Origin of the sequence: Enterococcus sp. AZ062 (assembly GCF_051715065.1) — a bacterium.
Classification (GTDB): Bacteria; Bacillota; Bacilli; order Lactobacillales; family Enterococcaceae; genus Enterococcus_B; species Enterococcus_B mundtii.
The window spans coordinates 2814923-2872593 of sequence record NZ_JBIOTB010000001.1; the positions used below are offsets into that span (position 1 = coordinate 2814923).

Here is a 57671-nt window from a genome sequence, read left to right on the forward strand (position 1 = left end):
AAGTTCATCTTTGGATTTTCACTATCGTTGACAACCACAGTTGATGATGGCAGGTTCAACTCTTTCATATAATCCAATAAAAACTGGGCTTCCCCTTTTGTATCAGCTTCTTCATTGAACCACGCATAATGATAGACACTTACTTTTAGACCTGCTGCAACGGCTGAAGCAATCTGTTCAGGAGCAAGCGGATTTTTATACGAGTATCCTTCAGTCAATTTCACGACTACACCCTTAATGCCATAGTTTTTCATCGTTTGAAACTCTTCACTCGATATCTTGCCATTATTAGAAGATATGTCAATAAAATCTTTAGCTGGTCTTCCTGATTCGGCAGCGGAGATTCCTGAATCGTCTGTCAGACTTCGAGTGAGTGACTCTGAGAATTGGCTGCTGCTACCTAACTCATGTTGATTTTTTTCAGTAATCATAGGCTTGATTGGAATCGAAGTTGCCTGTGCTGTTCCTCCAACGTAAACTAGTAAAGTAAAACAAATAACACCTACCCATTTGATCATTGTACGCATCTTGGATCGCTTCCTTTTATTGAATTTTCAAAGCATCAACAAGACGTCCTGTTGGCTCCATTTAACCAAAAATCAAGAAATAAAAAAACAGATAACATGACAATTAACTAATTTTTAAACATAACATTGTTATTAAAAAATAAAAATATTGTTAGTTCAATTTTTACAATATTTATCATCTTACTACTATATATAGTAAGTACTCTTTTGACTTTTGCTATTTTGATTCGAGTTTCTCTTTTCGATGATCCCTAGACTCTTCATGATCATTTTTCATTTTGTGAAAAAATTTCTATCTCTAAAATGTATAAATACCTTTTTCTTCTGGTTTTGATCTACAATTATTTCTCTTCTTCTTTCCATCTTTTTGCATACCTTTTTCGTTTGTGATTTTTCGATCGAACATTCATTTATTGGCAAGCAAAGGTTAAAAAAATATTTTTTAACGGAGTTTTCCACAAGCATTTCTGTATTAATACAAGCGAATCTGCACGAGATACTTGTTTTCATTGTTTTTCAAAAACCACAAAACATAGTATTCCACAATTTCCACAACACAAGATGTAGTGTTTGTTGATTGACTTTTTTACTAATAGATTTATACTATTGATTATAGAGAAAACACATGGGCAAGGAGGCAAATAATAATGAACGTAAAAATCTTTTCAAAAAATAATTGTATGCAATGTAAAATGGTGAAACGCTTTTTAGCTGAAAATAAAATCGACTTTGAAGAAGTAAATATCGATGAACAACCTGAAGCAATCTCATGGTTAAAAGACCAAGGATTCCAAAGTGTTCCGGTCATCACTTCTGACGCAGCGACTGTCATTGGTTTTAGACCAGATCAACTACGTCACTTAGCTAGCTAAGAATCATTCAAACAGTTGTCAAATAGATCGAGGATTTACTTGATCCTCTGCCACCATGGATTTGATGGACTTACGGATATTCTCCGTAACCTCCCCAAATCCTTTTTTACAGCAATGAACACCACTATATCTTGTGGTCAAACACGTATCATCAAAATCAAAAAGAAGGTTGGGCGTATGTATGAGTCTTAAAAATCTAAAAGATGTCAGCTACTTTAAGCTGAATAATGAAATCAATCGACCAGTCAACGGGCAAATCCCTTTAAATAAAGATAAAGAAGCTTTAGCTGCTTTTTTTGAAGAAAATGTCAAACCAAATACGATGATGTTTCCAACAGTGATCGACAAAATCCAGTATTTGATCGATAACCAATATTTAGAAGCAGAGTTCATTCAATTATATAGTAGTGAATTTATTGAAAAACTTTATCAATTCCTATTCGAACAAAACTTTACATTTAAATCATTCATGGCAGCCTATAAGTTCTACTCTCAATATGCATTAAAAACAAATGATGGTTCTGCCTACTTGGAATCTTATGAAGATCGTGTCGCATTCAATGCGTTGTACTTTGCGAATGGCGACGAAGAACTAGCCTTAGCTTTAGCTGATGAAATGATCCACCAACGTTATCAACCAGCAACCCCTTCATTTTTGAATGCTGGACGTAAACGTCGCGGTGAACTTGTTTCTTGTTTCTTGACTCAAGTAACGGATGATATGAATTCGATCGGTCGTTCGATCAACTCTGCCTTACAACTTTCACGAATCGGTGGCGGTGTTGGGATCACTCTTTCTAACCTACGTGAAGCCGGAGCGCCGATCAAAGGATACGAAGGTGCAGCTAGCGGTGTTGTTCCAGTAATGAAATTGTTTGAAGATAGCTTTAGTTATTCGAACCAATTAGGACAACGTCAAGGTGCGGGTGTCGTTTATTTAAACGTCTTCCACCCAGACATCATGATGTTCCTTTCAGCAAAAAAAGAAAATGCAGATGAAAAGATTCGCGTGAAGACTTTATCACTTGGTGTGATCGTCCCAGATAAATTCTATGAATTAGCACGTAAAAATCAAGAAATGTATCTATTCAGTCCTTATAGTGTGGAAAAAGAATATGGTGTGCCATTTTCTTACGTAGATATCACTGCGGAATATGACAACTTGGTAGCAAATCCAAATATCCGTAAACAAAAAATCAAAGCCCGTGATTTAGAAAACGAGATCTCTAAATTACAACAAGAGTCTGGTTATCCGTATATCATCAATATTGATACAGCAAATCGTGAAAATCCTGTAGACGGTAAAATCATCATGAGTAACTTATGTTCTGAGATTTTACAAGTACAGACACCTTCTGTCATCAATGGCAAGCAAGAATATGAAGAGTTAGGGACAGACATCTCATGTAACTTAGGTTCTACAAATATCGTCAATTTGATGGATAGCCCTGACTTTGGTCGCTCTGTCCGCACGATGACTCGTGCATTGACGTATATCACAGATGCTTCAGATATTGACGTGGTTCCACCGATCCAAAACGGGAACAAATTGAACCATACGATCGGACTTGGTGCTATGGGACTTCATACTTATTTTGCCAAAGAGCAAATGGAATATGGTTCCGAAGAATCAATTGATTTTACCAATGTTTATTTCATGTTGTTGAATTACTGGACACTTGTTGAAAGTAACAATATCGCACGTGAGAGAAAACAAGTCTTCCATAATTTTGAAAAATCAGCTTATGCAGATGGCACTTATTTTGATAAATATGTCACTGGCGAATTCCAACCAAAATCTGAACGAGTTGCTGCTTTGTTTGATGGTATCTTTATTCCGACTGCCCAAGACTGGGAAAACTTGAAGCAAGCAATCATGAAAGATGGTTTGTACCACCAAAATCGTTTAGCTGTAGCACCTAATGGTTCTATTTCTTATATCAACGATACGAGTGCAAGTATCCATCCGATCACTCGTATGATCGAAGAACGCCAAGAAAAGAAAATTGGGAAAATCTATTACCCAGCGCCTTATTTATCAAATGAAACAATCCCGTATTACACTTCTGCTTATGATATGGATATGCGTAAAGTGATCGATATTTATGCCACAGCACAAAAACATGTGGATCAAGGAATGAGTATGACGTTGTTTATGCGTTCAGAAATCCCAGAAGGTTTGTACGAATGGAAAGAAACGACAAAACAATCCACACGTGATCTAAATATTCTAAGACACTATGCTTTCCACAAAGGAATCAAATCGATTTATTATGTACGTACGTTTACAGACGATGCAGAAGAAATCGGCAGCAACCAATGTGAAAGCTGTGTGATCTAATTTCACTTAGTGATAGAACCGTTACTGGATTTTAATAAAGGAGCATTCTCATGTCAGAAACTTATTATGCAGCGATAAACTGGAATGAAATTGAAGATATCATTGATAAATCGACTTGGGAGAAATTAACTGAGCAATTTTGGTTAGACACACGTATCCCTTTGTCAAATGATTTAGACGACTGGCGTACGCTTTCCCAATTAGAAAAAGATACAGTTGGTCACGTATTTGGTGGATTGACTTTACTTGATACTGTCCAATCAGAAAGCGGGATGGATCAATTACGTAAAGATGTCCGCACGCCCCATGAAGAAGCGGTATTGAACAATATCCAATTCATGGAGTCTGTCCATGCGAAAAGTTACTCTTCGATTTTCAGTACATTGAATACGAAAAAAGAAATCGAAGAAATCTTTGAATGGACGAATACCAATCCTTATTTACAGAAAAAAGCTGAGCGTATCAATGAGATCTACAAAAACGGTACGCCGTTAGAGAAAAAAATTGCGAGTGTCTTTTTAGAAACCTTCTTATTTTACTCAGGATTCTATACACCACTTTATTATTTAGGAAATAATAAATTAGCCAACGTGGCAGAGATCATCAAGTTGATCATCCGTGACGAATCTGTCCACGGCACGTATATTGGCTATAAATTCCAACTAGGTTACAACGAATTACCTGAAGAAGAACAAGAAACTTTGAAAGATTGGATGTATAATTTGTTATATGAATTATACGAAAACGAAGAGCGCTACACAGAAGAATTATATGATCCAATCGGTTGGACGGAAGAAGTCAAAACATTCTTGCGCTACAATGCAAATAAAGCATTGATGAATCTAGGAATGGACCCACTATTCCCTGATACAGCAAACGATGTCAACCCAATCGTGATGAATGGGATCTCTACTGGTACAAGTAACCACGATTTCTTCTCCCAAGTGGGAAACGGCTACCTATTAGGTAACGTGGAAGCGATGAAAGATGAAGATTACTTGATTGGTTTAGACTAAACGAAAAAGAGCTTGGATATTGCATCCTCGCTCTTTTTTTGTTTCTCTTTATCCAACTGACCACCTTAGTTCTACCTATTTTTTATCTAAATAAAGATGTGCTGGATACGTCATATATTCGACAGGTTGCAATTGATCGATCGTGACATAGCCTACGTTGGAATTGATCACCGTCGGTATCCGGTTGATCAACGTAGCGCACGTATGCTTTGGTGTATCTGGCTTGGTCACTTCAAATTGCATACTTGGCGTTCCTTCGATCGACCAAGTACATAAATCGCCTTCACCTGTTTGATAGACTTTCCCAGTACAACCGACTTCTACCACTGGACCTTGTACCGTTTCAATCGTTGCAACGGCAGACATGCCAATCGCTTCACCTGCTTTGATCGTCCGTTCCATTGTTTTCGATGGAATATCTTTATCTAGAACGATTGGAACGTTTTTTTGAGCAATGCGTTTGATCGACCAATTCATTTTGGCACAGATCGCTTCTGCGGTCATCCAAGAATAGGAAGGCAAATCGGTTGCATTGGCAATTTCTTTGTCAAATCTTTCTTGATCATAACCCACACCATGCGCTTCCGCTAACGCTTTTCCATAGTGTTCGACATCATAACTAACTTCCCCACTGATTTTTTGTACATCATTCACGCCAGCAGCCAGCAGCGTTGGAAACAACACCCAGTAAATATCTTGCATCCCTGTTCCTGAAATCGTCACGTTGTTGGCTTTTGCGATTTTATCTAAACGATTGGTTTCTGCAACCGAAGTCGTCCAAGGATACAAAGCTTCTTCACCGATCGTTAAAACATTGACTCCATAGGTCAAGGGTATCTCTAAACTCGGCATGAAATCTTTGATATAACTAGCAATCGTGACTAACGCCACATCGGCATCACAGTTTTGAAATACTTCATGAGGATCGCTGGAGATTTTAATACCTAAGGCTTGTTCATAGCCTAAATATAAGCCTAGATCTTGACCGATTGCCTCTGGACGATTGTCTACAGCTCCAACGATTTCAATATCTTTTGCCAAGGCATATTTGATAATCTCCTGCGACATTTTTCCACAGCCGACTTGGACCATACGAATTTTTTTAGTCATTGTATTTCCCTCACTTTTTAGAAAATTTCTAAACGAGCTCACGAATATCGTCAACAGTTCGCTCAAAGACTTCCCCCACTTCAGGACAGGTCAGTTTTCCTTTATAGGTACTGATTCCTGGTAGGATCTCTGGATACGTTTGGATGACTTCTGTCAGTGATTGGGAGGCTAAGCCCTTAATATATCTCATCGTGACATTCGTTAAAGCTAACGTAGACGTTTGAGGAACTAATCCTGGCATATTCGCAACCGAGTAGTGGATCACTCCATGTTTAACGAAAGTCGGTTCTTCATGGGTGGTTGGCTGGCTCGTTTCAAAACAGCCCCCTTGGTCAATCGCAATATCCACCAAGATCGTTCCTTCTTTCATTTGCTTCACTAATTCTTCTGTGATAAGATGTGGGGCTTTTTTACCTGGTAATAAGACTGAACCAATCACGATATCACTAGTCAATGCCATTTTCTCAATATTCGCTGGGCTTGAGTAGAGCGTTTTTACTTGTCCATTGAACATCTCTGACAATTCACGTAAGCGGTCGACATTGATATCTAAGATCGTCACATCTGCCCCTAATCCGTGCAAGTAATGCGCGGCACTCACTCCGGCGATCCCACCACCTAAAATAGTTGCCTGAACTGGTAAAACACCGGTTACACCTGAAATCAATTTTCCACTTTGCTTCGCTAAAATCTCCGCACCCAATAGACCGCCTAAACGGCCAGCGACTTCACTCATTGGTGCGAGTAATGGAAATGCTCCGTTTTTCGTAACCATTTCATAGGCAATTGCGGTTGTCCCAGACTTGATCAACGCTTCGGTCAATTCAAGATTTGCGGCTAGATGCAAGTACGTAAATAAAATCAAGTCTTTTCTAAAGTATTGATATTCTGATGCTAGTGGTTCTTTGACTTTCACGACGATTTCTGCCGACCAGACTGTCTCTGGATCAGCTTTGATTTGAGCGCCAGCTTCACGGTATTGACTATCTGTAAAGCCTGACCCTTCCCCTGCACGTTCTTCCACATAAACGGTATGACCAGCTGTAACTAACTCTTTGACTCCTGCAGGTGTCACGCCTACACGTTTCTCTGAATTTTTGATTTCTTTTGGTACACCAATGATTGTCATATTATATCCTCCTTTGAATTATTGTTGCTTTTGCCACTCCTCAAAGCCCATATGAATCGCATCGAATAGTTGATCTGCGTTTTCCTTTGAAAAGGTCAACGATGGTGAAATGATAATCGTTTGTAATTCATCACGGAGCAAGACGCCTGCATTGATGGCATAATCAGCAACTGCTTGCACATTTTTTGCTGTTTGTTCCACATCATATTTCCCTGTATTCTCAAAATCGATAGCGATCATCAAGCCTTTTCCACGAACATCACTAATGCAGTCATATTTTCCTTCAATACCTTTTAGACGTTCCAATAAATATGCACCGACTTCACGAGCATTTTCAACTAAGTTTTCTTCTTCCACAATACGTAAAGCTTCTAATGCTGCCACACAGCCGAGCGGGTGTCCACCGTAAGTATGCCCATGGATAATGACATTAGCTCCATTGGTCGCTGATTCGATGCCTTCAACAATGCGTTTGTTAAAAACAGTTGCCCCTAGTGGAACATACCCAGAAGATAATCCTTTTGCTAGAACCATGGCATCTGGTTTGATGCCCCAGCCACGACTACCAAAAAGATATCCTGAACGGCCAAAACCTGTCACAACTTCATCTGCAATCAATAAAATATCATAAGTATCACAAACTTCCCTTAAAGCTGGCCAATAAGAAGTTGGTGGAACGATGATACCGCCAGCACCTTGGATCGGCTCAGCAATAAATGCAGCAATATGATCTGCGCCAATCTGTTCAATCGTTTCAACTAGTTCAGCGATACAGAGTTTTGTCAATTCTTCTGGATCTTGGCAATTCCATTTATTTTTCTTCAAATGTGGAGAAGAAACACGTACACAATCTTGTAAACCTGGACCAATAAATTCCCGATAGATGGGGTTACCACCTATCGACGTTCCACCATAATGCATCCCATGATAGGCTTTTTCCAATGACAGAAATACTTTCTTTGTCGGTTTACCTACTGCTTGCCAGTATTGTCTTGTTATTTTCAAAGCAGTATCTACTGAATCACTTCCTCCAGAAGTAAAGAATACTTTCGCCATCTCTTCTTCTTGCGTCATTTGAATGATTTTTTCTGCCAAGTCATATGCCTTGGGATGGGCAATATTCGTAAACAATTGATAGTAAGATAATTTTTCCATTTGATCAGCAATTGCTCGGTTCATTTCAGGGCGATTATGACCAACGTTCATACACCATAATCCACCGACACCATCGAGTAATTTTCTCCCTGTATCATCATAGATAAAATTCCCATCTCCACGTTCGATAACGATCGTTTCTTCTTCACTTGCTCGGGTATCCGTCATCGGATGCCAAAAATACTTTTTCTTGCGATTGTTCATATTATTCTCTCCTTTATCTGCTTTCCTGTTTACATGTTAAGACTAAAGGGTAGAACTACTCTAAGGTCAATCTTTTTTTATTATTTTAATAAAATCGCTTACATTGAAAAAAGTAAAAAATCACTTATATAGAAGAAAAAATACTTTTGTAATTTTATTTGTAAAGCATATTGACCTTAGAACGATTCTAACCTCTAGGATGTGATTGAGGAGGATTGGTAAACATGCACAGCTGATTCAAATAAACAAATTAAAACATTCACAAGAATTGAGGAGGAAAATTTAAATGTCACTATCAGAAACATTGAGCAATGTCATCAACATGGAAATTATCAGTGCGATCACTTCCACACTGTTTATTATATTATTAGGTTACTTTTTAAGAAAGCACGAGATTTTCTCATCAGATGTCGGAAAGACATTGTCTAAGGTCGTCTTAACTGTCGCAATTCCTGCATTAGCTTTTAATTCGTTTATGCAGGACTTGAATGATGAAGTATTGAATCAAGGAATCAACATTTTGATTCTTGGGATATTGGTCCACGTTTTCTTGATTTTTCTAAGTAAATTCTTCTTTTTTAGATATGCACCAAATAAAGAAGACACATTGCGTGTACTCTCTATTTTCGGGTCAACAACATTTTTCGGTATTCCTGTTGTCGGTGCAGTCTTTGGCGCAGAAGGGATTTTGTACGCATCGATTTTTAACATTGGTTATCGTATCTTTTTATACTCTTATGCTTATTTAAAAATGAGTGGATTGAAAATGGCACGCAAGAATATTAAAGAAATGATCTTGAACCCAATCGTATTGGCAACTTTTATCGGATTATTTATTTGGCTCTTCCAAGATAGCTTACCTCAAATTGCTCAGTCTAGTTCTGAATCTGTTGCTTTTTTAAGAATCGATCAGACGTTGCCATGGCTATTTAAACCTTTGACGTTCCTCTCTAGTTTAGCCTCCCCACTCGCTTGGTTGGCAATCGGGATCACATTAGGCGATCTGCCATTCGGTAAAACCCTCAGCAGTCACACCTCTTGGTACTATTCATTCATCAAAGTCATTGTCTTCCCACTTGTGATTTTACTTTCAATTTTACTGTTGAACGCAATGAATATTTTACCAGTGAACGCAGTTGGTCTAAGTACGATAATCATTATGATGGCTACTCCGGCTGCAACAGTTGCGGTTGCTTATGCCATCAACTTTGAAAAAGAAGCAGTACTTGCCTCTAACGCCTCTTTGCTTTCTACACTCTTCTCGATCGTGTTGATCCCTATCTGGATCATCGTCTTAAACTTGCTTGGAAATTAAAGCGCATTATATAATTAATTAACGAAAGGAAACTATACTATGAAAAATTTAAATGTTGTATGTTATGGTGTTCGTCCTGCTGAAAGATCTCTCTTTCAGCAGTTGAATATCCACGGATTCAATTTGAATCTCGTAGAAGATTTATTGAATGAGACAAACTATACAGAAGCAAAAGGAATGGATGCCGTCATTCTTAGAGGTAACTGTTTAGCAAATCGCATAAATATCGAACGTTTTGCCCAATTCGGGATCAAGTTCCTACTCACACGTACAGTTGGGACAAATCATATTGATTTAATGGCAGCTCACGATCATGGAATGCAAGTCGCGTATGTACCATTTTATTCACCAAATGCAATCGCTGAATTATCTGTTACTTTAGCAATGATGCTTTTACGTAGAACAACTCATACAACGAATAAAACAGCTTCTTATAATTTTACGATTGATCGCTTTATGTTCAGTAAAGAAGTCCGAAACTGTACAGTTGGAATCGTTGGAGTGGGGAACATCGGACTAACAGAAGCAAAACTTTTCAAAGGATTAGGCGCAACGGTGATTGGGAATGATCTATATCCAAGTGAAGAAGCAAAAGCAGCCATCGAATTTAAGTCTCTTGATGACTTACTGGCAGAAAGTGATATCGTCAGTATCCATATTCCTTACATCCCCGGTAAAAATGAACGTTTCATTAATAAAGATTTTATCGAAAAAATGAAGGATGATGCGATTTTGATCAACACTGCTAGAGGAGAGTTACAGGATAATCAAGCAATTCTTGATGCGTTGACGAGAAAAAAACTATCTGGATTTGGTACAGATGTCTTGCCTAATGAAGCGCTGATTTTCAACAAAAATTTTGATGAAGATCCGTTATTGATCGATGCAACAGCTAAGGCGCTGATCGATATGTATCCGCGAGTGATCGTTACACCACATATTGGTTCGAATACCGATGAAGCAGTATCAAATATGATCGAAACAAGTTTTGACAATCTCTATAAAATGTTCAATCAATTGGACTGTGCCAACATGCTTTCTAGTTAAGCTGGAGCATTGACAGCAAAGAACTAGCGATCCGATATTGGGACAGAAGTGTTTCCCCTCAACAAATAAGGCGACAACCATGAAAATTGCTCTTCCAATTTTTGTGGTAGTTGCCTTATTTTAAAAGAGACTACTTGATTCCCGCCGTTGACTCATTTCTATAATCACAGACAAAAGTGAATCTTACGTTTGTTTTAACTACTTTCCTTTCGATCATCACAAAAAATAGTAAGACAGAATCCCCAGAAAATCAAAGAATACTTTCTGGGGGTCCTGCCTTATTTTTCAAAGCTGAAAACTTCTGTCAAACCTCAATTATTTTTTTACTCGTGTATTTTTCCCTTTGCTGTTAATGCAATAGAGTCATACATATGAGTAGTTGGCTCGTTGATCAAAGTTGCTAGGTATTTCCCTACAGTTTGTCGGCTGATTTCACCAATGAGACTTTTTCCGTTTCTATTCTCGATACGAATATCCTCAATGATCTCTTTATCGGTTAACCAATTGGGGCGGATGATGGTAAAGTCTAGATGACTGTTCTCAATCAAATCTGCTGCAATACGCTGATCCCCTAAATAAGTATCAGGATCGCGATAGTCGCCCAACTCTGCAATTGCTTCTTCGTCATTGAAGTCAACTTCACCGTAGATCCCAAGTGTTGCCATCCAATATACGCGTTTGATCTTATTCTGGTTCATCGCCTCGATCACATGTTTAGCTAAAGGCACCATATTGTAAGGACCTAAGCAAGAATAGACGATATCAATGCCTTTCATTGCATGAACCAAATCATCTAGATTCGTCGCATCACCAATGATACTTCGCTCCTTATCAAAGACTTTATCCGGATTTCTTAAAAATAAAGTTACATTCACCGTAGGATCATTTTTTAAAAATTCATAGCTATATCTAGCAATTGGTGCTGATGCACCAAGGATCAATACGTTCTTTTTCAATCTATTTCCACCTCTAATTTTGATTTTTTACTTGTACAACGCTCCTCCTTTGATAAGATGAGTAAAGTATAAGGCTTAGAACGACTCTAACCGCAAGTATTTATTCGCATCTTTTATTACAATTAGTATGATTCTCAAAAAAGCATCTATTCCAGAAAGGGTTTTAGTTATATGAAAAATACGCAAAAAATAAAAAAATTATTAACTGCCTCCATCATTGCAGGAACCGTTTATGGTCTTTTAGCGCTACTTACGGGATTGATGATCAATTACAATGTCCTCTTGCTTGATGGTGTCTATACGATGGTCGGTGCGCTGATGTCTCTGATCGCATTATATATTGCTAAGTTTATCCAGACACAAGATTTTGAACGTTTTCCATTTGGAAAGGAATCACTGATGCCCTTGGTTGTTTTTATCCAATACAGTGTCATCCTATTGATTTCTTCCTATGGCCTGATTGAGTCTTTTTTCAGTTTGCTTTATGCAGATACCTATGTTGATTTGGCGATTGGCTTGCCCTTTTCTTTGTTTGGGACACTCTTTTGTTTTGTCTTTTATCTTTATTTGAAAAAAAATCCGATCAATCATTCCTTTTATAAGGTGGAGCTGGAACAATGGCGCTTCGGTTTTCTATTCAGTTTAGGAGTCGTGGTCTCGATCATCGTCTCTGGTTTACTAGCAAGAACGCCATATCTTGCCATCGCACAACTGATTGACCCAGTGATTTCTATTGGAATTACCATTTTTTATATTTATCTATCGGTGACTGAAATCAAAAATGCCACATTAGAACTTACTTATGCACCCCCCAAATATGAATTACGTGAAAAAATATTGTTAGTAGTTGATAAGCTCTTGCAAAATGTCGCCATCGAAACCTATGTCTTACGAATCGCAAAAGTAGGGGATCAAGTCATTCTTGAACTAGATATCGTGATTTTACCCGATAGTGAACTAGATAGTATCCGCGCGCAAGATCATCTAAGAGATAAACTCAACCGCAAAGTAACTGAAGGTTTCTCTGACTATTCTTTATGGCTGAATATCAACTTTATCGGTGATCTCAAGTGGGCTTAAGAAAGAGCATACTTTATAAAAAAACAGAAGCTCCTCCAATTCGAAAACAATTGGGAAGCTTCTGTTTTTTTCAATTGGTCTGTGTTTGACTACATGCTTTAAGATTCATATATTCTCCTCACCGAATACAGATAAATTAGTTTATGATTCACATTGTTTAAAACCACGTTACTATATTTAGTTAAAAAATTATCTTGTATGTCAGATTTATTTCAGCTAACCTTATTTAGAAGACCCCCTTACCAAATGTCGGCTGATTTCTTTTTTCAATTCGGTAACAACTTCTTCACTCGCCATAGATAAAAATTCTAGCCACTTAGTCACTTCTTCCGACTTTTGTTCACAGATGGATTTTCTAACCATAATAATCCCAAGGTAATCATATCTTTTCGCATTTTCAGCAAAACTATGTGCATAATCTAGTATATTTTTGCATTCAGTATACATAGCGTTCTCTAAAAATATTGTTGAAAAATTAGTTAATATTGACAAACGTAGAATTGATATTTCCTTTAATTTATTATACTTCTCCAAACTTCGTAACATTTTTGGAACAATGCTTTTGATTGTTTCTAAAGGTAAAAAGTAAAAAATAAAATTGATGGTCCTGATATCATCGTATGTCCAAGTATCAATCAAAGAAATCCTATCCCATACAATGGTTGCCAATTTCATACTTATGTCTGAAAAATTTAATTTATTTAGTTCATTTAGTTCTAAAAAAATATGTAAAATATGATTTATCTCGTTAATTTTATAATCATTATTATTTTTTAAATATCGTTCACATCGTTTAATTAACATATCTATCTTAGTTCGTTGCGCATTAGATACCAAGGAATAAAAATCAACTAATATTTCTTGTCTTTCACTATTATTATATTCATTACAAATATATTCAAATTCATTAAACGATACATTGACTTGTTCTAATAGATACTGCATTGTATCGAATGACGGTACTCTATTCTTGCTCTCAAACTTAGAGAGGGTTGAACGTTCTAGATTTCCATTGCATATATTATTTTGTGAGATACCTTTAGATTTTCTTATCATTCTATATACATTTCCATAATTCCAAATCATGATTTTCTTCTCACTTTCTCTGAATTTTCTAACTATGTGACTTTGAGCCACACGATAAATTATACCATTTTTTTTATATATTATATGTTTGTAGAAAAAAGGAAAGGAGAATTGTTGGGAGTAATCGATGTAGGTTGATTATTTTAAAATAGTAAAAGTGAAATGTTTAAATTATTTGGTTTAGATGATTATGTAAGGAAAGACCATAGATAAAATAGTAGGTATAAAGACTACAGATGCTATATATGAATTTATTATAAAGAAGTAGGTGGACATTTGGTACACGATAAAAACTGGACTAAAAATGAAATGTTTTTAGCGCTATTAAAACTATCAATTATTATAAATATTGTCGGAAATTTTGTTACTAATCTGAAAGATAGTGGCGGATTACTTTACCTCAATCTATTATTCGGTGTCTGCTTTCTGCATATTCTTAGATATTACAATCTGAAAGTTATAGAAAAGTATTTTTATATAACTTTGGAAATATTATTATCACTAATAGCAATATTTTACTTTATATCATCTACAGTCAATTCTCTCAAATAAGGAATATGTACTGAAATATTAAAAATATAACTTCACTAATGGACCATGAGTGACTTTCTCGTGTTCCATTAGTGATCTTTTCTTATGCAGACATCGGTGATCTCAAGTGGGCTTGAGGGCATAAATTATTTATAAAAACAGAAGCTCCTCCAATTCGAAAACGATTGGGAAGCTTCTGTTTTTTTCAATTGGTCTGTGTTTAAATATGACCTAGAAAGGTAGATCTATTTGACAACGATCTCTTTGCTTTCGAATTGACCGAAATCAATGGTAAACGTATTGGTTTGACTATCATAGACAATCCCCTCACTCATAGACACCACGTCAGTAAAGTCACTTGGTACACGAAGTGTTACTGGTTCAGTTTGTTGCGTTGGATTGGCAATTGTATAAACTGTTTGTTCTGCCTTCGTTTGTTTTAGTAAAGAAATTGGTTTATTCGTTTTGATCCCTGCCATTTCTCCGCCTTGTTCTTGCCAAAAATTGATACCTAAATAACCAGAGGTTTTCACTTCGACTGCTTGAATTTCTTTGGTATTTTGCAAAATCGCAACTGGCTGTTTTGCTGCATAATCTGCTAATTCCGATTGAGTCTTGCCGGGCAACATCACATAAGCATATTCTGCATCTTTTGGTTGCTGTCCATGATTGATTGAGAAGGTGCGGTAGTCACCTGTATATGGTGTATCACTAGGAAATGCTTCATTGATTTCTCGATAAGTACCTGTACGTGTCTCACTGATCACATCGACTGTTTCCTTTTGTGGGAAATAATAACCGATCGACGCATGTTGATGATCTGATTCTAACAATAACCAAGAGGCTTCCTTCGTTTGTTGTGACTGATCAATCATTCCTGTATCCGAAAGTACTTGATACGTATACGAATCATTTAATAAACGATTATCGACAATTGTTTCGATTGAGGCAGTTGTATCTCCTGTAATACCAGCACCTAAGGCAATGATTTGCCCATCCAATGTAAACCATGACTTCTTCCCTTGTACATTCATCGGTAAAGTCGTTCCATTATTCTTTGTTCCTTCTTTGTTAAGAGCCATCCCTACTACACCTTGATCTCCAGCAGCGGCACCGCCTACCCATGTTTCATTTGAAGTCACTGTAGTAAATGCTGAAACTTCATCTGCTAAAGGAACTGTATCAATGGTCGTACCAGGTAAACGATAAGGATCGACTGTTGGCCAATAACTCGGACCGAATTGGACTTGGTCATCATTGTAAAGATAAATCATCCCGTCAGACGTATGCCAGCCTCGTTGATTTTCCAGATTTCCTGCTTCAAATGAAGAGATTCGCTTCGAATACATGCTTAATCCTAAATGGTAATTCTCTGTTCGTTGGACAAATCGATCCATTGCATGGTACATCTTTGTTCCGATGAACGGTAGTTGCTTACCCATCACCGTGGTATTAGCCAATAGCTCCGTTGTCATCATCAAATCATTGTAATCTCTCGTATTTGTCAAATAATAGTCAGGATTAGACAGCATCCAATATTTCACTGCTTCCTTTAATGCTTTTTGCTGTGTTTCAGATGCAAATTTCGCCACGATCATTAAATTGTACATCGTTGTCGATCCGTAACCCGTTTTTGTCGCAGCGGGCGTTCGAGAAATGGAGCGTCCATTGACTAAAGGCAACATTTCACCTTGATACACTAATGGGATAAATGCCGATTGTACGTTATCAACAAAGGACTTTATTTGATCAGCTGTCAACGTATAGCGAGATTCTTTGACGATCGATAAAATTTGGCCTACGCCTTTGACTAGTACATTCCCATAAGAGCCTGTATAAGGGATCGTTTCATGCTGGATAAATGAACCATCTTGATAAAATCCATCGCCATGGGTCACCAATTTAAAGACATCTGTGATACTCTCAACTGCTTGTGTCACTTTCGCTGGATCATTTTGTAAGAGACCTAGTCCTAAGACAGTTTGCGCTAAATCTGTGCGATTCGCACCAGTGGTTGAAAAATTTGGTATAAAATCAAGCGCGACAAAAGTTCCTTGTGTTTTTGTGTAGAGTTGTTTAAATGGATCGGGTACATATTTACTCAACACTGTCGTATACTCTTGAAGTTTCTCCTCTGGCACACCTTCATCCAGTACCATCAAAATCGCCACAAATTTTTGAGCTACTCCGATTTGCCAATCCCACCAATTGCCATGATACTTTGTTCCATCATAGCCTTTTTTTGTGATCATAAAATCTAACCCACTTTGAATCACTTGACTGATGACTTCATCTTGATAAAAACTTGTCCCATTCGTTCCGTATGCTAACGCTAGTTTTTGCAACTTTGTAAATTGCGTGGTTAAATCTGCCGAAGCGGTATTTCCAGATTCTAATGGCCATAGATAAGTGCGGTCAGGATCTTGATTCATTGTCTCGTAAAGTTTTTCTGCTTCGTTAGAAAGAGCGTTTACATAATTGGCAATCGCTGGATTAGCTAAATCGGTCGTTGTTGACACAAGTTGATCTTTCCAGTTTGCTTTCATTGTTTGAAATTCTTCTGTCGGTTCTTCCACTTGTAGACTATTGACCGCTCCACTACGCATGGAATAAATCGTTAATTTACTCTCATTCCCAAATAACCGAATCCCTGAATAACCTGACCAGTCCCCATTGATCGTTGTCCCATCAGAATAAAGAACTTCTTGATTTTCATACAACAAACGGTCGTTCAAATATGCTTGGAACGATGTTCCTTCATATCTTAGTAACAATTTATAGGTTTGTCCTGGAATCAGTGTAGGGCCTTTGATGGCTGTCAACCATTTCCCCCCAGGCTGCCCCAATTGCCATTCACCATCGCGCATATAGGCAAACGATTGCCAGTTCGATGTCATCTGATCGTTTCCTCGAAAAACTAGTCCAAAATTGGTCTGTCCCTCATATAGAAACGTGTATTCTAGATCACCTGAGCTGCGGACACCTGCATCTAATAATAACGACACAGACTCAAATTGTTGATTGACTTTCTGGTTTGCGATCTGTAACCCATTCTCGTTGGTATATTTATCTGCTTTTCCAACAATGTCTTGCCAAGTACCCAAATGCTGCGAAAAATCTGACTCATAGTTTCCTGATGTCGTATTTTTTTGCATGTCAGTCTGTGTTCCTTCTGCACCTACTTGTTGACTGTACCCTAACCCAATACCAACGAATAAACTACACCCTAATGTCACCACTAATTTTGTTGACCAACGCTTCATTTTGTTCTCCTTTTTGATTATAGATATTTTTTGAACTAAAAAAATCTGCAAGAAAGGCGCATTCTTATTTCGAACGATTCTTTCTTGCAGATCGGATCACGACCTTGCGATCACTTCATTCATTTTTTATGAATCATTTAAGCTAAGATCCCGGCAGCACTTAATGCAATCGAAAGAATCAAAATGATCCAGATCACGCGAGTTGAATTCAATTTCTTCTGACCTAACATCCAGTAAGTCAATAAGACTAATAAAACCGGTACTAATGAAGGTAAGATCGCATCTAATGTATCTTGAACAACTAACTCCACCCCATTTTGTTTGTAAACGAAAGGAACCGTTGCTTTGATAACTGACGGAATCAAGGCACCAATAACTGTGATCCCTAAAACAGTTGCTGCGTTGGTGAATGCTGTTAGTTTATTTTTCAGAGTCGTAACTAATTTAACTCCTTGCTTATAGCCAAGTGGTAATAATGCTGCTCGTCCAAAAAGTAAAGCGATATTGGCAATGATCCAGATCACACAGCCAACGACTGATCCGCTTTGTGCCAATGTACCCGCGATTGAACCAAAAATCGTTCCCCAGATGACATGGAATAATGAATCGCCTACCCCTGCCAATGAACCCATCAACGCTGTTTTCAACGCGACGATCGTATCTTTTGCTTTGTAACCATCTTCTTCTTCAATTGCCACATCGATCCCCATGATCAAGTTCCCAAAAATCGCATTCGTATTGAAAAATTGATTGTGGGTATTCATCATATCTTGTAATTGTGATTTGTCTTCCCCATAGAATTTTTTCAGTACAGGTAAAATACCATAGAGATAACCGGTACTCATCATACGCTCATAGTTCCAATTCAATTGGCTACCAAGGATATAGCGCCAACTGATGACATTCAATTCTTTTTTCGTTAACTTTTGATTACTCATCGCCATCAAAACCTCCTTCAAGTGTTCCAGTGGTTGTCACTGTTTGAGCAGTTGCTTCTTTTTCGTTATCTCGTTTGAATACTAACAATGCAGCAATAACACCAACGATTGAAATCCCAAGCATTGGTACTTGTAGATATGCTGATAAGAAGAAACCTAAAAGTAAGTAAGGAATATACTGTTTTGCTGGTAAATAATGTAAAAGGATGGCCACACCGACAACTGGTAGTACGCCACCTGCTGTACGTAATCCATTCATCAACCATTCAGGTGTATTTTCTGTGATTGTTGAGACTGCCGCATCTCCGACTAGTAACATCAATAAGATCGGGATTGCTCGAGAAAGCCCCCATAGGAATGAACCAGATAATACTAACCGTGGGATACTGTTGATACGCATATCTTCAATCGCACGATCTACACGGTGTAGCAAAAAGACATTACAGAAGCGAGCAACGACATCAAGCTGTAGCATCAGTAATGATACTGGTACAGCTAGACCGATCCCATATTCCGCGCCTTTACCAGAAATGACAGCAAACGCCGTTCCTAATACAGCGCCAGTAAAGAAGTCGGGTACAGATGCGCCCCCAAAAGCCGCAATCCCTAAACGCATCAATTGAAGGGTTCCCCCTACCATCAAGCCAGTTTCTAAATCTCCCATGATCATCCCGGAGATCATTCCCGCAATGGCTGGTTGTGTCAACGTATTTGAAATAAGTGAATCATTGATTGCAATAAAAGCATAAACTGTAATAAGAATAATTTGATACATGGCTAAATGTTGCATGATTATTTCCTCCTAAATCACTTTCTTAGTTTTTCCATAAAATCGATGACTGGATCATTTGGTACCAGTTGAGCGGTCACTTTTATGTCTTTGGCTGCGATTGCTTCAAATACTGCTTCTTCTTCTTTCATGACCTTGATACTTTTCGTGATTTCTCTCGCACCTTCTTTGTGACTCATGTTTCCTACATTGATTGCAGCCAGCTCACCGCCCGCTTCTAAATACCGCAAGACATCTGTTGGATTTTTAAAAAGTAAAAAAATACGTTGCTTGCCATATTTTCCAGATTGAACATTTTTTGCCGCCGCAGCAACAGTTAAAACGGATAGCCGCATAGATGTAGGCGCTGCCATTCTTAATGAAGATTTTTGTAAAGAATCCATTGCCGCCTCATCATTGATCACGATGATCCGTTGTGTATTCAAACTTGTGGACCAAATTCCTGCCACTTGCCCATGAATCAAGCGTTCATCAATCCGTACATTGACAATATTCGCTTTGCCTTTAAATTCCTTATATTGTGCTAGATCTTCCTCTGCCACTTGCGTTTCTTCCGCTTCCGTTGCGATCATCTTGTTTTTGACATCTACGATACCCCCGCGTGCCAAATCGATCAACGCCTCGATCGTTGCTTGTGGATTAAGGGTCGCTTCCATGACTAAGGGTAAAGACATCCCCGCAATAATTGTAACTTCTTCATCTTCTAAGTAATTTTTTAGCGCTGTGTTACATGGTGTCCCACCTAGCAGATCTGCAATAATCAAGGTCGAACCGTTAAGGGCTTTCATTTTCTCAGTTAATTCATGTTCAAATTGCAAATTATCGCCATCTGGTCTTAAAGAAAGTGTATGAACATGTTCTTGCACGCCAACAATCATCTCTAAACTGGCTTTGACTCCATCGGCCATGCTACCATGACTGACCAATAAGATATTTCTCATCTCTCTTCCCCCTTAAATAAACATCTAAGCTACTTAACATGTTAGCTATTGATTACGTACACTATATCACATATCAACTCAAACGTAAACCTAACATCTTAACATATTATATTTTTTTTCTTAAAAAATTTAGTTCCAAAATTAATCCATTGCCACAAACAAGTTAACATGTTATGGTAAGATTAATTGAATACCGCAAAAAAAGGAGGTCTCATGTGGTGATTCCCAAATATGAACAAATTAAGCAAGAATTATTAGCTGAAATCAAAAATCATTTATTTGTTCCTGGAGATAAGTTTTACTCAGAAGCAGATATCAAGAAAAAATATTCTGTAAGCTCGATCACAGCCGTTAAAGCATTGAACGAACTTACAACCGCTGGCTATCTCTATCGCGTCCAAGGAAAAGGGACCTTTGTTTCTAAATCAAAAGTCTCTCAATCAGTCAAATTCTCTGATATCGAATTACATTCATTAGATAAAGAAAAGGTCAAGGTCGTTTCGATAGAAGAAGCGCAAGAACCTGACATTTTAGAAGAACTTGGACTACCGAAAAATGGTTCTTATTATCGCATCAAACGAGTGCGGTATTTTGAGGATATCCCTTTCCTTGTGCATATCACTCATCTGCCAAAACGTTTGGTCAAGGAACCTATTAGTAAAGACTTATCTCAATACTCCAGTATCTACGAGAGAGTGAGAAAAGATTTTGGGATCGACCTCTTCTCTCTTTCATCTGTTGAGACGAATGAAATCGTCTTTCCCGATGATCCAGAATTATTGAACTTGTTAAAGTTAAGCTTTCGCGAACCAGTCGTCAAACAAGTCAAGCATTCTTTCCTAGCTGACCGTAGCGTAGCCGAATATATCATCAGTTACAAACACTGGAAATATTTCAAAACAAAAATCGAAGTAGAAGCAGAATAAGTAGAACGGTAATAGCCGTAATTTCGCATCCATTGAATTAAATAAGCAAAACCAGAAGGAATCCATCAGACCGTTCTTTGAACGTTTTGTGGATTCCTTCTTAACTATATATATCTATCCATGATCAGAGTTACCTACTTAAAAAATAAATAAGGTTATTTATTTTCCGATTTTTCTGTTTTTTTATTTTGCCATTCGCTTTTTCTGATTATTTAGGTTATACTAGTTTAAAGTTAATATGTTAACAAATTAAGAGGAGTGGTATGATGGGATTACAACAAACAAAAGATTCCCTTATTTCCATAAGCAAGTCTGTCGATAGCGCCTGGCTAGCAAAGCAAATTGATTGGTGTTGCCAAAAAATCGAACATAATATGATACGCTACGGTCTAGATTTTCCGTCGGCTTGCGCAACAAATGGGATCTATCGGATCAAACCTAATGATGACTGGACGAATGGCTTTTGGACTGGCATGTTATGGTTGGCTTATGAATGGACTGGCAAAGAGAAATTTCTCGTACGCGCCATGGAAAATATCCATAGTTTCAAAGAGCGTTTAACCACACATCACGTATTAGATCATCATGATATTGGTTTCTTATATAGTTTATCTGCTGGCGCAGGCTATCGTTTGACCGACAGCTTATTATGCAAAGAAGAATTGCTTCAAGCCGCAGATGTCTTACTTGCACGTTTTCAAGAAAAAGGACAATTTATCCAAGCCTGGGGCGCGTATGGCGATCCAAAAGAGTATCGCTTGATCATCGATTCATTGATCAACTTACCTTTATTGTTCCAAGCTTCTGAGATTTCAGGTAATGATCATTATCGAGAAGTAGCAAAGAAACATTACGAAACAGTGTTACGTACCGTTGTTAGAGAAAACGCAACAACTTTCCATACGTATTATTTTGATCCTTCAACCGGCACACCAACTCACGGTGCCACACATCAGGGAAATAGCGATGCGTCGATTTGGGCACGTGGACAAAGTTGGGCTGTTCTTGGGATTCCTTTAAATGAAAGTTATTTAAGATCTTCGTCTTTACCTAAAAATTATGAAGCAATCGTTGATGTCTTTTTGACACATTTACCAGAAGACCTTGTTCCTTATTGGGATTTTGATTTCACAGATGAATATCCTTCTGACAAAGATAGTTCCGCCTTAGCGATCACCGCCTGTGGATTATTAGAAGCCGCAAAAATGGAAGCGTATCCTCAGTCTGAAGAATTAGCGAAAGGAATGCTCTACCAATTAGGCGAACATTACACATCCTTGTCCGAACCTGATAATGAAGGTCTACTACTACATGGCGTATATGCCCATGCAGAAGGTAAAGGAATCGATGAACCTAATCTTTGGGGCGATTATTTCTACCTAGAAGCTCTGATGCGTTTAGCAAAACCCTCGTGGAAAAAATATTGGTAAGGAGAAACCAACATGCAAACTTTTGAAATAAAAGAAGACTTTCTTTTAGATGGGCAACCGATCAAATTGATCAGTGGCGCCATTCACTATTTTCGTCTTCCTCAATCACAATGGGAAGATAGCTTATATAACTTGAAAGCATTGGGCGCAAATACTGTCGAAACCTATATTCCTTGGAATATCCATGAACCCAAAGAAGGCGAATTCAACTTCGAAGGAATGAATGATTTCACTGCTTTTGTTGCACTTGCTCAACAACTCGGACTAATGGTGATCCTACGTCCTTCTGTATACATTTGTGCAGAATGGGAGTTTGGCGGTCTACCCGCTTGGTTATTAAAAGAACCAGGTATTCGTTTGCGTTCGACGGATGAACGATTTATGACAAAAGTCAAAAAATACTATGATGCCTTACTGCCTAAGATCCTACCTTTGCAGATTTCAAACGGTGGCCCTGTTATCATGATCCAAATCGAGAATGAATATGGTTCTTATGGAATGGAAAAAGCGTATCTACGTGAAACGAAGCAACTACTAGAGAATGCCGGAATCACTGTTCCTCTATTTACTTCTGATGGTGCTTGGAATGAAGTATTGGATGCTGGAACGCTGATTGAAGATGATGTATTCGTCACTGGTAATTTTGGTAGTCATTCTAAAGAGAATAGTGCGGTCTTGCAAGCCTTTTTTGAGAAGCATGGGAAAAAATGGCCCTTGATGTGTATGGAATATTGGGATGGTTGGTTCAATCGCTGGGGCGAGCCGATCATCAAACGAGATGCTCAAGACCTAGCGAATGAAGTCAAAGATATGTTAGAAGTTGGTTCTTTGAATCTGTACATGTTCCATGGAGGCACCAATTTTGGTTTTTATAATGGCTGTTCTGCTCGTGGAAATACCGACTTACCGCAATTGACAAGCTATGACTACGATGCGTTGCTCACTGAAGCTGGTGAACCTACAGAAAAATATTATGCTGTCCAACAAGCAATCAAAGAAGTTTGCCCCGACGTATGGCAAGCAGAACCACGTACAAAACAATTAGACTCTCTTGGGAGTTACCCAATTGATACTAGCGTTTCTTTACTAAATACAAAAGAAACACTAGCAAAAGCGGTACCTACCGCATATCCTATGACGATGGAACAAGTCAGCAATGGATATGGCTATGTCTTATATTCCTTAGTGCTGAAAAACTATTACCATGAAAACAAAGTTCGGATCATCGAAGCAAGTGATCGAGTTTCCGTTTATGTGGACGAAACCTATCAATTGACGCAAGACCAAACAACGATCGGTGAAGAGTTCATGATCCAAGGAAAGACAGAAAGCGAAGAAATCCAATTAGATGTATTAGTAGAAAATCATGGAAGAGTCAATTATGGCTCAAAATTGAATAACCCGACCCAAACAAAAGGGATTCGTGGCGGAATCATGCAAGATATCCATTTCCATCAAGGCTATCTACATTATCCTTTGCCACTATCAGCCGAGCAACTTCAGCTGATCGACTATCAAGCTGGCAAAAATCCAGCTCATCCTTCGTTTTATCACGTATCATTTGATGTAACAGAACCTGTAGATACGTATATTGATTGTTCCGCATATGGCAAAGGTGTTGTTTTTGTCAATGGGATCAACTTAGGGCGTTATTGGAATCGTGGCCCCATCTATTCACTTTATTGTCCAAAAGATTTCCTTAAAAAAGGGAAAAATGAAGTGGTGATCTTCGAAACAGAAGGTATCGCGATCCGCTCCTTAGATTTTCTCGCAGAACCGAAACTTGAGCAAAGTGTTTGATAATGATAACTAAACAAAGACGAGGGTCATCATCTGATGACCCTCGTCTCTTTTCGTTGACAGTTATTCATGTTCTAATTCAATTTTCTTGGGTTGTTCTTCTGCTGGAACTTGTTCAAACTTCCGCAATAAATAAATCTTACGAATATTCAATACTAATGTTTTGATCACCGCATACACAGGGATACAGATTAACATTCCCATGATCCCAGCAACACTTCCTGCACCGATCAATACTAAAATGATCGTTAGTGGATGAATGTTCATTGTTTTTCCGAAGAGTAATGGCTTGATCACATTGCCATCCAATTGTTGGATAACAAGAATGGATAACGCCATGTAGAGTGCTTGAAATGGCGAAATAAACAGTCCGACAATAATAGCTGGTACTGCACCAATAAAAGGGCCAACGTACGGTATGATATTCGTCACTCCGCAAACGACTGCCAGCAACAAACTATATGGCTGCTTGAAAATCGTCATTGCAATAAAACTCATCACGCCAATGATCACTGCATCCACAATCGTGCTACTGATATAAGCAGATAGTGTTTCATTCAACTCTCTGACCGTTTGGCGTAATTCTCCTCGAATTGCTTGAGGAAAGAAAGGCGATAACGCATCGATAAATTTATGTCCATCTTTGAACATAAATAATAAGATGAATGGGACAGTAAACAATAAAATAAAGAATTGCATCATAAAAGAAAGAATTCTTGAAACGCTCCCTGTCAGACTAACCAACAAGATATTGAACAAGTTGCTCAACGACAAGTTGGCAGACGCAAACTGTTCTTCTAGATTCAATGAACGAAACTCTTCTCTTTGCATGATCTCAGTCAACCAACGACTTGTTTCGTCTGCATATGCAGGGATACTTCTGGTTAATTGCACTGCTTGATCAACCAATTGAGGCAAGATGTTCATGATGGTCAAAAAGACGATCACTAATAAAACGATCAATGTCAATAGATAGCCCAACACGCGTGGTACTCGATGTTTTTCTAAAAACAAGACAACTGGATTAAACATGTAATAGAAAAATCCAGCAATGATCAACGGCATAATGATTGCAGATGCCATTCTCAAAATCGGGTGAAACACATTTGGCATACGTAAAATAAAGAAAACGCCAATAATCGTTAAGACTAATTCCACTGTCCAAAATAACAATTTTGACTCTTTGAACCTTGAATACATAGATATCCTCCAAATTTCATGCTTACAGATACTCTTATTTTATCATTTATTCATCGGTAAAGCGCTATTTTTTCTTTTATTTCTTGTTATTTAAAAAAAGTGTTTACTCAGGTAGACAAACTAACCAGATGTAAGTTAGTAATATTTTTATACGTGGATAATTCTTCGATCACTTCTGCATACGTCAATCCTTTTGGTAAATCGATCGTATACACGTTTTTATAAATACGGTAATCATCCACAAATTTTACATCAAAATTGACATCCTCGATCGTAATGTTTCTTTTTTCAAAATAATCATTCAAGAAATCCTTGGTTTCTTTTCGATGAATAAATTGAATCACTAATTTTTTTGTTGTTGGTACATGGATGATGCGCTTCACTACAGTCAATGCAAACACAATACCGACGAAACTAGTGAGTGCAATGGCATAAAAACCCATTCCGATTGCAATACCCAATCCTGCGATTGCCCAAAGTGATGCTGCGGTCGTTAACCCAGTCACTGATTGTTTCGTAACAATGATCGTACCTGCTCCTAAAAAGCCGACGCCACTGACAACTTGTGCAATCAAGCGAGCTTCATCTGAACGGAGGGTCCCAACTAATTCAGGATACTCTAATGCATTTCTCAACGCACCACTAGCAATTTCCACTTGGATCAAGGCAATAATACAAGCCCCCATACAAACCAAAATATGTGTACGCATCCCTGCTGGACGGTTTTTATATTGTCGCTCAAAACCAATTGCTCCGCCAAAAAGCAATGCGATACTCAATCGTATAATAATTTCTGGTATGGATAAAACCATATCCTCCATGAATATCCCCCCTCTTATCAAATATAGCACGACTAAAAAAAACAAACAAAATATAACTATTTTTTATGACCTAAAAAAAAGCCACTGTGCCAGATCATCTGATAAAAACCAGATGATCTCCAGTGACTGAAATCTTTTCTATTATAATTTGCTTGCTGCTGCTTCATCAACAATGACTATCACGTCATCATGATTTTGCAAAGCACTGGCTGGCATATCTGTGGTAACAGGTCCGTTGATCATTCCTTTGATTGCTTCTGCTTTACTTTCGCCATAAGCCATCAAGACGATTTTTTTGCCGTTTAGAATTGAGCCGATTCCCATAGAAACTGCTTTCGTTGGGACGTCTTCCACTTTATCAAAGAAACGTTTATTGGCATTGATTGTTGATTCAGTTAAATCGACAACACTTGTTTTTCCATCAAATGGAGCACCAGGCTCATTAAAACCGATGTGACCGTTTTGACCGATCCCTAAAATTTGGATATCGATTGGATGTTCTTCAATGATTTGGTCGTAGGATTGACAAGCTTGATCTAAATCAGCTGCTTTTCCATCAGGTACGAATGTTTCTTTAAATGGTTTCTTGTCGAATAATTCAACATTCATAAAATGGCGGTAGCTTTGATCATCTGAGCCACCTAGTCCAACATACTCATCCAAGTTAACAGAAGTCATGTTACTGAAATCCATGTCGCTTGAAGTCATTTCTTTATATAAAGTGATTGGCGTACTCCCTGTTGCTAAACCTAGAACTTTCGCACCATTTTCCATTCCATTTTTAATTATCTCAAAAGCTTTTTTTCCGCCTTCTTCAGCATTTTTCACACGAATGATTTCCATAACGATTACTCCTTTTGTTTTGGTATAGCCCAATTATAGCACCTTTATTTCAAAATGACAATATCTGTATAGACCAAATATAAAAAAATCATTTATTAAGGTTTAACTATCATTATTCCGTTTACCAAAACGATCACCTACAAATTTGAAAATAAATAATAGGTAAATAAAACATGTCACAAAATTTTGTTCTTATGAAAATGACTCTAGCCTCTCTTGAAATTCTGTTGAAAGGATATGGATTGAGGGTTTCTTTTTAATCTGTACAATGAGCTTTTTAGCGATCAAATATTGATTGATTTGTTTTAATTTAGGATAAGATATATTAAGGTGTTTTCTCAATTCAATGTCCGTAATATATTCATTTACCTCATTATATAAATGACCTTGAATCAATACAAATAATACTTCAACCATATCTTTGTCTTTCAGATCCAATTTTTTAAGATTATTAATTGCATTATCTAGTTTGGCTTTTGCTATCTGTAGCTCTTCAATCACCTTAGTTTGTCCATCAATAATCAATTGATACATATTTTGTACAAACAGAGTCAAATCCGCTTTATTTCTCGGATTTGAAACTTCTTCGAATAACTTTCCATAAGCTTTTTTGTCATGTGTGATTGCATTTGAAATTGTGATCCCAGTTAAAAAATCTAATTTTCTAGAAAGATAATTTGAAATTAAAAATCTCCCCATCCGACCATTTCCATCGTAAAAAGGATGGATATATTCAAAATAGTAATGGGTAATCACGCATTTTAATAAAAAAGGAATATCTTTTCTGTTCATAAATAAAACGAGATTATTTAAATCTCTTATGATTGTTTCCTCGTTAGGATTACCTTGATGAACTCGTTTGTTCTCAGAACCTATATAGACTACTTCCTTTCTGAATAGCTGTCCATCTGGTTGATCCTCTTCTGGAATATCTTTACGAAATAATTCATCATATATATTTCGTATTTTCACAATATCGTGAATCTCCTCAAACTCAGACTCACCCAAGTTCATGTACATATTTACTATTCCTTTAAATCTAACTATTTCATCACTATTTCTTTTCTTTATTGCTGTTCCGATTTCTTTTCTTGTACTTTGTACACCTTCAATATCATTTGTTGATTTTATTTCATCAATGATTTGCGAATTAAAGATGTTTCTCTGGATAAACGGCGGAAGCATACTAATGTATCTTTCAATTTCTGATGAATTTTTTTGAATTCTTTCTTTTAAGTTTTCATGTTCTAATAATGGTATGTAAAATAGTTCATAACTTTCTGTTGTGATACGTTGCTCTCGATCAAAAGGATGAATTTTAAGTCCAGTCTTAAAAGTAGAAAAAAAGTTAAATCTAGAGTTATACTCTTCCTCAAATTCGTTTCTATTTTCATAAAAAGTAATTTTTAATGGTTTATAGCTCATTTTCACCACTTCTCCTTCACTCTATTTTAATAAAAATACCATTTATTAAAATATAATGCAATTTTTTCTTGATAACCAACATCTAAATCCATAATTATGCTATAACAAAATATACCAACTAAAAAGAACCTATCCTCTCCTTTAGTTGGTATACGAAATTTATATAGTTAATTAATTTATTCTATCTTATTTTCTTTTATCAGGATAAATAATTGCTTGAAAGAAAAACGCGCACAATTGGAAAATCAGTCCCGTAACAGTCACACCTACCCAACCATAATGCTGCCACATCACTGAGCCTAATAAAGAGCCTGTTGCTCCACCGATAAAGTACATAAACATAAAAATCGTGTTGTTGCGATTACTTGTTGCTTCGCCAAGCCCTTGTACTCTGCTTTGATTCGCTACTTGCCCGAACTGGTTCCCAACATCTAATAAAATGATTGCAACTAATAGGACGGCAACATAGTCACCCGCAACAAACAAAGCGAGAAAACTAATTGTCTGCATCACTAAGCCCATACCAACGATTCGTCTTTCCGAATAAGTATCCGCCAAGCGACCAACGATCGGTGCAGCTACTGCTCCCGACAAACCAAAGATTGCCAAGATCCCTGCTTCAAAAGTTCCCCATCCATAAGCTGGACTACTGATATAAAAGATCAGCGTTGACCAAAAAAGCGAAAACGTTCCAAACATAAAAAAGCCATTGATTGCAGCTTCACGCAACAATCGTTGCTCTTTGACGAGTTTCGGTAAGCTTTTTAGTGAGGCAAGATAAGAGACTGTTGACTCTTTTTCCAGCGTTCCTTGTGTTCTTGGTAATTTTAAATAGAGTAGCACAGTTAGCGCTCCAACTAGGCAAAGGGCAAATAGGTAAACACTACGCCAAGAAAACCAACTAGCAAGAAGTCCTGAAACAGTTCGAGAGAGCAAGATGCCCATTAGTAAACCACTCAATAAGATCCCCATGGTTTTTCCTCGCGCTGCTGGTCCTGCAAGTACGGCGCCGTAAGGAATAATGATTTGCGGAACGATCGATAGTAGACCAATCAAGAAAGAAGCAACTGCAAATAGAGCAAAGTTTGGTGCGAAAAAGGCTGCTAATAAGGATAGTGCAGATAATCCCGCCATGCGAATGATCAATTTAGGTCGATCGACGACATCCCCTAATGGAACTAAAAATAATAATCCTAATGCATAGCCTAATTGAGTCAGCATCGTCAACAAACCCACAGCACTCGTATTGACTGATAAATTTACCGCTACTTTTGTGCCAATTGGTTGGATATAATACATATTTGCGACGACTACCCCACAGGTGATCGCTAATAATAAAATCAATGATTTCGAAAGCGGTGTTTGCTTATTCATTTCCATCGGATTCCCCCATTTCCTTTCTTAGTTTACAACTTCTTAGAATAATTGAAAACAGGGAGGCTCAAATAAAATAAATAAGGTTATTTAACTAAATGTTTTCTTCGATCACGATAGATAATAACCACCAATACTGTTAAAACTAACACACTAGCGACCAAAACAAGTGCTTTTATATGTTCCCCATGAAACAATGCTTCTCCGCCACACGCATATAAAAGGGAAGATGGCACTACGCCGATAAGGATCGATAATAATAACTCACGAACCGAAAGATTTAAGGAGGTTGCGGCAAAGTTCACGACAGAAGACGGAATCACCGGTACCATATAGCCGATCATGACTCCTATTTTTGGATGCTTCATCCGACGTATTGCTTTGACCCAACGATTCTCTTTTTTACTATGATCCATAAAGGATAAATGTTGCATCAAAACGATCGATAAGATATTTCCAAGTGCATTGCCTGTTACATTGATGACTGTTCCTAGAAATGGACCATAACTTAGGCCGACGACCACACCGATCACAGAAGTAGGAATACCTGGCACCGCACACATCAAACTGATCAACAATGTCAAAATAAACGCAGCAGATACTCCGTGTGAACGAATTTCTCGCATCCATTCTTTGCGACTTGCCTGTGGATCTAGTAATAAGTGGATATCTGGTCGATACTCTAAATAAAGTTGATAGCCAACAAACAAAATCAGCAGTAATCCTAAACCAATCAATGTATTACGTATATATTGCTTTTTCATAGCGACTTCTTCTCCTCCTCAGACTTACTCACTGTTAGTGTATCATTAGATGAGGAAACAGAACAAACGTGATACTTAAAATACCAGACTTTCTATCACCATTATTCTAAACATGCTGAAAGCAAAACAATTCGCTCAAAAAATACCGAAATCACTCATATCAAAGGCTTCGGTGCATAATAATGAATAGAAAAGATTTAATTACTTTTACTTTGCAATAATTCACTGCTTTTAGTTTACCTTGGTTGCTTTAATATCTGGCTTTCTAATTTTTCATTTATTAATATTTCCTATTTCTTTCTACATCGTAAGAGGATTTTTTCGATTCATCAGACTTTACTATCAGAGGATTTATTGTACATGAAGTCTATAGCTACGTTTAAATTCAATATTTGCCATTTTCATCACTGCTTTTATTGCTTCATCTGAAGAGTCGAATTCATACTTACTCTTTTCGAATCCATCTTCAACTATTGTATATCGTTCTTGATCATAACTGATAAGTAAATAGCGATCTTTTTTGAACGTAAGAATTTTTAACTTAAAACAATCCTTCGATTTAAATTTTCTTTTCAAAAATTGCTTTAATTGCTTTTTACAAATCATGTTCATTTTACTATGCCTCTACTTTCTTCATAGACTTAGTAATTCTGTGATTTTTATTGAATCGATGGACAAATCTGTTTACTTCTTTATCAAATAATTCTTTTTTTAACGTTCGACTAATATAAAAAACTTGTACCTCCTTATCCTCTATTATAAAAGCAATTCGAAAATTTTCTTTTCCTAAACGGATTTTCATTTCATAAATCGATGGTTTTACAGGTGTATCAACAAGTTTGATTCGATAAAAGTTGTGTGTCAAATACTCATTCACTTTATATAAGATTATTTCTTGATACCTTTTTGATTGATTCTCAGAAAATATATTCAGAATTTCTTTACTGACTTTAACTTCATATGTCATGCCTATCCCTTCTTACATATATTTTTAAAGTCTATCTATCCACACTTTCTCACTGATAAGCTTTATGAAATTAAGCACGTGTTGTCCTTCTATTACTTTGCCTGGTTAAAGTTTCAATCATTTTTACTTTTCTATGATAGTGACATTTGCTTTTCCACAAGTTAGTTCTTGTTCTAATATTGACTTTATTTGCAATGCACATTCTTTTGAAAATGGTTCAGCCTCTTCCCATGATCCTAACAATGGATAATTATGGCGTACCGTTTTAACATACTGTTTATTTTTTACTCCTCGCGTTTGGACTTCTACATAATACATAACTATACCTTCTTTGTTAAATTATTTATGTAAAGGCTACTCTTTCAAGCAACTTAGACAAAAGTGGCAGAAAACACAAAAGATCTGGCGAGATTAATTGAAGGTTGCAACGACAAGCCTTTTGTCCTAAAAGTTGGATAGAAGATCATGCACCACAACATAATTATAGTCTATAAAAACAAGGCTTTTTATTCGTTTTAATTATATCTGCTATAAAAAATACCACCCGAAGGTGGATGGGAATGGCATTTAGTTGGGAGTTGGTTTGCGCGGTGATTTTAGTATAAAAAATTATTCAGAACATTAATTGAAAAACGGAAAATATCTCACAAGTGTCATTGAGGGAGATTTTACTTTTATCTACTCTTCATAAAACCAACTTCTATTTCTTTCAGTAATCTTTTAAACGTCATCACCCCAGTTTCCTCAGAAGAGCTTAAAACAAACATGGTGGCTTTACCATTACCTATCTTTTGTAGCATCTCCTTTTCAACTAAGTTATTTACATTTTTTCTAACAGTGTGATCTTTATAGCTTGTAGAATTTACTATATCTTTAATTTTAAAAGCAGGTTTTTCCATGGCATATTTAATTATGCTAGTTTCTACTTCGTTCAGACCACTTAAACTTTCTAACATATTTATTTTCCATATCCTGACTTCAGTAGAATCAAAATTGGTATCAACTTCTGGAGTACGCAAGCTGTTCTTTGTAGCTACCTCAAAAATTCTAGGTCCTCCTGATCCTCCTTTTTCAGCAATTCCTACTCTTCTAAATAACGTTGAGATAATCGAATTTCTTGTTACAGAAAAACTTCCATTTATAAATTCCTCTTTAGAAACTTTCATTTCTCCCGGGTTGTAGAAACTTACGTAATCATCACAATTGATTATTTTAATTACTTTATCAGAGTCATAATAAGCATGCATTAATGTATTTACTAATGCTTCTTTTAATGCAAGTAATAAGTCTGTTCTATAGGACCCTCTCGTCATATTTTCTTCTTGTCTATAGGAATCAGGCACACTAAGTTCTAATTTTTGAATAACTAAATTGTAGAACGAAAACAAGTTCATCTCAGGATAATTCATATCTCCACTTGATACCCTATCTCGCCAGTCAGTATCTAAAAAGCTTTGTTTTTTAAAATAATCTAATTGAAATTTTTTAAATCTATCAGTTATAGAATTATATTTGCCAAAAAATAATAATCCGCCTATTGTTAGTCTATATGGCGACTTAGAAGCTTGTCTATCTTTTTTTAATACTCCAATATTCTTTAATAATTCTTCATGACTAAGCTCTAAATATTTAGAATTATTCGTATTTTTATAAAGTAGATTTTTATATTCGTTCACTGTTTCAAGATTTAAATCGTCTATGTCATAGTTTTGCAACAGCTCACTATCAATATCATTCTGCGAGTCTACGATTAGATATTTAAATTGTGCATCATCTGCAATACGATCACCATCGTCTGTTCTAATATATGTTTTACTTTTGTTGTTGTTTATATAAACTGGTCTTCTTTCATACGGTGCTTTGGGTACATTTATTTCTATAATAGATTTACCTGATACTTTGAATGTTTGAACATCTTCATTAGTAAGTAAATTAACACTAACTTTTTGTTTATCATGGATACAATTCCAAAATTCCGTAATAACTTTTTCTGGGTTGTCGACTCCAACTACTTGGTATTCTTTTTTAGATACTAGCTCATCTATACCTAAAATTATAATTCCGCCATTAGTATTTGCAAACGCACTATAAGTTGACCATACATCATTCGATAGTTTAGTTTGAGACTTTTTAAACTCAAGTTGGAAATTTTCTTTTGGTTCTGTGAAGATTTCATCTTTCAATTCAATAAACTTAATTTTTTACACCCCCTGATCTTAATTCAAAAGCATTTCAAAAGTATTTCAAAAGTATTCTTCTTTAAAAAATGTTGCTATTTCAACCTTTCCAATATAATTATGCTCAATAGTCTAGATAAATCAAAAGTATTTCAAAAGAATTGACAATATAAAAATTCGAGATATAATTTAGGTTTAATATATTTTAATCTGAATATTATGCCCATCATTAGATAGAGAATAACTCTAATGAGAGGTTTTTTTGTATACTCTAGAACTCGAACCTACACACCTTCTATTATGAGCTAAATACTCTATCTAACTGAGTTAAAGGTACAGGTTGTTACCACTAATTTATTTTTGAGTATGTAAATGAGAAATCGCGGCAACAAACTTGTTATCATAATAAAGGTACGTGTATGGACGGTTATGAAATTGATTATTTTGTATATAATGACAAAAATATTTTGTTGAATGATTTTTAACTTCGTCAATAAGCATTAGTTCATACAAGCTGTTCACATATAGTATGATATACTTTTATTATGTTCTTCTCTATTATGCAAATAAGCATATATAAGGGTTTTATTTGGAAGAATTTATGGCAACGTCCTATACTTAAATTATCAAATAAAAAGGACGTGAAGATAAATGTCAGATTTAGAACACAAAGAAGAAAAAGCTTTAGACAAAATTGTTGCTACAGTCAATAAACTGGATAAAGAATTAAATGAACTTGATACGTTATCTGAAAATCCAGAAAAAAAACACAACCTAAAAAAATGGTTAGTTGAACGTAAGGCGATTCATGAAATCAAAAAAATTCTTCATGAAGCTGATAAATACGAAAAATATGATGAAAAAGAACTTGATAAAGAATTTAAAGAAATTAATGATCTATTACAATAATCTGTTAAAACGACTCATTTTGAGTCGTTTCAGATTGTAGACAAACCTTATGTAAAAATGAGGTTTGTCTTTTTTATATGTATGTTTTCAATAATTAAAGAGAAATAGCTTTGTTTTTCTAAAGAAAAACACTCCTTTCTTGCTCTGCCTTTTTTGATTTTTACTAATTTTTTCATATTTAGGCAGGCAAAAGTAAGCCCAATTTTCATGTGCATTTTTTCAATTCCTATTTGATTCGTATAACGTAATCCGTGAAATTCTTTTGCTGTACCAAAAATTCGTTCAATTGTTTCTTTTCTTTTTCTGTATAGGTCTTTAAAATTTCTTTGGTGACGTATTTCCTCACATCGTTCGATTGCTTTCGCCCAAATATGTCTGGTGATTACTTTTGTATGATTTTTTGAATTTGTACAAGTAGATAGAACAGGACAATTTTTACATTCTTCTGGATTACTTTTGTATTCTAAATATCCTTTTCGATTCGTTGTCGAATAAGTGAGGATCTTATCATTAGGACAGATATAACAATCATAATATTCATCGTAGGCATAGTCGTTCTTCTTGAAATAACCCGCTTTCGTCATGGGTCGCTTATAAGGGAAAACAGGCGTCAGCTTCTCTTCGAGAAGTAATTGAGCGATTGCTGGCGTTTTATACCCAGCATCCATAATCAATTTATCTAGAGTAAAAGCTCCTTTGAGCTTTTTAAATAAAGTAATAAACGTACGACTATCATGTAAGTTTCCTGGGTGGGTCGTATAGCCAAGTATCCAGCCGTTTTTATCACATGCTACTTGTGCGCTATAAGCAAAAACTTCTTTATGCTCACCTTTATGAAACCAACCACTTTCGGGATCAGTCGTACTTGTTTTTTTCATAGCTATTTTAGTTTCTGCGTTGGTTTCTTTTAAGGGCTTTTTTAGGCGTTTTTCTCGATCTTTTTCAATTTCTTTTGTCAATTTTTCCGTATAAAAGAAGGCTTGATCCATCACTTCGACGGATTCTTTCTTGTTTCGATTCGCATGTGCTTTAATATGCGTCCCATCAATAAAAACTTCAGAGGTATCAACGATTCCTTCCATCATACATTGTGCTAAAATCTCATAAAAGATTTGTTCAAATGTAGTGGTTCCTTTGAACCGTCTCGTATAGTTTTTACCAAATGTAGAAAAATGAGGAACTGCATCTTCTAAACCTAACCCCAAAAATCATCGATAAGTGTTGTTCACTTCAATTTCTTTGATGGTTTGTCTCATGCTTTTAATACCAAAAAAATATTGAATCATCGGTAATTTAATTAGAAGAACGGGATCTAAGCTTGGCCGTCCTTGGGTTTCATCATATTTATCTTTTACCAAATCGTAAATAAAAGAAAAATCAATAAACTGATCCATTTGTCGTAATAAATGGTCTTGGGGAACTAAGTCTTCAAGAGCAAAAAAGCCCATCTGTGCACGCTTACTCATATCTTGTTTTGAGAGCATCGGGTTACACCTCCAATTCATAGTTTTATTTTAACGTATAAAAAAAGACAAAGCACTATAAATAAGTACTTTGTCTACAATCTGAAACGACTCATTTTGAGTCGTTTTTTTATACAAAAACACTACCAGAACGCTTCTGGATAATAGTTGAGTTACGAGAAGATTATACACGTACCCAAATTCCTTTTAGCTACTATCATCTATCGCCAACTATATCTAATCACGAATAAGTTTTAGCAATAGACTTGATGAACATCTTTCTTTTCTGCTACTACTCATGATCAAATGGTTTTTACGTTTTTACTTGTGTTGCCACGAGTTATACTAGAAACACAGCGCATTTCAAGAAACAAAAAAAGGCTAAAAACCTTAATCAATAAGGTTTTTAGCCGATCAAAAATCAATCAAATTATTTAACTGTTACAGAAGCGCCAACTTCTTCAAGTTTAGCTTTTAATTCTTCAGCTTCTTCTTTAGAAACGCCTTCTTTAACTGGTGCAGGAGCGCCATCAACTACAGCTTTAGCTTCTTTCAAGCCTAAGCCAGTTGCTTCACGAACTGCTTTGATAACTTTAACTTTTTGGTCTCCAGCTGCAGTTAATTCTACAGTGAATTCAGTTTGTTCTTCAGCAGCAGCACCGCCACCAGCAGCAACTGCAGCTACAGGAGCAGCAGCAGATACGCCAAATTCTTCTTCAATAGCTTTAACTAGGTCGTTAAGTTCTAGGATAGTTGCTTCTTTTAACTCAGCAACGATGTTTTCAATGTTCAATGCCATTTTTGTTTCCTCCATTTTAAATGTTCTTTTTTTATTTATTGTTTATGCTATGCGGCGATTAAGCTGCATCTCCATCTTCTTTGTCTGCGACTGCTTTGACAGCGTAAGCCACGTTGCGGACTGGCGCTTGTAGTACAGATAGCAACATAGATAGAAGTCCTTCGCGGTTTGGCAATTTTGCCAATGCTGTGATTTCTTCCAATGTAGATACTTTACCTTCGATGATACCGCCTTTGATTTCTAATGCTTTTGCATCTTTAGCAAATTCGTCCATGATTTTCGCTGGTGCTACTACGTCTTCGTTACTGAATGCAACGGCTGTAGGGCCAGTGAAAACTTCGTCCATGCCGTCTAGGCCGGCTTTTTTAGCTGCACGTGAAAGGATTGAGTTTTTGATAACTTTCATTTCAACGTTAGCTTCACGAAGTTGTTTACGTAAGCGTGTTACTTCATCAACAGTTAATCCACGGTAGTCAACTACGACTACAGAAGCTGCTTCTGTAAATTTTGCACTTACTTCGTCAACGATTGCTGCTTTTTTTGCGATAATTGCTTCACTCATTTTTGAGTTTCACCTCCTGAATTTTGATGGAAGAGTTTTTTACGACTGAATCGTTTGTGCCTCATCTAATCACTGCGTTCTTAGTGATTCTACTCGCTTGCGCTCGAAAGGAAACTCCTTTCGCTCAACTCAACGAGTATTGTTCATCATCTAATCACTTCGTTCTTAGTGATTCACAACAAAAAACTCTATGCCACCGTAGACATAGAGGGACTATTGAATATATTCAATAAACGTCCTCGGTAGGAAATTAAGGCTAAGCCACCTACTGTCTTCGGTACAAGTTAATTATTAACCTCAACTAGCTTAGCACGCTAAACTAGTTGAGTCAAGAATTATTTTTCAGTTGGATCAATCAACGTCCTAATCGTTGGATTAGAAAGAAGCTTGGTCTACATGGATACCAGGTCCAAATGTTGTTGTTACAGTAATGTTTTTCATGTATTGACCTTTAGCTGCAGATGGTTTAGCTTTCACTAATACATCATGGATCGCAGCAAAGTTTTCAACTAATTTTTCGTTGTCGAAAGAAACTTTACCGATTGGTACGTGGATGTTTCCAGCTTTGTCAACGCGGTAAGTTACTTTACCAGCTTTTACTTCGTTGATTGCTTTTGTTACGTCCATTGTTACAGTACCAGTTTTAGGGTTTGGCATTAAGCCTTTAGGTCCTAATACACGTCCTAGACGACCAACAGTAGCCATCATGTCAGGTGTTGCAACAACTACGTCAAAGTCAAACCATCCGTTTTGGATTTTTTGAACCATGTCGTCGTCACCAACGAAGTCTGCACCAGCTGCTTCAGCTTCTTTTGCTTTGTCTCCTTTGGCAAATACTAAAACAGTTTGTGTTTTACCAGTTCCGTTTGGTAATACAACAGCTCCACGAATTTGTTGGTCTGCTTTTTTAGGGTCTACGTTTAGACGGTATGCAACTTCAACTGTTGCATCAAATTTTGCAATGTTTGTTTCTTTCGCTAATGCTACTGCTTCAGCGACAGAATAAACTTTACTTGAATCCACTTTTTTCAATGCTTCTTGCATTTTTTTGCTCTTTTTAGCCATTTTGGTTCCTCCTTGATTGTGGTTATAACGGTTGTACCTCCCACGTGTCCTATACCTTTCAATACAGGGCCAACTGAGAAGCTACTTTCTTAGGGTGCAGATTATTCTACAGTGATCCCCATGCTTCGTGCAGTTCCTTCAACCATGCGCATTGCTGCTTCAACGTTAGCTGCGTTTAGGTCTTCCATTTTTAATTCAGCGATTTCTTTTACTTGATCGCTAGAAACTTTAGCAACTTTATTTTTGTTTGGTTCGCCTGAACCTTTTTCGATTTTCGCTGCTTTTTTCAATAATACTGCAGCTGGTGGTGTTTTTGTAACGAATGTGAATGAACGGTCTTCATATACAGAAATCACAACTGGGATGATCAAACCTGCTTGATCAGCTGTACGAGCATTGAATTCTTTTGTGAATCCCATGATATTGATACCCGCTTGACCTAGTGCAGGACCTACTGGGGGAGCTGGAGTTGCTTTACCTGCAGGAATTTGCAATTTAACGATTTTTTCTACTTTCTTTGCCACGAGACATACCTCCTTAAGTCCGTGATGTGGTTAATTGGAGATGCATATTTCTCCTCCCACGTATTGTCAGTTGATCTTAAAATCAATTGACATATCATGTACATAACGAATGCACACTGATACAGTATAGCAAATTATTCTTTTTTTTCAACAATTTTTTCTGATTATTTTCACCTTTATCCAAAAAAAAGCTAAATATCTGGTTAAAACGTGAAGAAATCTCTTTATAAATCGCTTATTTATGCTAAACTTACGCCTGTATGAACCTAATACATAATATATATAATAAATAAGTTCTTCTATTCTAATGAGGTGAAATAATGAAAGATCTAAAATACAGAAGTGTATTTGATATTATTGGTCCTGTCATGATTGGACCGAGCAGTTCGCATACCGCTGGAGCAGCAAGAATCGGAAAGATCGTCCGTAGTATTTTTGGCGATCAACCAGATTCTGTTGACATCTACCTATATGAGTCTTTTGCCAAAACCTATCGTGGACATGGTACTGATATTGCCTTAGTTGGAGGATTATTAGGCATGGAACCTGATGATTCTCGTTTAGCAGATTCGTTAAGGTTGGCTCATGAAGCAGGTATGGAAGTATTATTCGTACCTAAAAGTGAAAAAGCCGATCATCCTAATTCCGTCAAAATGTTGTTGAAAAAAGGCAGTCGAAAGCTTTCGGTTACAGGCATCTCAATTGGTGGGGGCAACATCCAGATTTCTGAATTGAACGGCTTCAAGATTTCATTAAGCATGGGAACACCAACCTTGATCATCGTCCACCAAGACGTTCCTGGCATGATTGCTAAAGTCACCAATATTCTTTCAGAAACCAACACCAATATCGGTACAATGACAGTTACTCGTGAGTCAAAAGGCGAAAATGCCATTATGATCATGGAAGTGGACGATCCTCAAGTAGAAGATACCGTAAAAAAACTAAAACAGTTACCAAATATTGACAGTGTCAATTATTTCGAGTAAAGGAGCAGACGAGGTATGTTTTTATCAATTGAAGAATTAGTCCAACAAGCACAAGACTACCCTAGCGTTGCCGAATTGATGATCGCAGTTGAGATGGAGATGAGCGGTCGTTCTCGTGAGCAGATCATCAAGATCATGGAAAAGAATCTACTCGTGATGGAACAATCTATCGCAGAAGGAAATGCCGGCGTAACTTCTGTCACAGGAATTACTGGCGACGATGCCAAAAAGATGGACAACTATCTTTCTCACGCTGATTTCCTTAGTGGCGAAACAATCTTGACCGCGGTTCGTAATGCGATTGCTGTGAACGAAGTCAATGCCAAAATGGGATTGATCTGCGCAACGCCTACTGCGGGCAGCGCAGGAGTTGTCCCTGGTGTCTTGATGGCCGTACGTGATCGTTTGCAATTAACCCATGAACAACAACTCGACTTCTTATTTACAGCTGGCGCTTTTGGCTTGGTCATTGCAAACAACGCATCGATCAGCGGGGCTGAAGGTGGTTGTCAAGCAGAAGTCGGATCGGCGAGTGCGATGGCTTCCGCTGCCTTGGTTTGTGCGAAAAACGGCACAGCTCACCAAGCCGCCCAAGCTGTGGCAATCACGCTTAAAAATATGATGGGTTTGATCTGCGATCCTGTAGCTGGTCTCGTCGAAGTCCCTTGCGTTAAAAGAAATGCTTTAGGTTCGTCACAAGCATTCATCTCAGCTGATATGGCTTTAGCTGGCATCGAAAGCGTGATCCCACCTGATGAAGTAGTCGCTGCCATGTACCAAGTGGGCAGACAAATGCCTTCGATTTTCAAAGAAACCGCAGAAGGCGGACTTGCAGTGACACCTACCGCGAAACGATTAACGAAAGAAATCTTAGAAAAACAAACATAGTTACTTCTTATATCAAAAGCTGAATCAGACAATGCACAAAAATTCATTATCGCCAAAGATATGCCGAATAACCATGGCAGCAAATTTGCTGCCATGGTTATTCGGTTTGTTTCTTACATCCTTCGCTTTGCTTCAAACACAAATTGCCCCATTTGTTCATAGAGGTCCGCTTTGATTTGTTTTAAGTCATGATGGACTAACTGATGATCACGTACGAGCTGTCTGCCATCCACCCACACATGAGCCACATTGGAAGCATTCGCTGAATAGACTAAGGCAGAATAAGGATCAAAAATCGGAAACATATTCACAGACTGCGTCTCAACGATAATAAAATCTGCCTTGTTCCCTACAACAAGCTGGCCAGTTTCTTTAAAATCTAACAATTCCGCCCCACCTCTAGTGGCTAAACGGACAATTTCCTTCGCTGGGAAAAGCGCACGATCTTTTTCAAAGGTTTTATGAAAATTGGCAAATAGCTTCATTTGTGCAAAGAGGTCTAAAGTGTTGCCACTACTTGGACCGTCTGTACCTAAACCGACAGTTAAACCCGCAGAAAGCATCGCTTTAACTGGCGCTACACCTTTCGCTGATTTTGTGTTCGCACCGATACAGTGCGCAATTCCGACTTGCTCTCCTGCTGTAGCGACTAAAGCAATATCTGCTTCTGTCATATGGATACAATGGGCCATGATCAACGGTCTGTTCATAAAACCTAAGTCTTTCAACAACTCGAATGGGGTTTGTTGATACTGCTTCGCTAATTCCTGCATTTCATAGTCCATTTCTGCCACATGCAAGGTGATCGGCACATCGAATCGTTCACTCAATTCGACTGTCCGCTTCAACCCTTCATAGGTATTGGTATTCGGCGCATGAGGAGCCAACGCAGGCGTAATCAATGGATGATCTTTCCACTTTGGCAAGAATGTCTCACAATAAGTCAAACCACCAGAAGGCTCTACATTATCACACACAGGCATATCAATGATCGTTTCACCAAGAATCGCACGAATCTTAAACTGATCACATACTTGCGCGACTTGATCTTCAAAATAATACATGTCACAAAAACCTGTCACACCACTAAGCAACATCTCACTGATTGCATAGGCTGTACTAGCTGCCACTAGCTCTGGGGTCATGAACGCTTCTAATGGAAATAAGAACCGACGTAATCGATCTGGTACATCGTCTCCTAAAGATCGAAAAGGAATCATCCCAGCATGGGTATGTGTATTCACAAAACCCGGCAACAAGATACCCCCTGCTCCATCGATGACTTCCTCCGCAGACGCTATCCCTTTCCGCCATTCTCCTATCTCAATGATGCGATTTTCTTCAATCCGTACATACCCATTTTTGTATTCAGTCAGTTGATCATCCATCGTTAGAACGTGGACATTTTTTATCAATGTACTCATAACAAAACACCATCACTTGGAAAAACCAACGGATAAAATTCCTGTGTTTTCGTATTCATCATTCCTTTATCTGTCATTTTGATTGCAGGTGAAACTGGTAATGACAACGTAGAAAATGACATGATCTCATTCATATTTTTGTAGCCAAGATTTTGCATTTCTCTACGCACAGTTTTTAAATCTTGGCCTAACTCTTCAATTGGCGCTTGTGAAACGATCCCGCCAATCGGTAGCGGGCAAGTTGCTGTTAATTTGCCCTCGTTAACTACCACATAGCCACCTTGTAATTCCAACAATTTTTGCTGAGTCAGCAGAATGTCTTGGCAGTTATTCCCCATCACCATCACGTTATGATGATCATGCGCCCAAGTCGTCGCAATACTTCCTGGTTTTGAAATGGGTTCTTCCATCAAAGCATACGCCACATTGCCATTCTTTCCATAACGTTCCATCACGAGCAATAAGGCGCAATCTGAATTTTCCCAATCGAGGTATCCATCTTTCACCGGAATTTCCTTCGTGATCCGTTCTGTAAACGTACCAACCTCATGTTTACGAATAACATTACAACGAACACTTGCCAAATCCGTTTTGACTGGCAACCTTAGATCATCTAAAGAAAGCTTTTTACAATGGACCGTTTGACTGTATGAAGCAGGAAATTGTTCGATTTTTTCTGGATAAGTGATCGCCTCACCTTGCCTGTAGACTTCTTTGCCCGATTTAAAGACCGCAGAAATAGCGAATGTAGATAAATCATCTAACAAAATAAAATCAGCCATTCGTCCAGGTCCAATCAATCCACGATCATTCAAACCCATTCTACGTGCAGGCGTATAAGTCGTCATATAGATCGCTTGTTCGACCGGTAACCCCGCCTCTACTGCCTTTCTCAAATTTTCATTTAAGTGACCAGTGAGTAAATCGTCTGCCATCACATCATCAGTGATCAGACAAGCATAGTCATAATATTCATTTTCTGTGATCACCGCCATATTTTCCGGTGTGATCGACTTGTTTTGAAATTGGATAAACATGCCGTTCTCAATTTTTTCTGCTAAGGATTCTGGAAACTGATGCGTATGATCAGAAGAAATCCCGCTATACATAAATGCTGCCAATTCTTCTTCGTAAATTTTAGGACAATGTCCTTCTAACGGCATCGTCGGACGTTTTTCTTTACATAGGTCTATAATTTGGCGAATCAGCGAAGTTGGTTCATGGGCAATACCGTGAAAATTCATGGCTTCGCCTAAACAAATCACTTTTGGATTGTCTAACAACTTTTCTGTTTCAGCTAACCCGATGATGCCACCGGTAGTTTCTAGTTCAGGTGTAGTGGAAGGAACGGACGATGGGATAGCATGGAAAATATCTAATTCCGTTTCTGCAGCCATAAATTCAGTCAACCCTTCAAGCCCAAAAACATTTGCCATCTCATGCGCATCCGCAATCACTGTAGTCACACCAAATGGTAAAACGGCCTTTGAAAAAATACTTGGCGTAGTCATTGAACTCTCAATGTGCATGTGGCTGTCAATCAAGCCAGGAATCATGTATTTCCCTCGGCCATCAATTTCTTGAAGGATCTCCAAGTGACTCAGATCCTTTGTTGTGATGTAATAAAATTTTTCACCGCTGACTGTGACATGTTTCTTCTCAAAACATTGTTTGGCTGTGTTATACACTTGAGCATCTCTAATCAATAAGTCAATCTTCACATTTTTCCCTCACTTTTATTGTCCTTAGACACGAATAGGGGGCTGTGCGTTTCCGACACAACCACCCCAATGTTTATTTTTTCAATGATTTCCGTTGATAGGAAAATGTTTATTGGTTGATCAAACGATTCCAACGATCGATCCAGTCAGTCATTTGACTATTCACGAAATCAAAGTCAATATTTTTTGCGCGATCAGCAACTGCCCCATACGTCATATTACCAGCTTCTTCTTCACTCAACTCCACTTTATCATTCGTCGGTGCTTCATTTAATGAAAGTGCCTTTGTTTTTTGTGATTCTTCGCTAATTCTATAGTTGATGAATGAGTAAGCCAATTCTTTATTCGCTGCTTCTTTTGGAATATTGATCGTATTGTAGTTCGCATATGTGCCACTCTCAGGGACCACGTATTCGATCGTGTCAGAATCCCCTTTGACGATATCATAAGCAAAATCCATCACGATCGCTGCTTCGATTTCTCCTGCTTGGAACATGTTTGCTAAGTCAGAAGATCTTGCATAGGTCTTAACGATATTTGGTTTCAATTCTTCTAAGGCTTCAAATGCTGCCTCGCCATTGTCATCTTCAATCGCTACACCCGCATGATCACTTGCAATATACATCATCAAAGGACCGGCAGTCGTAGTAATTTCCGGGATCGAGATTTTTCCTTCTAATGCTGAATCCCAAAGATCTGACCAGCTAGTAATTTCTTTTCCAACTTTTTCTCTGTCGTAAACGATACCTACACTGTTTACAGCAATCGGAACACCCGCACCACTATCAAAGACTTCCTTCGCTCCTTCAGTTAAGTCCGCTAAATTCGGGATTTTTGATTCATCTAGTTTTTCAAATAATTCTTGAGAAGCGCCATCCGCTGAGTTCGCTTGCGCTAACTCAATCACGTCGATTCCTCTAGGATTACTGATTAATTTGTTGAAGCGGTCGCCACTGTTTCCTAGATCCATTGTGATCTTCGCATCGAATTCTTTTTCAAAAGGATCCATCACATCGCTTTTCACGATATCTTCGCTTAAACCAAATGTTGATACAACTAGATCTTTTGACTCTTTCGCTTCGGAAGAATTAGTTTCAGATCCTCCACCGCAAGCTGTCAATACAAACATACCTGCTAAAACTACTGAACTTACTAGAAAGCCTTTTTTCACTGATTTTTCCCCTTTTCTCTACTTATTTATCTTCCAAAAGAACGATTTTATCTTTTGGGAAATGCAGGTTGATTTGATCCCCTGCTTGGTAAATTTGTTTATCCGTACCGTTTACTAAGAACTTACCTAAAGCCGTTGTCACTTCATACTGGTAACTTTTCCCTAAAAATGTTCTGACTTTCACTTCACCTTTTACAAGATTATGTGTCGCATCAGAGGCAATCTCAATATCTTCGGGACGGATCGTCGCTACTAATCGCTCTGCTATCGGTTGCTCATAAGGTGTCTCAATGACATTCCCTGCAGCTTGATAGCGGATGCCTTCGATTTGTTCAACTGGAAAGAAATTTTCAAAACCGATAAAATGTGCAACAAAACGAGTTTTTGGATGTCGATAGATTGTTTCCGGTGTATCATATTGCTCGATAACGCCATTATTCATGACCGCGACTTTATCCGAGATCGAAAAGCATTCTTCTTGATCGTGGGTCACAAAAACTGTTGTAATACCAAGTTGTTGTTGGATACGTTTGATCTCGATCCGCATTTGGACACGTAGTTTCGCATCTAAATTACTTAATGGTTCGTCTAGCAATAGTAACTTAGGTTCAATAACCAATGCTCGAGCCAAAGCCACTCGTTGACGTTGCCCACCTGACAGTTGTTTCGGGTAACGATCACCCAACTGTTCCAAGCCACAGATTGCTAACATATCAGCTACTTTCTTGGCGATATCCGCTTTATTTTCTTTACGCAATTTCAAACCGAAAGCGACATTCTCAGCAATCGTTAGATGAGGAAACAACGCATAGCTCTGGAATACCATACCAAAATTACGTTTATGCACAGGAACTTTCACTAATTCTTGATCTTCCAGAACAAAAGAGCCCTCATTCGGCGAAATCAATCCAGCAATCACACGTAGCGTCGTTGTTTTACCGCAACCACTAGGGCCTAATAAAGAAACTAGCTCTCCTTTTTCCATTGAAATAGACAAATCTTCTAATATATTTTGTTTTCCGTCATAACTCACACGGATATTGTTCAAATTTACAAAACTCACGGTTCTCCCCCTCATAGTTTCCAGTCATTCTCAAGTACGTTCGATTTCTTCACTCAACAGTTAAGCGATTGAAGCCAATCCTAACGTTTTCTCAATAATAAACATCAAGAAAACGGTTAATACCATGATCATTACTGAAATCGCCGACACAGTCGGATCATACGTATATTCAATGTAGCTCAACAATGAAGTGGGCAACATCGTTACTCCTGGTCCAGATAAAAACATAGAAACTGGTACATTATTGAATGAGTTGACAAAAGCCAGCATAAACGCCGCAAATATCCCAGAAGAAACATTTGGTAAGACGACTTGCATAAAAGCACGGGTTTTGGTACAACCCAATGTCCAAGCAACTTCTTCGATCGAAAAATCTAATTGCTCCATGCTTGAACCTACGACGCGAATGATATACGGTAGGCTGATCAAAAAATGACCAATCAATAAAGCTTGGATCACCGGCAAGTTAAACTTGATCACAATGTATTGGAACAAGGAATAGCCGACAACGATACCCGGAATCATCGTTGGTGACAAAAAGAAATTTTTAAAAAGCTGTTTACTCTTCATGTGGTAACGAGAAAGTGCGTAAGAAGTCGGCACGCCTACTAATAAAGCTAACAGAGTAGCCCCTACGCCAATACTTAAACTCAATTTAAAGCTATTCATAAATGTTTCAGAACTTAGTGCTTTCTTGTACCATTCTAATGAGAATCCATCAATCGGAAATTGTATCGTCGATGATTGTCCAAAAGACGTTACAACAATAATCACTAATGGTAAAAACAAAAACGCAAAAACTAATACTGCGATGATCGTCATCCCTTTTTGCTTACGCATGATTCATTTCCCTCCGATCTAAACGTGCAGCAATCATATTCAATCCTTTATTCACGATCAGAGTCGTGACGATCATGATCAATGCAATGACACTTGCTGAAGTCCAATCACCTAAAGTCGATGCTTTTTGGTATAAGAAAGTCGCCATCATCATATTTTGGTTCCCACCTAAAAGTTGTGGTGTCGTATAAGCCGTCAACGTGCCTGTAAAGACTAAAATACTGCCAACGATCACTCCAGGTATACAAAGTGGCATGACGATTTTATAGAACGTTTTAAACGGACTCGCACCTAACGTTTCGGCAGCTTCCAGTGTTTCTTTCTCAATATTTTCCATCACGCCGACAAGTGTCATGACCATGGTAGGTAAGAACAAATAGACAGACCCAATAATAATTGCAAACTCCGTATATAGTAAGGCGATGGGTTGTTCGATCAGTCCTATACGAATCAAGAAATTATTGATCACTCCTGTCCTTCCTAAAATGTTGATCCAGGCAAAACTACGGATGACTGAATTGGTCAATAATGGAAACATCGTCATTGCCATCAATAAACTTTTCCACTTTTTACCCACACCTGCAATAAAATAAGCTGTTGGAATACCTAAAACGGCAGAAATCAATGTCACAATGACAGAAACGCGAATTGTTCGAAGAAAAATCTTCAAATTGAAATCATCTGTCAAAAAACTGGTGTAAGCACTTAGACTAGCACCTGTTTCAGTAAAAATAGTTGGCCATATAATATTGACCAATGGCAAAATCATAAAAAATAGTAATAAGATCGTTCCCGGCGCAATGATCAAATACGGAACATTCTTCCTCATTGTTCTCCCCCTCATTCGTGTTCTGTCTCATTATAAGAAAAAATACGAACATTTTCAAGAAAACTTTGTAATATATTCAGAAAAAAACATGAGTTATATGAAAAACATTGTAAAAAACCTGCGTTTATCCGTTTTATACAAAAAAATTGTATTTATTTTAGTTATCTATGTTTATTTTCCAAACGATTATTCGTAATTAATGCGAGTTAATTATCAAAAGTGTTGAGTAATACATCTCAGTTGAAAGAGAAAATCAGTTTTCTGGAAAACAAAAAAGAGCAATTACCGAACATTCATCCAAAAACGTTCGTTAATTACTCTTTTTATTAGACTCAACTCTTCCATAAAAACTGACTAACTTCTCGATCCACTTCTGTCCCGACCTCGCGAGGCATCTACATGTCGTTAATCATTTGAGGTATTCATTATTCCAGAACGTTAAATCCATTTATAAAACAACAATTAGATTTACCAATAGCGTTTCTCTAAAACTAATATATCAATAACAAATACATGTTAAAAAGATTAAAAAAAACAAAAAAACACAATGGAAAGGTTTGCATTTTTATATTGATATGATATATTTTTTTTGGATATATCCTAAAATTAACTGGAGGTCAAGCACATAATTCTATCAAAGAAAAACTAACTATTACTAGTCACAATGACAAGTATTTTAGGAATTTTGCTTTTAAATTTTACAAAACGAGTTGAAGCTGAATCTTTTGGAGGAACAACTGCATATACGTATACAGCAGTATCTGCAAATGTAACCAAAACTTCACCAAGTGCTACTACATACGTTAATTGGAATAGTTCCAACCAAAAAAGTCACAAACAATGGTTTGCTCTTTATCAGAATGGGTCAAGAAAAGGACAAGGATTATTTAATTATCTTACAAATTCTGCATTTCCTGGGAATGGTTCAGCAGGTTCAACTGTCCATTTAGCTTCACAAAGAGAAAACATCATTGACCCTACAACTTACATTTCAGGAACATGGACCCCTTAAAGATGATGGTCAAGAATCCGTGCCAAAATAACTTCGCTATTTTTTCTCTTAAGATCAAATAAATAGCGAGAAAGGAGATGCCTTCTTTAAATAAGGCGTAATCTCAAACATTCAAAGAGAAATTTTTGGAGATTACGTCCTATTTATAGAGGCTGAACACTTTTACACCGTCTTCTTGTCACATACCGATTGAAAAAAGGAGATGTATGTTTGAATAATTTTTGGAGATTAAATAAATACCACATTTCACTTAGTTTAGTCATATTTTTCATAATGGTATTCTCTATTTTAAATGAATATATTTCAAATGCCTTTCTTTATGTAACAAACTTAGGATTTAGACAAGAAATGAATCAAGGTCAAGCCTTTATTAATGTTTTTGATTTCTTTTGGAGAAGTTTAACAGAGTCTGTTTGGTCTTTTGATTATAGCTTGATTTTTGGAACGAATTTATTTCAAATGTTCATCCCTTTAGTAGCTTCTATTGGAACGGCAATATTTGCTCAAAAATGGCAAACCATTTATAAATTTGAAATTTATCATGTTTTAAATTTTAGAAATTTTGTTTATAAGAAAATATTATCAACGGCTACAAAAATAGCATTGGCAACATTTTTTGGTTTCTTTATCTATTACTTATTTTGCTTTATTGCATTACATGATTCTATCAACGATACTGTGACACGTCCAATGTTTGAAGATATTTTCGGATCCAATTTTTATGTCAATCATAGGTTTTTGCAGTCTTTTCTAGAAGGAGTTGTTCGTTTTTTCTGGATACCATTTATATATACTATCTTCGGTACTTCTATCTCATTGATCGTTTCAGAAGCGAAAATATATTTATTAGCCGCACCTTTATATTACTATAGCATGTCGGCTATCGGTACAGGGATGACAGCTTTTTCTGAAGATATTTCGTTGTATTTTAATCCTACAGTGATTATGGCGTCTGGTGATTATTATACATTTAACACATATCTTCTGTTACTTGCAAACTCTATCCCATTATTTATTGGTATAGTATTGATTTACGGAAGGAGTCAGAATGTTGAATTATAAGTTTTTGATTTATCCGACTATTTCTTCTTTAATAATAATTTTATTTGTCAGTTTTATGCCTAAAACCATTATCACTACAGGATGGATTTTTTCTAATTTCCTATCAATGTCAGTAATACTTACGATATCCTTTTTTTACTTATTTGAAAAACATAGTTTTATTCAAATGGAAGTAGTGAAATGCGAGAGTATTTTTCGTTTTTTCCGGTATAAATTGGCTATATTATTTAATCGTAATGTCATTTACACGGCGATACTCTCTATCACATTTACAACATTAAGTTACATTAAAATTGGCAATGCGGACTTCAAAATAATTTCAATCTATTCTCTTGCGTTGATCTTATTATTATCCTTATCAGGGTATCTCATGTTAGTAACGTCCTTTTCCTTCAAAAATATTTGGGCACCGTACATTACTATTATTATGATATATAGTTTTTATTTTTATGCGTTTGTAAATATAAATTTATCACCCTTCTTTAACCCTTTTATTTCGTACATAACAAGTTTCAGCGAATTTCAAGGATACGGAACTGAACCTACCTATTTTAGTCATTTTGGAATATTTGGTTTTCTATTCTCAAATTTACTTTTTTGGGGACTTGGACATCTTGTTTTTCATATCAAAGCTCGGAAGATCGATCTATGACAAAAAAAATAGTATGTTACACAATTGTTTATTCATTAGAAGTGATCTATGTTATCTATATTTTTTCTAGCAATATCACTTTACAGGAAGTATTCAGCATTATTACTTTTAATTCGTCTGTCTATCAGAAGTTCTTGATCGAATTAGTAAATCCTAAACTCATTGTTTTTTATCTTTTAGTGAATATATTTACCTTACTGTTCACTATAGATAATTTGACATCTTCAGCTTCGATGTATTCCATGATTTTATATAGAGATAAAAAATCAGGATTTTTTTTACTAAGGATAAAACACATTTTTTCTGTACTTTTATTAAATAGCGCAATTCAATTTATAAGCTTTTTTAGTACTTTATTTTTTTGGGGATATATATATGGCCTAGCTTCAGACGTCAATATTATAACTTTTACTATCCTATTTTTTAAATATTTCACCATACTATTTATATTCCTAATTTACTATGATTACTTTAAGCTAAAATCAAATAATATAGTTATTCTTCCAGTATCAACTTTTTTATTATTATCAGTTTTGATAGTAGATCTACTTTTAAATTTTGGATTGATTCGTATCTCAGATAGTACAATAGAAAATTTATTGTACTTGCTTTGTGATTTAACGATACTAGGTATTTCTATGACGATTTTGAATCTTAGATTTAAGAAAAGAGATGAATTTTATTGATTGAATTAATTAATCTGGGAAAACAATATAAGCAAAAAATTTTATTTCAAGATGTGAATGTTATCTTCAATGAAGGAAAAAAATCTTTTATTAAAGGAATAAATGGTTCAGGAAAAAGTGTACTTATGAAGCTCATTGTAGGATACTCTACCCCAACAAACGGGATGGTCAAAGTTGCTGGAAAAATAATAGGCCTAGATCAAGATTTTATACCTGATGCTGGAGTTTTCATTAACGCACCTGATTTTATTAAAAGTTGGACTGGTGCAGAAAATTTGTTGTATTTAGCAAATATCCGCAAAATAGCTAATGAAAAAAAAATTCGTTTTTTAGCAAGTCAATTGAATCTAGAAAAAGATCTGAATAAAAAGTATAAACATTATTCACTTGGTATGAAACAAAAATTAAGAATCATTCAAGCGCTTATGGATGAACCTACCTATTTAATTCTAGACGAACCTTTTGATGCTCTTGATAAAAACAGTCGAGAAAATGTTTTGAATTTGTTAGACAATTACCTTAGTGAAAATGCTCAAAGAATTCTAATTTTTTCTAGTCATAACGATAGGATGGAAGACTTTGCAGATCATATCTACGAACTTGAAAATCAAACGCTACTTCAAATAAAATGAAGAAATAAATTTATATAGCATACTCCCTATTGGATTTAAAAAAATCTGATATTATTAGTGGATCATCTGAATGCAGCTTTTTCTTCAATCAATATCCCAAAGAAATCGACTAACTTCTCGATCCACTTCTTCATTTTCATGAAGCATACTATGTGAAGCACCTTCACCTTCTTCGACCTTTTCCATTACAGGGTTACCATGTTGTTTCAATAAGGCATAAACTGCTAATGCACTATTCAGTGGAACAGTTCCATCACTTAGCTCTACTTCACTCAACTGCCCTGCAACTAATAAAAATTGTGTGTCGGTAGGGAGATTCCCTATCATTGTTTGATAATCTTGATACCTTGAAGACACTACTGCCGCTCCATTTTCGAGTAAATCAGCTAAATTCTGACCGCTATCATCCACAAAATCATTGAAAGGTGCGCCTAACGCTACAAACTTTTCAACTTGCGGTAAAGTTGTTTCTTGGCCATACGTGACTAGATAACGGAGGCCGCTGACTCCACCCATTGAATGTCCGACAATGTTCACTTTGTTGATTTGGTCAGTTGTCTGCAAATAAACCAGACATGCACGAATCCATTCTGCTTGATTCCACTCATTATTTTCATTGTCTTCGAAAAGCACTTGGATCATTGGATTGGTTGCTTCTTTTGATAACTCCCCTTGCGCTTGAACGTTTCCATTGGTATCTACAGTCAATGTCAATTCTTGTTGCCCTTTGCTTTCTCCTTCTAACCGTTCGATCATTCCTTTGAATGAATTTACTGTTCCTTTATATCCGTAAACAAATAAGGTAGGCACACTCCCCTTTTCTACGGATTCTACTTGGCTTGTCATCGTTGTTTCAGTGGAAGCAGTCTCTTTTTGGCTCTTGTTTTCTTGCGTTTGACAACCAGAGAGGATTAGCAGTACCAGCAACACCATGCGACTTAGCACCCGATTAAAAGTTACTTTATTTTGTTTTATCACCTTTCTCACTCCTTTCATTCAAGACAAAAAAGAGCTGAGATGACTAAGCATCCCAACTCCTCCATTATTCTGATCACTGTTTAGTCGATCTTGTCTACTTGATCAAAATCAAGCTCTGTACTTGTTTCACGACCGAACATGTCAATGTTTACTTTTAGTTTTTCTTTTTCTTCATCGACTTCTGTCACTTGACCTTCTAATCCAGCAAAAGCTCCTTCGATGATCTTAACAACTTCGCCAACTTCTACTTTCAGTTCGTTTTGACGTAAACTCATACCGATTGAACGTAAGATATGATTTACTTCTTCCGGTAATAAAGGTGCAGGCTTACTTCCTGCTCCGTGAGAACCAACAAAACCAGTAACGCCCGGTGTATTACGGACAACATACCATGAAGCATCTGACATGATCATTTCTACTAAGACATATCCAGGGAATGTTTTATGAACGATTTCTTTTTCTTTCCCATTTTTCACTTCAGTTTCTGTTTCTTCAGGAACAACGACACGGAAAATAAAATCAGCCATTTTCATACTTTGCGCACGTGACTCGATATTTGCTTTTACTTTGTTTTCGTATCCAGAGTATGTATGTAATACATACCAATTTTTTTCAAAAGATTCCATTGAAGGCTCCTCATTTCATTTGTAAAATAAAAAAACCTCAGTTCCCCGAAGCTTTTCCTCTCTTTGATTATAGCACCGTTTGATGGTTTTTACTAGTGACTTATTTTTTGTTCCCTAGTAATTTAAAAAGCGTTATTTATTCTTATTTTGATACAGAAATTGTATTATCTACTGTTTTTTTTTTTTGAAAATAATTTCTTAAAAAGCTTATTTTATAAAGATGAATCAAAAATTTTTTGTTATTAGACAAAAAGGCATAGGAAAATACATACCCAAGTCAATATTATTTATTCCTACAACGTACAATTATAGTCGTAAGGAATCTTATTGAGCTTTATAGAAATTTACGAGAGGAGGTATCCCGATGGAAACAATAAGACAACTCATTGCATCGATTTTTGGTTGGTTAGATTCTTTCGCATTGATTCTTTGCTGTATCACTGTTTTCTTTTTAAGTTTAAAAGTCTCGTCTTTGGAAAAAGAAGTAAAAATACTAAAGAATACTTTTAAAAACCATTCAAAATAAGAGTCATGTTGTATGATTCAAATCAGTACATATCTACATTTCCAGATAGTCCGATCCGTTCAAACACTTTCTAGATAAACCAAAAAAAACCGAAAAGATAGCAAACTTTTCGGTTTATGTTTACTTCTAAAAATTTTTATCTAATATATTAAAAATATGTTCGATCTCGTATTGTGTTTCAAATCTATGTAAATCAGCTAAAAGTTCATTCTTCAACTTGCTCGCTCCAATCAATTCTAATCCCATAATATAATCCTTTATTTTTTTACTGACAGCCTCTCCTTCGATGTGCGCAAGTAAAAGTTGATAAAACCGATGATATATTTCAGTTTCTCGCTGAAAAATAATTCTACGTCGAGTCTCAAATAGTTTTTCCAAATAATACTTAGCTAATTTTAGCTCTTCTCTTTCAATCATCAGTAAAAACACATTATTATAAATACCTGATAATATGGAATGGAAGATCTCAAATTCTCCATTTTTCATCACATTTTTTTCTACTTCTTTTAATCGCTGTTTGATGTAACTTGTTTCAAATAAATAGAGGAGAGTAGCAAAGGTCGTCATTTCAAATCTTCCCCACTCATCGATTTTCTCTAAATAATCAGATAATCTTTTCAGATAGTTAGTATCTTTTTTATTTAATTTTTTTACACCATCGATTTCCTCATACCACTTATAAGTTTTGACAGCAAGATAATTTCTTATGACGACTAAATCATCTGAGTATTCTACTTCTTGGGCTAGTTTTTTTAATTGATAATTGATTGCACCACTATTTTTTCTAGATTCCGGAACATTTTCTTCAAACTCAAATTTTTTTGAGATACTTTATCTCCATCAAGATAAAACATGAATTCATCGATCGTCATATTCAATCGTTCTAATAATTCTAAAAAGACTAATAATGGTAAATGATTTTTCCCATTCTCATATTTAGCTAACGTTTCCCGCGAAACAATTCCATGGGCTAATTTTTTTTGAGAGAGGCCTCTATCCACACGCATTTTTTTTAATAATTCATGAACTTCCATCGTTCCCTCCTTACTTATCAATTAATGGATTAGTTGTTTGTTAAATTATTCACAATAAATTCTTTCTATTGCCACACCTTTTATTTTAATAACTAAGTGACATATAAAAAAATAGAGCTTCCAATTGATTGATAATCATGGATAGCTCGCCTTTTATTTAGATAAACTTATTGAATTATTTCAAGATCCATGCAAACAGACTTTGAATCGCTGTATCCATCACGAAAAACATTAGTCCGAAGATGATCGATGTTTCGATAACGACTAGTGTATCTTTACGTAATTGTTTTTTACTTGACCAAGTCACTTGTTTCATTTCATCTTTTACACTTTTAAGAAATTTCATCGTACGCCTCCTCCTTGTTATTTTGTCTCTTTATGTAATGTGTATTGATTACAATATTTACAAAATTTGTTGATTTCCAAACGCTCGCCGCTTTTTCCTTCACTAATCGACTTAGTATAGTTTCGAGAACCACAAACGGAACATGCTAATGCCGCTTTTTTCTTTGCCATCCGTTTCCCCTCCTCACTGAAAACCAAATTTATACCATACTACATTATCATGTAAATTATTTTATGTCAATTAGTGATCATACGCTCTACTGTTTTTATTTTAGTTATGATATGATTACTTAAAGGATTTTAAAAATGAACAATCTGGAGGTATGACTATGCTATTAAAAACTCTTGTTTACAAGAAAAAAGATTTGACTACCGTCTCTGAGACAAGCAACTTGGAAGAAGCACTAGAAATTTTAGAAACATCCGGTTACCGTTGTGTACCGATTCTTGATACTTCCGGGAATATTTTCCGTGGGAATATTTATAAAATGCACATCTATCGTCACAAAGCAAATGGCGGCGATATGACTTTACCAGTCACTCATCTATTGAAAAACGCAACAAAATTCATTTATTTAGATACTTCTTTCTTTAAAGTATTCTTTACGATCAAAGAGCTTCCATACATTGCTGTACTTGATAGCCAAAACCATTTCTATGGGATTTTGACACACAGTACCTTACTTGGTATGTTGTCTCAGTCTTGGAGCGTAGAACAAGGAAGCTACGTCTTGACGATTGCTTCGACAGGTAAACAAGGTGACTTAGCGGCGATTTCAAAGATCATCGCAAAATATAGTAGCATTGCTAGTTGTATCACTTTGGACATTGAAAAAGATGAATACATCCGTCGTACCTTGATCACTCTACCAGCCCATACAGAAAAAAGTGTCTGTGATTCAATCGTTAATCACTTAGAAAAGAAAAATTACAAAGTGATCGAAATTGAAAATTTACAAGATGCTAATAAATAAAAACCTGTTTAGTGGTTGATATTTACTAATCATTTAGAAAAAATCATATTTAAAAAAGCCAGGAATCCCAAAATCATTTAAGACTTTTGGAATTCCTGGCTTTTTTACTCGATTAAAAACAATCATACACGATCGTTGAATTTCACTGCTTGGTCTAGATAATACATCAATGGCGCAGAAACAGCCATCACGATAAATTCACTTAACGCAAGTGTACCATAGGTTGTCCAAAAAGCTTGTCCGCCAGTTGGTACTAACATATAAGCAATCATAAACATACTAATTGTAAAGAACGCTGTATTTAATGCTAAGCGCACCTTGACATTTTTCACTTTATTTTGGATAAGTGCAGTTAGTCCTAATGCAAGTAGTGTTTGACCACCACCAAAGATCACATCCATGACACCAAAACCATAAATGGCATTATAAACGATCACGCCACCTAAGACACCCCATAATAATTTTCGATTGAATACAACTAAATGATTCAAACTTTCTGAAATACGAAATTGGATTGGTCCTGAAGATACAGGTGCTACCAAAATCGTTAACGCTAGATACAAGGCCATGATCAGCCCATTGACAACAACTACCATCAGTCGTTGCCTACTCTTTGTTCTCTCCATATTCTATTCCTCATTTCTCCTAGTTTTGTTAATGCGGGATGGTCGACGAACCGCAAGGCGTATTATAACATAACAATTCTAGATTACAACCTTCCCTCCACCCCAGCATTTCAGCATTTTTACCTTCACCTGAAAAGATTGTTATAAAAAATAAAAGAAGTAAAAATAAGCAAGACACCTCGATTAGTTATCGCAAGACCTTATTGAACAGCATCGTTGAGAGATTGAGGCTTGATAGATAAA

At 36.6% G+C, this 57671-nt stretch carries 53 protein-coding genes, 1 pseudogene and 1 other annotated feature (1 of these 55 cut by a window edge); of the genes and pseudogenes, 17 read left to right on the forward strand and 37 right to left on the reverse strand.

The annotated features are described in order from the left end of the window. On the reverse strand, window positions 1-527 hold the 5' portion of the coding sequence (locus tag IGJ00_RS13140; RefSeq protein ID WP_438844524.1) for a GH25 family lysozyme. It extends 292 nt beyond the left edge of the window; 527 of the gene's 819 nt are visible here — the first part of the coding sequence; the start codon lies at window positions 525-527; its stop codon lies off the left edge, out of view. Between the two features lie 647 nt (window positions 528-1174). Between IGJ00_RS13140 and nrdH the strand changes: the two genes are divergently transcribed. From nrdH to nrdF, 3 genes are all read left to right on the forward strand, one after another. Next, window positions 1175-1399 (forward strand): glutaredoxin-like protein NrdH, encoded by a 225-nt coding sequence (gene nrdH, locus IGJ00_RS13145; RefSeq protein WP_010734318.1) that lies wholly within the window; start codon window positions 1175-1177, stop codon window positions 1397-1399. Window positions 1400-1580: 181 nt separating this feature from the next. Next, window positions 1581-3740 (forward strand): class 1b ribonucleoside-diphosphate reductase subunit alpha, encoded by a 2160-nt coding sequence (gene nrdE, locus IGJ00_RS13150; protein WP_071866432.1) that lies wholly within the window; start codon window positions 1581-1583, stop codon window positions 3738-3740. 50 nt (window positions 3741-3790) lie between these two features. Further along, the gene (nrdF, locus tag IGJ00_RS13155; RefSeq protein WP_010734316.1) at window positions 3791-4756 is read left to right on the forward strand and encodes a class 1b ribonucleoside-diphosphate reductase subunit beta; all 966 of its coding nucleotides are present in this window, start codon (window positions 3791-3793) and stop codon (window positions 4754-4756) included. A 75-nt stretch (window positions 4757-4831) separates the two neighbouring features. Here the strand turns inward: nrdF and IGJ00_RS13160 are convergent, their stop codons facing one another. From IGJ00_RS13160 to IGJ00_RS13170, 3 genes are read right to left on the reverse strand one after another with little or no spacing between them, the layout of a single operon-like run. Beyond that, window positions 4832-5866 (reverse strand): NAD(P)H-dependent amine dehydrogenase family protein, encoded by a 1035-nt coding sequence (locus IGJ00_RS13160; protein WP_438844525.1) that lies wholly within the window; start codon window positions 5864-5866, stop codon window positions 4832-4834. Window positions 5867-5894: 28 nt separating this feature from the next. Beyond that, window positions 5895-6995, reverse strand: coding sequence for an alanine dehydrogenase (gene ald, locus IGJ00_RS13165; RefSeq protein WP_086335159.1), 1101 nt, complete (start codon window positions 6993-6995; stop codon window positions 5895-5897). A gap of 18 nt (window positions 6996-7013) precedes the next feature. Beyond that, the gene (locus IGJ00_RS13170) at window positions 7014-8354 is read right to left on the reverse strand and encodes an aminotransferase class III-fold pyridoxal phosphate-dependent enzyme (RefSeq protein ID WP_071866435.1); all 1341 of its coding nucleotides are present in this window, start codon (window positions 8352-8354) and stop codon (window positions 7014-7016) included. Window positions 8355-8640: 286 nt separating this feature from the next. Between IGJ00_RS13170 and IGJ00_RS13175 the strand changes: the two genes are divergently transcribed. Both IGJ00_RS13175 and IGJ00_RS13180 read left to right on the forward strand, forming a co-directional pair. Further along, window positions 8641-9669 carry an AEC family transporter gene (locus IGJ00_RS13175; RefSeq protein ID WP_071866436.1) on the forward strand — a complete coding sequence of 343 codons (1029 nt, stop codon included), beginning with the start codon at window positions 8641-8643 and terminating at the stop codon, window positions 9667-9669. Window positions 9670-9708: 39 nt separating this feature from the next. Continuing rightward, on the forward strand, window positions 9709-10716 hold the full coding sequence (locus tag IGJ00_RS13180; RefSeq protein WP_086335162.1) for an NAD(P)-dependent oxidoreductase: 1008 nt from the start codon (window positions 9709-9711) through the stop codon (window positions 10714-10716). Window positions 10717-11039: 323 nt separating this feature from the next. On the opposite strand, the gene IGJ00_RS13185 is transcribed toward IGJ00_RS13180, so the two are convergent. Next, window positions 11040-11672: an NAD(P)H-binding protein gene (locus IGJ00_RS13185; protein ID WP_074799368.1), complete on the reverse strand. Its 633-nt coding sequence runs from the start codon at window positions 11670-11672 to the stop codon at window positions 11040-11042. Window positions 11673-11843: 171 nt separating this feature from the next. Here IGJ00_RS13185 and IGJ00_RS13190 point away from each other — a divergent pair, with 171 nt between their 5' ends. Beyond that, window positions 11844-12752 (forward strand): cation transporter, encoded by a 909-nt coding sequence (locus IGJ00_RS13190; protein WP_074799367.1) that lies wholly within the window; start codon window positions 11844-11846, stop codon window positions 12750-12752. A gap of 222 nt (window positions 12753-12974) precedes the next feature. Here the strand turns inward: IGJ00_RS13190 and IGJ00_RS13195 are convergent, their stop codons facing one another. The 5 genes from IGJ00_RS13195 to IGJ00_RS13215 all read right to left on the reverse strand — a co-directional run bounded on the left by IGJ00_RS13195 (window position 12975) and on the right by IGJ00_RS13215 (window position 20301). Next, window positions 12975-13838, reverse strand: a complete 864-nt coding sequence (locus tag IGJ00_RS13195; protein WP_438844526.1) for a helix-turn-helix domain-containing protein — start codon at window positions 13836-13838, stop codon at window positions 12975-12977. Window positions 13839-14614: 776 nt separating this feature from the next. Beyond that, window positions 14615-17632 carry a polysaccharide lyase 8 family protein gene (locus IGJ00_RS13200; protein WP_438844527.1) on the reverse strand — a complete coding sequence of 1006 codons (3018 nt, stop codon included), beginning with the start codon at window positions 17630-17632 and terminating at the stop codon, window positions 14615-14617. 137 nt (window positions 17633-17769) lie between these two features. Further along, window positions 17770-18570 (reverse strand): PTS system mannose/fructose/sorbose family transporter subunit IID, encoded by an 801-nt coding sequence (locus IGJ00_RS13205; RefSeq protein WP_029593929.1) that lies wholly within the window; start codon window positions 18568-18570, stop codon window positions 17770-17772. Next, on the reverse strand, window positions 18563-19360 hold the full coding sequence (locus tag IGJ00_RS13210; protein WP_010734299.1) for a PTS mannose/fructose/sorbose/N-acetylgalactosamine transporter subunit IIC: 798 nt from the start codon (window positions 19358-19360) through the stop codon (window positions 18563-18565). Before IGJ00_RS13210 ends, IGJ00_RS13205 begins: the two co-directional genes overlap by 8 nt. Window positions 19361-19377: 17 nt before the next feature. Continuing rightward, entirely contained in the window at window positions 19378-20301 is a 924-nt protein-coding gene (locus tag IGJ00_RS13215; RefSeq protein WP_074799365.1) for a PTS mannose/fructose/sorbose transporter subunit IIAB, read from the reverse strand. Window positions 20302-20519: 218 nt separating this feature from the next. On the opposite strand from IGJ00_RS13215, the gene IGJ00_RS13220 reads away from it, so the two are divergent. From IGJ00_RS13220 to IGJ00_RS13230, 3 genes are all read left to right on the forward strand, one after another. Continuing rightward, entirely contained in the window at window positions 20520-21227 is a 708-nt protein-coding gene (locus IGJ00_RS13220; RefSeq protein WP_029593931.1) for a GntR family transcriptional regulator, read from the forward strand. A gap of 266 nt (window positions 21228-21493) precedes the next feature. Then, on the forward strand, window positions 21494-22657 hold the full coding sequence (locus IGJ00_RS13225; RefSeq protein ID WP_430604169.1) for a glycoside hydrolase family 88 protein: 1164 nt from the start codon (window positions 21494-21496) through the stop codon (window positions 22655-22657). A 12-nt stretch (window positions 22658-22669) separates the two neighbouring features. Next, window positions 22670-24457 (forward strand): glycoside hydrolase family 35 protein, encoded by a 1788-nt coding sequence (locus IGJ00_RS13230; RefSeq protein WP_430604170.1) that lies wholly within the window; start codon window positions 22670-22672, stop codon window positions 24455-24457. Window positions 24458-24520: 63 nt separating this feature from the next. Here IGJ00_RS13230 and IGJ00_RS13235 read toward each other — a convergent pair whose 3' ends face one another. From IGJ00_RS13235 to IGJ00_RS13275, 9 genes are all read right to left on the reverse strand, one after another. Beyond that, window positions 24521-25657: an AI-2E family transporter gene (locus tag IGJ00_RS13235; RefSeq protein ID WP_010734294.1), complete on the reverse strand. Its 1137-nt coding sequence runs from the start codon at window positions 25655-25657 to the stop codon at window positions 24521-24523. Between the two features lie 107 nt (window positions 25658-25764). Continuing rightward, a complete protein-coding gene (locus IGJ00_RS13240; protein WP_010734293.1) occupies window positions 25765-26478 on the reverse strand; it encodes an MgtC/SapB family protein in 714 nt (237 codons plus the stop codon). Window positions 26479-26619: 141 nt separating this feature from the next. Next, the gene (gene nagB / locus IGJ00_RS13245) at window positions 26620-27321 is read right to left on the reverse strand and encodes a glucosamine-6-phosphate deaminase (protein WP_023520342.1); all 702 of its coding nucleotides are present in this window, start codon (window positions 27319-27321) and stop codon (window positions 26620-26622) included. Between the two features lie 192 nt (window positions 27322-27513). After that, window positions 27514-28746, reverse strand: coding sequence for a Fic family protein (locus IGJ00_RS13250; protein WP_142433633.1), 1233 nt, complete (start codon window positions 28744-28746; stop codon window positions 27514-27516). Window positions 28747-28932: 186 nt separating this feature from the next. Then, window positions 28933-30126, reverse strand: coding sequence for an MFS transporter (locus tag IGJ00_RS13255; RefSeq protein ID WP_086335167.1), 1194 nt, complete (start codon window positions 30124-30126; stop codon window positions 28933-28935). 80 nt (window positions 30127-30206) lie between these two features. Then, window positions 30207-30884 (reverse strand): TVP38/TMEM64 family protein, encoded by a 678-nt coding sequence (locus IGJ00_RS13260; RefSeq protein ID WP_086335168.1) that lies wholly within the window; start codon window positions 30882-30884, stop codon window positions 30207-30209. 616 nt (window positions 30885-31500) lie between these two features. Next, window positions 31501-31851, reverse strand: a complete 351-nt coding sequence (locus IGJ00_RS13265) for a hypothetical protein (RefSeq protein WP_142433632.1) — start codon at window positions 31849-31851, stop codon at window positions 31501-31503. Between the two features lie 123 nt (window positions 31852-31974). Then, entirely contained in the window at window positions 31975-32169 is a 195-nt protein-coding gene (locus tag IGJ00_RS13270) for a hypothetical protein (protein WP_019722298.1), read from the reverse strand. A 356-nt stretch (window positions 32170-32525) separates the two neighbouring features. Continuing rightward, window positions 32526-34034 carry an RNA-binding domain-containing protein gene (locus IGJ00_RS13275; protein ID WP_260653865.1) on the reverse strand — a complete coding sequence of 503 codons (1509 nt, stop codon included), beginning with the start codon at window positions 34032-34034 and terminating at the stop codon, window positions 32526-32528. Window positions 34035-34679: 645 nt separating this feature from the next. Here IGJ00_RS13275 and IGJ00_RS13280 point away from each other — a divergent pair. Continuing rightward, window positions 34680-34937 carry a hypothetical protein gene (locus IGJ00_RS13280; protein ID WP_010734286.1) on the forward strand — a complete coding sequence of 86 codons (258 nt, stop codon included), beginning with the start codon at window positions 34680-34682 and terminating at the stop codon, window positions 34935-34937. A 4-nt stretch (window positions 34938-34941) separates the two neighbouring features. On the opposite strand, the pseudogene IGJ00_RS13285 reads toward IGJ00_RS13280, so the two are convergent. From IGJ00_RS13285 to rplK, 5 genes and pseudogenes are all read right to left on the reverse strand, one after another. Beyond that, a pseudogene (locus IGJ00_RS13285) lies at window positions 34942-36421 on the reverse strand (IS1182 family transposase). Window positions 36422-36830: 409 nt separating this feature from the next. Then, window positions 36831-37199, reverse strand: a complete 369-nt coding sequence (gene rplL / locus IGJ00_RS13290) for a 50S ribosomal protein L7/L12 (protein WP_010734285.1) — start codon at window positions 37197-37199, stop codon at window positions 36831-36833. A gap of 58 nt (window positions 37200-37257) precedes the next feature. Further along, window positions 37258-37761: a 50S ribosomal protein L10 gene (gene rplJ, locus IGJ00_RS13295; RefSeq protein ID WP_071866450.1), complete on the reverse strand. Its 504-nt coding sequence runs from the start codon at window positions 37759-37761 to the stop codon at window positions 37258-37260. A 170-nt stretch (window positions 37762-37931) separates the two neighbouring features. Next, window positions 37932-38057: a sequence feature (ribosomal protein L10 leader region), on the reverse strand. Between the two features lie 79 nt (window positions 38058-38136). Next, window positions 38137-38826, reverse strand: coding sequence for a 50S ribosomal protein L1 (gene rplA, locus IGJ00_RS13300; protein ID WP_010734283.1), 690 nt, complete (start codon window positions 38824-38826; stop codon window positions 38137-38139). Window positions 38827-38927: 101 nt separating this feature from the next. Continuing rightward, window positions 38928-39350, reverse strand: a complete 423-nt coding sequence (gene rplK / locus IGJ00_RS13305; protein ID WP_010734282.1) for a 50S ribosomal protein L11 — start codon at window positions 39348-39350, stop codon at window positions 38928-38930. A gap of 320 nt (window positions 39351-39670) precedes the next feature. Here rplK and sdaAB point away from each other — a divergent pair, with 320 nt between their 5' ends. Further along, window positions 39671-40339, forward strand: coding sequence for an L-serine ammonia-lyase, iron-sulfur-dependent subunit beta (sdaAB, locus tag IGJ00_RS13310; protein WP_010734281.1), 669 nt, complete (start codon window positions 39671-39673; stop codon window positions 40337-40339). 15 nt (window positions 40340-40354) lie between these two features. Beyond that, window positions 40355-41227 (forward strand): L-serine ammonia-lyase, iron-sulfur-dependent, subunit alpha, encoded by an 873-nt coding sequence (sdaAA, locus tag IGJ00_RS13315; RefSeq protein ID WP_142433508.1) that lies wholly within the window; start codon window positions 40355-40357, stop codon window positions 41225-41227. Between the two features lie 113 nt (window positions 41228-41340). Here sdaAA and IGJ00_RS13320 read toward each other — a convergent pair whose 3' ends face one another. From IGJ00_RS13320 to IGJ00_RS13345, 6 genes are all read right to left on the reverse strand, one after another. Further along, the gene (locus IGJ00_RS13320; RefSeq protein ID WP_074799358.1) at window positions 41341-42651 is read right to left on the reverse strand and encodes an amidohydrolase; all 1311 of its coding nucleotides are present in this window, start codon (window positions 42649-42651) and stop codon (window positions 41341-41343) included. Further along, complete coding sequence (locus tag IGJ00_RS13325) at window positions 42648-44372, reverse strand: adenine deaminase C-terminal domain-containing protein (protein ID WP_142433509.1); 1725 nt, start codon at window positions 44370-44372, stop codon at window positions 42648-42650. The genes IGJ00_RS13320 and IGJ00_RS13325 overlap by 4 nt, the downstream gene beginning before the upstream one ends. A 109-nt stretch (window positions 44373-44481) precedes the next feature. Continuing rightward, entirely contained in the window at window positions 44482-45543 is a 1062-nt protein-coding gene (locus IGJ00_RS13330; RefSeq protein ID WP_142433510.1) for an ABC transporter substrate-binding protein, read from the reverse strand. A 22-nt stretch (window positions 45544-45565) separates the two neighbouring features. Further along, complete coding sequence (locus IGJ00_RS13335) at window positions 45566-46606, reverse strand: ABC transporter ATP-binding protein (protein ID WP_065096676.1); 1041 nt, start codon at window positions 46604-46606, stop codon at window positions 45566-45568. A gap of 60 nt (window positions 46607-46666) precedes the next feature. Further along, window positions 46667-47446, reverse strand: coding sequence for an ABC transporter permease (locus IGJ00_RS13340; protein ID WP_010734275.1), 780 nt, complete (start codon window positions 47444-47446; stop codon window positions 46667-46669). Next, a complete protein-coding gene (locus IGJ00_RS13345; RefSeq protein ID WP_065096675.1) occupies window positions 47439-48275 on the reverse strand; it encodes an ABC transporter permease in 837 nt (278 codons plus the stop codon). The genes IGJ00_RS13340 and IGJ00_RS13345 overlap by 8 nt, the downstream gene beginning before the upstream one ends. 685 nt (window positions 48276-48960) lie before the next feature. Between IGJ00_RS13345 and IGJ00_RS13350 the strand changes: the two genes are divergently transcribed. From IGJ00_RS13350 to IGJ00_RS13360, 3 genes are all read left to right on the forward strand, one after another. Next, window positions 48961-49287, forward strand: a complete 327-nt coding sequence (locus IGJ00_RS13350; RefSeq protein WP_375151989.1) for a hypothetical protein — start codon at window positions 48961-48963, stop codon at window positions 49285-49287. A gap of 210 nt (window positions 49288-49497) precedes the next feature. Further along, window positions 49498-50349, forward strand: a complete 852-nt coding sequence (locus IGJ00_RS13355; protein ID WP_115358274.1) for a hypothetical protein — start codon at window positions 49498-49500, stop codon at window positions 50347-50349. Between the two features lie 1334 nt (window positions 50350-51683). Then, window positions 51684-52319, forward strand: coding sequence for an ATP-binding cassette domain-containing protein (locus IGJ00_RS13360; protein ID WP_071866458.1), 636 nt, complete (start codon window positions 51684-51686; stop codon window positions 52317-52319). A gap of 84 nt (window positions 52320-52403) precedes the next feature. On the opposite strand, the gene IGJ00_RS13365 is transcribed toward IGJ00_RS13360, so the two are convergent. Together IGJ00_RS13365 and nusG are read right to left on the reverse strand one after the other, a co-directional pair. Next, window positions 52404-53252, reverse strand: a complete 849-nt coding sequence (locus IGJ00_RS13365) for an alpha/beta fold hydrolase (RefSeq protein WP_375148331.1) — start codon at window positions 53250-53252, stop codon at window positions 52404-52406. Window positions 53253-53377: 125 nt separating this feature from the next. Beyond that, window positions 53378-53923 carry a transcription termination/antitermination protein NusG gene (nusG, locus tag IGJ00_RS13370; RefSeq protein ID WP_010734272.1) on the reverse strand — a complete coding sequence of 182 codons (546 nt, stop codon included), beginning with the start codon at window positions 53921-53923 and terminating at the stop codon, window positions 53378-53380. A 364-nt stretch (window positions 53924-54287) separates the two neighbouring features. Between nusG and IGJ00_RS13375 the strand changes: the two genes are divergently transcribed. Continuing rightward, window positions 54288-54449: a hypothetical protein gene (locus IGJ00_RS13375; protein ID WP_177187654.1), complete on the forward strand. Its 162-nt coding sequence runs from the start codon at window positions 54288-54290 to the stop codon at window positions 54447-54449. A gap of 126 nt (window positions 54450-54575) precedes the next feature. On the opposite strand, the gene IGJ00_RS13380 is transcribed toward IGJ00_RS13375, so the two are convergent. The 4 genes from IGJ00_RS13380 to rpmG form a co-directional block, all read right to left on the reverse strand. Then, entirely contained in the window at window positions 54576-55277 is a 702-nt protein-coding gene (locus IGJ00_RS13380) for a MutR family transcriptional regulator (protein ID WP_338134659.1), read from the reverse strand. Then, the gene (locus IGJ00_RS13385) at window positions 55202-55483 is read right to left on the reverse strand and encodes a helix-turn-helix domain-containing protein (protein ID WP_260653796.1); all 282 of its coding nucleotides are present in this window, start codon (window positions 55481-55483) and stop codon (window positions 55202-55204) included. Before IGJ00_RS13385 ends, IGJ00_RS13380 begins: the two co-directional genes overlap by 76 nt. A gap of 175 nt (window positions 55484-55658) precedes the next feature. Then, window positions 55659-55829 carry a preprotein translocase subunit SecE gene (gene secE, locus IGJ00_RS13390; protein ID WP_065096667.1) on the reverse strand — a complete coding sequence of 57 codons (171 nt, stop codon included), beginning with the start codon at window positions 55827-55829 and terminating at the stop codon, window positions 55659-55661. Window positions 55830-55846: 17 nt separating this feature from the next. After that, window positions 55847-55999 carry a 50S ribosomal protein L33 gene (gene rpmG, locus IGJ00_RS13395; protein WP_005878997.1) on the reverse strand — a complete coding sequence of 51 codons (153 nt, stop codon included), beginning with the start codon at window positions 55997-55999 and terminating at the stop codon, window positions 55847-55849. 158 nt (window positions 56000-56157) lie between these two features. Here rpmG and cbpA point away from each other — a divergent pair, with 158 nt between their 5' ends. Beyond that, window positions 56158-56802 carry a cyclic di-AMP binding protein CbpA gene (gene cbpA, locus IGJ00_RS13400; RefSeq protein WP_065096666.1) on the forward strand — a complete coding sequence of 215 codons (645 nt, stop codon included), beginning with the start codon at window positions 56158-56160 and terminating at the stop codon, window positions 56800-56802. A gap of 122 nt (window positions 56803-56924) precedes the next feature. Here cbpA and IGJ00_RS13405 read toward each other — a convergent pair whose 3' ends face one another. Beyond that, on the reverse strand, window positions 56925-57428 hold the full coding sequence (locus tag IGJ00_RS13405; protein ID WP_065096665.1) for a QueT transporter family protein: 504 nt from the start codon (window positions 57426-57428) through the stop codon (window positions 56925-56927). Window positions 57429-57671 lie beyond the last annotated feature (243 nt).

Bases quoted from the DNA above. Each gene is read 5' to 3' on its own strand.
- IGJ00_RS13190 (WP_074799367.1), top strand. From the start codon at position 11,844: ATGAAAAATACGCAAAAAATAAAAAAATTATTAACTGCCTCCATCATT.
- IGJ00_RS13255 (WP_086335167.1), bottom strand. From the start codon at position 30,126: ATGGAAATGAATAAGCAAACACCGCTTTCGAAATCATTGATTTTATTA.
- IGJ00_RS13365 (WP_375148331.1), bottom strand. From the start codon at position 53,252: ATGGTGTTGCTGGTACTGCTAATCCTCTCTGGTTGTCAAACGCAAGAA.
- IGJ00_RS13405 (WP_065096665.1), bottom strand. From the start codon at position 57,428: ATGGAGAGAACAAAGAGTAGGCAACGACTGATGGTAGTTGTTGTCAAT.
- sdaAB (WP_010734281.1), top strand. From the start codon at position 39,671: ATGAAAGATCTAAAATACAGAAGTGTATTTGATATTATTGGTCCTGTC.
- nrdH (WP_010734318.1), top strand. From the start codon at position 1,175: ATGAACGTAAAAATCTTTTCAAAAAATAATTGTATGCAATGTAAAATG.
- IGJ00_RS13205 (WP_029593929.1), bottom strand. From the start codon at position 18,570: ATGAGTAATCAAAAGTTAACGAAAAAAGAATTGAATGTCATCAGTTGG.
- IGJ00_RS13235 (WP_010734294.1), bottom strand. From the start codon at position 25,657: ATGTATTCAAGGTTCAAAGAGTCAAAATTGTTATTTTGGACAGTGGAA.
- IGJ00_RS13345 (WP_065096675.1), bottom strand. From the start codon at position 48,275: ATGAGGAAGAATGTTCCGTATTTGATCATTGCGCCGGGAACGATCTTA.
- IGJ00_RS13375 (WP_177187654.1), top strand. From the start codon at position 54,288: ATGGAAACAATAAGACAACTCATTGCATCGATTTTTGGTTGGTTAGAT.
- IGJ00_RS13210 (WP_010734299.1), bottom strand. From the start codon at position 19,360: ATGCAACATTTAGCCATGTATCAAATTATTCTTATTACAGTTTATGCT.
- IGJ00_RS13180 (WP_086335162.1), top strand. From the start codon at position 9,709: ATGAAAAATTTAAATGTTGTATGTTATGGTGTTCGTCCTGCTGAAAGA.
- IGJ00_RS13160 (WP_438844525.1), bottom strand. From the start codon at position 5,866: ATGACTAAAAAAATTCGTATGGTCCAAGTCGGCTGTGGAAAAATGTCG.
- IGJ00_RS13340 (WP_010734275.1), bottom strand. From the start codon at position 47,446: ATGCGTAAGCAAAAAGGGATGACGATCATCGCAGTATTAGTTTTTGCG.
- IGJ00_RS13170 (WP_071866435.1), bottom strand. From the start codon at position 8,354: ATGAACAATCGCAAGAAAAAGTATTTTTGGCATCCGATGACGGATACC.
- IGJ00_RS13225 (WP_430604169.1), top strand. From the start codon at position 21,494: ATGGGATTACAACAAACAAAAGATTCCCTTATTTCCATAAGCAAGTCT.
- nrdF (WP_010734316.1), top strand. From the start codon at position 3,791: ATGTCAGAAACTTATTATGCAGCGATAAACTGGAATGAAATTGAAGAT.
- nagB (WP_023520342.1), bottom strand. From the start codon at position 27,321: ATGGAAATCATTCGTGTGAAAAATGCTGAAGAAGGCGGAAAAAAAGCT.
- IGJ00_RS13260 (WP_086335168.1), bottom strand. From the start codon at position 30,884: ATGAAAAAGCAATATATACGTAATACATTGATTGGTTTAGGATTACTG.
- sdaAA (WP_142433508.1), top strand. From the start codon at position 40,355: ATGTTTTTATCAATTGAAGAATTAGTCCAACAAGCACAAGACTACCCT.
- IGJ00_RS13270 (WP_019722298.1), bottom strand. From the start codon at position 32,169: ATGTATTATGTAGAAGTCCAAACGCGAGGAGTAAAAAATAAACAGTAT.
- rplA (WP_010734283.1), bottom strand. From the start codon at position 38,826: ATGGCTAAAAAGAGCAAAAAAATGCAAGAAGCATTGAAAAAAGTGGAT.
- IGJ00_RS13240 (WP_010734293.1), bottom strand. From the start codon at position 26,478: ATGGAGGATATGGTTTTATCCATACCAGAAATTATTATACGATTGAGT.
- IGJ00_RS13215 (WP_074799365.1), bottom strand. From the start codon at position 20,301: ATGAGAAATATCTTATTGGTCAGTCATGGTAGCATGGCCGATGGAGTC.
- IGJ00_RS13200 (WP_438844527.1), bottom strand. From the start codon at position 17,632: ATGAAGCGTTGGTCAACAAAATTAGTGGTGACATTAGGGTGTAGTTTA.
- cbpA (WP_065096666.1), top strand. From the start codon at position 56,158: ATGCTATTAAAAACTCTTGTTTACAAGAAAAAAGATTTGACTACCGTC.
- nrdE (WP_071866432.1), top strand. From the start codon at position 1,581: ATGAGTCTTAAAAATCTAAAAGATGTCAGCTACTTTAAGCTGAATAAT.
- IGJ00_RS13320 (WP_074799358.1), bottom strand. From the start codon at position 42,651: ATGAGTACATTGATAAAAAATGTCCACGTTCTAACGATGGATGATCAA.
- rplJ (WP_071866450.1), bottom strand. From the start codon at position 37,761: ATGAGTGAAGCAATTATCGCAAAAAAAGCAGCAATCGTTGACGAAGTA.
- ald (WP_086335159.1), bottom strand. From the start codon at position 6,995: ATGACAATCATTGGTGTACCAAAAGAAATCAAAAATTCAGAGAAACGT.
- rpmG (WP_005878997.1), bottom strand. From the start codon at position 55,999: ATGGCAAAGAAAAAAGCGGCATTAGCATGTTCCGTTTGTGGTTCTCGA.
- IGJ00_RS13265 (WP_142433632.1), bottom strand. From the start codon at position 31,851: ATGACATATGAAGTTAAAGTCAGTAAAGAAATTCTGAATATATTTTCT.
- IGJ00_RS13195 (WP_438844526.1), bottom strand. From the start codon at position 13,838: ATGATTTGGAATTATGGAAATGTATATAGAATGATAAGAAAATCTAAA.
- IGJ00_RS13385 (WP_260653796.1), bottom strand. From the start codon at position 55,483: ATGGAAGTTCATGAATTATTAAAAAAAATGCGTGTGGATAGAGGCCTC.
- nusG (WP_010734272.1), bottom strand. From the start codon at position 53,923: ATGGAATCTTTTGAAAAAAATTGGTATGTATTACATACATACTCTGGA.
- rplL (WP_010734285.1), bottom strand. From the start codon at position 37,199: ATGGCATTGAACATTGAAAACATCGTTGCTGAGTTAAAAGAAGCAACT.
- secE (WP_065096667.1), bottom strand. From the start codon at position 55,829: ATGAAATTTCTTAAAAGTGTAAAAGATGAAATGAAACAAGTGACTTGG.
- IGJ00_RS13250 (WP_142433633.1), bottom strand. From the start codon at position 28,746: ATGAGCTATAAACCATTAAAAATTACTTTTTATGAAAATAGAAACGAA.
- IGJ00_RS13230 (WP_430604170.1), top strand. From the start codon at position 22,670: ATGCAAACTTTTGAAATAAAAGAAGACTTTCTTTTAGATGGGCAACCG.
- IGJ00_RS13280 (WP_010734286.1), top strand. From the start codon at position 34,680: ATGTCAGATTTAGAACACAAAGAAGAAAAAGCTTTAGACAAAATTGTT.
- IGJ00_RS13175 (WP_071866436.1), top strand. From the start codon at position 8,641: ATGTCACTATCAGAAACATTGAGCAATGTCATCAACATGGAAATTATC.